Consider the following 55728-nt stretch of genomic DNA (forward strand, 5'->3'; position numbering starts at 1 on the left):
ATTGCCTGCAGAGCCTTTAGCGAACGACGCTTTCGAAGCGGCTACCGCCACCCAGTTCCAGCACCAGTTCATCGCCCACATTCAGCGGGCCTACACCGGCGGGGGTGCCGGTGAGGATCACATCGCCCGCCTGCAGCGAGAAGCAGCCGGCCATGTGCTGGATCATCGGGATGATCGGGTTGAGCATCTGCGAGCTGTTGCCGTCCTGGCGCACTTCGCCATTGATGGTCAGGCGAATGCCGATATCAGTCACGTCGGCAAAGGTGCTGCTCACCACAAACGGTGCGATGACCGCCGCGCCGTCAAAAGACTTGGCGATTTCCCATGGCAAGCCTTTGGCTTTCAGCTCGGCCTGCTTGTCGCGCAGGGTCAAATCCAGGGCAGGAGCGAAGCCGGAAATGGCGTCCAGCACTTCTTCACGGCTGGGTTTGGTCGACAACGGTTTGCCGATCAGCACCGCGATTTCCGCTTCGTAGTGCACCGAACCGCGCTCGGTCGGAATGGCGAAACCGCCTTCCAGCGCGACCACGCAGCTGCCCGGCTTGATGAACAGCAACGGTTCGGTCGGCACCGGGTTGTCCAGTTCCTTGGCGTGTTCGGCGTAGTTACGCCCGATGCACACCACTTTGCCCAGGGGAAAGTGGATGTTGGTGCCGTCGACATACTTGTGCTGGTAGCTCATGAAACGACTCCTTCAGGGCGGTTAAACAGCGAAGATCTTGCCAGGGTTCATGATCCCGTTCGGGTCGAACACCGCTTTCACTGCTTTCATGTATTCGATTTCAACCGGGGAACGGCTGTAGGTCAGGTAATCGCGTTTGGTCATGCCCACGCCGTGTTCGGCGGAGATCGAGCCGTTGTACTTCTCGACGGTCTCGAACACCCACTTGTTGACGGTAGCGCACTTGGCGAAGAACTCGTCCTTGCTGAGGTTTTCCGGCTTGAGGATGTTCAGGTGCAGGTTGCCGTCGCCGATGTGGCCGAACCAGACGATTTCGAAGTCCGGGTAGTGTTCACCGACGATCGCATCAATTTCCTTCAAGAACGCCGGTACTTTGGAGACAGTTACCGAAATGTCGTTCTTGTAAGGCGTCCAGTGGGAAATGGTCTCGGAGATGTACTCACGGAGTTTCCACAGGTTGTGCAGCTGGGTTTCGCTCTGGCTCATCACGCCGTCGAGCACCCAGCCCTGCTCTACGCAGTGCTCGAAGGTTTCCAGGGCATGGTTGGCAACTTCTTCGGTGGTGGCTTCGAATTCCAGCAGCGCGTAGAACGGGCAGTCGGTTTCGAACGGCGCCGGTACATCGCCACGGCCCATGACCTTGGCCAGGGCTTTGTCGGAGAAGAATTCGAAGGCAGTCAGGTCCAGTTTGCTCTGGAACGCGTGCAAGACTGGCATGATCGAGTCGAAATCGGTGGTGCCGAGCACCATGGCGGTGAGGTTTTTCGGCGCACGGTCCAGGCGCATGGTGGCTTCGACCACAAAGCCCAGCGTGCCTTCGGCGCCGATAAACAGCTGGCGCATGTCGTAGCCGGTGGCGTTCTTGATCAGGTCGCGGTTCAGCTCCAGCACATCACCCTTGCCGGTGACCACTTTCATGCCGGCCACCCAGTTGCGGGTCATGCCGTAACGAATCACCTTGATCCCGCCGGCATTGGTGCCGATATTGCCGCCAATCTGGCTCGAACCCGACGAAGCGAAGTCCACCGGGTAGTACAGGCCTTTTTCTTCGGCGACGTTCTGCAATTGCTTGGTGACCACGCCCGGCTGGCACACGGCGGTGCGGTCGGTGAGGTTCACGTCGAGAATCTGGTTCATATAGTCGAATGACACCACCACTTCGCCATTGGCCGCCACCGCAGCAGCCGACAGACCGGTACGGCCACCCGATGGCACCAGCGCCACCTTGTGTGCATTGGCCCAACGGACGATGGCCTGCACCTGCTCGATGGTCTTGGGGAACACGATAGCGGTCGGCGCGGGGGCGAAGTGCTTGGTCCAATCCTTGCCGTAAGCCTCCAGGGAGTCTGCATCGGTCAGCACTTTGCCAGGCTCAACCAGGGTCTTCAGCTCATCAATCAGGGCAGGATGGGTCATCGACAGAACTCTCGAACAATTCATGGTCATCCTGAGAACGCTTCACGTCGCAGGAATGGGTGTTTAGCGGGGCACGTATGCTAGCATACCGCCCCCGCAGGACAGAGCCCAAGGGCGTTCTGCGGTGACGGCTTTCCTGCCGTCCGGGTCAGCTTGCGCTGCTCGATTCCCTGCCATTTTTCTCCGGGATACAGGTTTACGCAGATGAGCAAGACTTCTCTCGATAAGAGCAAGATCAAGTTCCTTCTTCTGGAAGGCGTCCACCCATCGGCTGTCGACGTACTGAAAGCCGCTGGGTACTCCAGCATTGAGTACATCACCAGTTCTCTGCCGGAAGCCCAGTTAAAGGAAAAGATCGCCGACGCGCACTTTATCGGCATTCGCTCCCGCACTCAGCTGACCGAAGAGATCTTCGACCACGCCAAGAAACTCGTGGCTGTCGGCTGTTTCTGCATCGGCACCAATCAGGTCGACCTCAACGCTGCGCGCGAACGCGGTATCGCGGTGTTCAACGCACCGTACTCCAACACCCGCTCCGTAGCTGAGCTGGTATTGGCCGAGGCGATCCTGTTGCTGCGCGGCATTCCTGAGAAAAACGCTTCCTGCCACCGTGGCGGCTGGATCAAAAGCGCGGCCAACTCCTTCGAAATCCGTGGCAAGAAGCTGGGTATCGTCGGTTACGGCTCGATCGGCACGCAGTTGTCGGTGTTGGCCGAAGGCTTGGGCATGCAGGTGTTCTTCTACGACACATTGACCAAGCTGCCATTGGGCAACGCCACCCAAGTGGCGAGCCTGACCGAGCTGCTGGGCATGTCCGACATCGTGACCCTGCACGTACCGGAAACCGCTGAGACCCAGTGGATGATCGGCGAGAAGGAAATCCGCGCCATCAAGAAGGGCGGCATTCTGATCAACGCGGCACGCGGCACTGTGGTTGAGCTGGACGCCCTGGCCGACGCGATCAAGGACAAGCACCTGATCGGCGCCGCTATCGACGTGTTCCCGGTAGAGCCACGCTCTAACGACGACATCTTCGAAAGCCCGCTGCGTGGCCTGGACAACGTGATCCTGACTCCACACATCGGCGGTTCCACCGCTGAAGCCCAAGCCAACATCGGCCTGGAAGTGTCGGAAAAGCTGGTCAAGTACAGCGACAACGGTACCTCGGTGTCTTCGGTCAACTTCCCGGAAGTGGCGTTGCCGGCTCACCCTGGCAAGCACCGTCTGCTGCACATCCACCAGAACATCCCTGGCGTGATGATGGAGATCAACAAGGTCTTCGCAGAAAACGGCATCAACATCTCCGGTCAGTTCCTGCAGACCAACGAGAAAGTCGGCTACGTGGTAATCGACGTCGACGCCGAGTACTCGGACCTGGCGCAAGAGAAGCTGCAGCACATCAACGGCACCATTCGTAGCCGCGTGTTGTTCTAACGCTTTCCACGCTGCACAAAAAAGGGAGCCTTTCGGGGCTCCCTTTTTTTTGTCTGAACAAATCTTACTTGACGTTAACCGTGATGACTTTCGAGGCTACAGTCGGGTTGAACTGCATGTGCAGTTTGTCGCCGGCTACCAGTTGCAAGGTGTGCTTGCCTGGGGTGAGGGTCAGCTCGGTTTCGGTCTGGGCCTTGCCGTAGTGGATCACGGTGTCGGTGGCCGGGATCGGCACGCTGGCGTCCGGCAGTTCTTTCTGGTCGATCAGCAGGTGGTGGTGGCCGGTGCCTGGGTCCTGGCTGGTCGCCGGGGCCAGTTTCAGACCTTCCATGCCGAACTTCACAGTGAAGGTTTTATCGACGGTGGCGCCGTCTTTTGGCGACACGATAAAGACTTTGGCGCCTTCCGGTGGCGCGCTGCGCGGGATACCGTCAGCGGCCGTTGCCAACATCGAAGCACCCAGCAAGAGGCTGGCCAGGGTAGCACGAGACAAAAGGGCTTTCATTCGCTTCTCCAGTTTTACGGTGAAATCTGTAGGTTTATGACAACTTCGCGACAAATTGCTGTCCAAGGCACTCAACACCATAGCAAAGCGATGCTCAATGGCGCCTCGCACGCATACATTCTTTAGGAGCGACCATGCGCTTTGTGCCTGGCCTTGTACTTTTACTGCCCCTGTTGAGCCCACTGGCTCACGCCGAACTAGTCGATGACGTGTTTGATCGCGGCGAACTGCGCATCGCCCTGGAGGCCAACACCCCGCCGTACAACTTCAAGGACGGTGACAAGCTAACCGGTTTTGAAGTGGAACTGGGTGAGCAATTGGCCAAGGAAATGGAAGTTCGCCCCTCGTTCATCACCGTCGATGACGCCGACCTGCTGCCGGGTGTGGAAAGCGGCAAGTTCGACGTGGCCATCAACCATATCGCTATGACTGCCGCGCTGCAGGATCGGTTCGATTTCAGTGACGTCTATAAGCAAACACCTGAGCTGGCCATTCCATTCCAAAAGGGCAACCCGGCATTCAAAAGCAGCCTGGACAATGCATTACAGCGCGTGAAGGCCGATGGGCGCTTGAAGGCGCTGACGCAGAAGTGGTTTGAGGGCGACACGCCGGTCGTAAAGGCACCCTAGATCAACTGTGGGAGCGGGCTTGTGTGGGAGCTGGCTTGCCTGCGATGGCGGCGTGCCAGTCGACACCGCTATCGCAGGCAAGCCAGCTCCCACATTTTGATCTAGGCAAGGCTTGAGAGATGCAGTGCCGCCTCAGGCAACTCCAGTTCACTGAACACCCGCACGCCATGGCGCTTGAGCAGCGCCGCCGTCACGCCTTCGCCGTTGACCTTCACGCCGCTGAAGGTGCCGTCGTAGGTCAGCAGGTTACCGCAGGACGGGCTATTGGCCTTGAGGATGGCGATGCGGATGTTATGCCGCTGCGCCAACGCCAGTGCCTGGCGGGCGCCGTCGAGGAAGGCGGCACTGAAGTCTTCACCCTCGGCCGTCAGCACTTGTGCACGCCCTTCCCACACATCAATGCCCTGGCCGCCAGGGATTTCGGCGGAGGGTCGCGGGGTCGGCAAACCGCCTGACACTTCCGGGCAGATCGCAACCACACGGCCTTCGGCCTGCCAGGCCGCCAATTGATCGAAGGGGCCGCTGGCTCCACCGTCGTAGCGCACCTTGTGCCCGAGCAGGCAGCGACTGATCAGAATCTTTTGCATGGTTAAAACGGCTCGTTACCGCGTCGGCGAAACCAACCGGTCAGGGACAGGCGTTCGCGCGTGGCGGGCAGGACTTCGTGGGGCACCTCCCCCGACAGGAACACCACCAGGCTACCGCCGGTGGGCAGCACATCGTATTCCACGCCGCCCTTGAGGTACATGCGCAACTGGCCGCCATGCTCAGGCAACCAGGCGTCATTCAAATAGACCACCGCCGAGACCATGCGCCGGTCATCGTCGCGAAAACGGTCCAGGTGCTTGAGGTAAAACGCCCCTGGCGGGTACATCGCGAAGTGGCTTTCGAAATCTTCCAGGCCCAGGAACAGGCTGCGGTTCATGGCCAGGCGCAGGCTGTCCATCACGCTCATGTAGGTCTCGCAAACGGCGGCGTCGCCCTCCTCCAGCCACTGGATATGGTCACCGCGAATGCCCTCGCGTATCTCCTGCGCAGGTCCGCGTCCTACAGCCGCCGGGGCCAATTCACCCTCAGCCGCACGTTTACGGCACTCAGCCGCCAAGTCCAGGGTCAGAGCCTGGGGCAGGAAGCCGTTCTGCTGCGACCAGCCTTTTTCGGCCAGGTCGTCGACGATGCGTTGCAGCAGCGGGTGTTCGAGGGATATTTGCATGGCGCGCATAGTATCCATACGCCTATGAATCCGACAGAGCCGCCGAGCGTCTGAACACACTTTAGTCAGGTGACTGATAGGATTTCTCGACAAATCCTACGCCCGACACGGACAATAGTGGCCGACTGACAGGAGTCCCTATGCGTCGTTTGTTTTTTTCCTTGCTGATGTTCTGCGTTTTGCCCGCTTGGGCAGACGGCCATGACCAGTTGTACAAGGTCGCCGGCTGGGCCGAACAACGTGCGCATTTCAATGACGCCCTCAGTGCCGCCCAGCAACGCTACCGCAATAGCCTGCCGCCGGCGGTGTACCAGGCGCTGGTGGATAACAGCAATAAACGCTTCGCCGCCCAGGCCGTGGACCAGCGCGCCGAGGCGCAGTTGCGCAAAAACCTGACGGACCCGAAACCTGCCCTGGCGTTTTTCCAGTCGCCGCTGGGTCGCAAAATCGTCGCCGCCGAACTGCTGGCCACACGCCGCGACCAACTGGCGAAAAATGCCAAGGGCCTGCCGCACATCGAAGCCGATGCCACCCGCAGCCTGATCATCGGCCACTTGGCTCAGGCGCTGCCGGCCCGTGAAGCCGGCGCGGAAGTCAGCCTGGCGATTGCCGGCGTAGCAGCCGACAGCTTGAGCCAGATGATTCCCGGCCTGTTGGGCGGCGGTCAGGCGCAAGGCATGTTGAACGGCCAACGTGAGCGGCTGATGCAGCAGATCGGTAACGACTTGAATAACACGCTGCTGTACGTCTATCGAGACTTGTCCGACCCGGAGCTGGAGGAATTCGCCACGTTTGCGGAGTCGCCGGACGGTCGGGCGTATTACAAGGCGGCGCTGGCGGCGATTCGTGCAGGGTTAGCGGTAGGCCAAAGCACTTCAAGCCTGACGCAATAAGTAATGTGGAAACAGGCTTGTGTGGGAGCTGGCTTGCCTGCGATGGCGGCGTATCAGTTAACACCGCTATCGCAGGCAAGCCAGCTCCCACATTTGAACGGTGTTACTTCAGATGGTCCGTCAGGAATTTGAAGTACTCATCGCGCATCTCCGCAATCTCATTGGCCAAGTGATGCCTTCCACGCGGCAGCATCAACACCTGCGGCTGGTCGAACTTGCCCCGCAGCACCTGCAAGTTGTGCTGCCAGTCCACCGTCATGTCTTCTTCCCCCTGCACAATCACCGGCCGCCGTGGGCTGCGCGGTGCCGCTTCGATGCGTTTGATCCAACGCGCCAGCGCCCCGACCCAGGCGGTCGGCAGTTGGCGCGGCTGTAGCGGGTCGGCTTCCAGGAAGGGTTTGAACTTGGGATCGTGGGTGTTCTCGCTGAACCGCCGCGCAATGCCTTTGACGAACGGGCGCAGCAGGTAATAGCTGACCTGCGACCAACCCCATGCACGCGGCCGTACCAGGGGCGAGAGCAGGAAGGTCTTGCCCTGGGCCGGGCTGTCGGCACCGTGGTTGAGCAGATGGTCCACCACCACCGCGCCGCCGGTGCTTTGCCCGAACAGGTTCCACGGTTGCGGCAGTTGCAGGGCTTTGGCCTGGGCGAACAACGCCTGCACCACGTTCTGATACACCGCAAAATCGTCGATGCTGGCGCGTGCGCCACTGGAAAGGCCATGGCCCGGCAAGTCGCAGGCGATCACCACAAAACCTTGATCCAGCGCCCAGTCCACCACATGCCGGTACAGGCCCATATGGTCGTAGAAGCCGTGGTACATGAACATCGTCGCCACCGGCGCAGGCGGCCACCAGACTTGCGCCACCACCTGGAAGCCATCTACCTCAAAGCGCCCCAGACGGCTCACCGCAGGCACTTTGCGCGCCGCCAGGTCCAGCCCATAGAAACGCTGGTAGACCCGCGCCTCGGCGCTGAGCGGTTGCGCATCCACCAGTGGCCGCAAGCTCTCGCGCAGATGATCGGGGTCAAAACTCACAGGCATAAAGGCTTCCAGACTGACGGTGAAGATGAATATCGAGCTGCGATATTCATCTGTCAGGGCAAGCATGGCAAGCTACGCGACCTTCGAGGATAGTTCCGAATGCGACAACCCTACCGCTCTGCCTTGTTTGCCGGCCTGCTGTTGGTCATCTGCGCCGGTGTGCTGTGGGCGGCTTATGACTGGTTCCAGAGCCGCTATTTGCGCGCATTCAGCGAACACACTGCGGTGTTTTCCGGTGATGCCCTGCGCCTGCCCGCCGAACTGGCAGGCCCAGGCCCGATTCGCCTGGTGCACTTCTGGGACCCGGCCTGCCCCTGCAACGTCGGCAACCAGCAGCACCTGGGCGAGCTGATCGAGCAATACGCGCCCCAAGGCGTCGAGTTCTACGCCCTGCAAAAGGCCGGCAGCCACGGCCAACTGCCCGACAATTTGCGCAAGATGAAACCGCTCAATGCCCTGTTCGGCGCCGACCAGGTGCCGGCGACGCCGGCTGTCGGCATCTGGGATCGCAGCGGCAAACTCGCGTACTTCGGGCCGTACAGCGAAGGGCTGACGTGCAATTCGAGCAACAGTTTTATCGAGCCTATCCTCAAAGCCCTGAAGGCCGGGCGCGACGTCGATGCCACCCACACCCTGGCGGTGGGTTGCTATTGCCAGTGGAGCAAGGCGTCAAACTGAACGCTGGCTGTTCGACCGGCAAACTCCGATAACCTGGCCGGCAGGCTCCTGTATTGTAAGCGTCCAGTGACATTGCAAGCAGACACGAGACTCCATGAGCCAGTTAACCATCATCCTCTGGATGCTCAACGTTATCGTCGATACCTCCGGCCAACTGGCGTTCAAAGCCGCCGCCTCGGCCAGCGCCGAGCATGACGGCCTCGCCCACTGGAAGCACATGCTCAAGCGCCCGTGGATCTGGCTTGGGGTGATCTGTTATGTCTTCGAATTCGTGTTGTGGCTGGCGTTTCTCACGCTGGTGCCGTTATCGGTCGGCGTGATGCTGGGCTCGATCAACATCGTGGTGATCATGATTGCCGGGCGTTTCCTGTTCAAGGAAAGCCTGAGCAAATGGCGGTTGATCGGCATCATGCTGATCGCCTGTGGCGTGACCGTCGTAGGGTTTGAATGATGAAACGTTTTTACATCCTGGGTTTTCTCGCGCTGATCATTTTCGACACCTTGGCGCAGGTCAGCTTCAAATTCGCCTCGGTGCATGCCGAACCGCTGACCATGGACGTCGCGTGGCTGGTCCGCGTGTTTGGCGCGCCGTGGATCTACGGCGCCTTTGTCGGTTATATCGGCGCCTTTTTCACCTGGATGACCTTGCTCAAATACGCCCCGGTAGGCCCGGCATTTGCGGCCTCGCACCTGGAGCTGATCAGCGTCACGCTGATCTCGGTCTGGCTGTTCGATGACACCCTAACCTGGCCGAAAATCATCGGCGGCGCACTGATCATCGCGGGCATCCTGTGCCTGGCGCGCAGTGAAGACAAAGAGAGCAAAACCGTCGAGGCCGAACCTTCGCAGCCACTGGTGTCATGAACAAAGAAATCCCGCCCACCGCCGGCCTGCCCTTGCGCGGGCGGGATTTGCTCAGCTTATCGGGCGACCTTGCCCAGTCGCTGGCCCGCCAGTTTTCAATTCCATTGCCTGCACTGCCCTGCTCCGGCACCGCCGCGCTGATCATCGCCCTGCGTGTGTTGCAGCAGCGCATGCCCGGCCGCACTCGGCTGATTGTGCCGGCGTACACCTGCCCGCTGGTGGCCTTGGCGGCGCATTACTGCCCGCCGTTGCGGGTGGTGCCCTGTGATTTGCAGCCCGCCAGCATTGACCTCGACGAGCAACACCTCCAGCAGCTGTGCGACGACAGCACCCTGGCCGTGGTGGTCACCCACCTGGCCGGGCGCGTGGCGGATGTAGACGCCGCCAAGCGTATTGCCGAATCAGTCGGCGCCGTGGTGATCGAAGACGCCGCCCAAGCCCTGGGCGCCCTCGACGATGGCCGCAGCGTCGGGCTTAAAGGTGATGTGGGGTTTTTCAGCCTGGCGCTGGGCAAAGGCCTGACCACGGCCGAAGGCGGCGTGCTTTTCAGCCGCGACCCGGTGCTGCATCAGGCATTGCACCGCCAATGCGCACAGGACCTGCCCTTCAGCCTGCGCTGGGAGCTGCAACGCAGCGCCGAACTCTGGGGTTACGCGCTGCTTTATCAACCGCGCGGCTTGCACTACGTGTATGGCAAAGCCTTGCGCACGGCGCTGGCACAGGGCGATGAAGTGGGCGCCGTGGGCGATGATTTTTCGGTCAACGATATCCCGCTGCACCGCCTCGGCGGTTATCGGCAGAAGGTCGGCGCCGCCGCACTGGCGCGCTTGCCCGACTACTTGCAGCAAGGCCGTACCCGCGCCTTACGCCGGGCGGCCCGCTTGAATGACTTGCCCGGCGTCGCGGTGATCATGGACCGACTGGGGCAGCAAGGCACCTGGCCGTTTTTGATGGTGCTGATGCCGACCGCACAGGCGCGTGATGCCGCCATGGCGCAACTGTGGACCTCCGGTCTGGGCGTGACGCGCTTGTTTATCCACACCTTGCCGGACTACCCCGCCGTCGCCCCGCTGTTGCAACCGGGCGGCGACATTAGCCAGGCCCAGGCGTTTGCCAGCCGCACCCTGTCTATCAGCAACAGCCATTGGCTGACGGACGAACACTTCGAAAGCGTATTCGCCCAGCTAAAAGTTATTCTCGCCAACCCTGGTTGATACGGGCGACTAGACGGCCATTCAGCTCGTTCTGTTGCGCTTGCCAGATCTGCACCTGCGCCGGCGGCAGTTCTTCCTGGCCATCGGAGGCACTCAACCAGCGTTTGAACTTGCTCTCATAGTGGTAAGCCGACACATCGCCGGTGATGTCCGCACCGAGAATCCGGCCCTGGCAAGCGTCGATCAGGTCGTTCAAATGCTGCTCCAGGAACTCGCCCTGGTCCCAATTGGTGTTGACCACTTCGGGGCTCAGCACGTCTTTGTCGATGGACAGGTAAACCGGCAGCGAACGGTCGAACTGCGCCAGGAACGCACGCATCAGCTCATCGGCGTTGCTGAACATACGGTTGCTGCGCCCGGCGCCGATCCAGTTCATCCAGCGCGTGTCGACGTTGACGTTCCAGTAAGTCAGCTTGCGCTTGAGCAGCGGCGACCAGTGATTCTCCCAGGCATGGCCCAGGCCGATATCCTGGGAACCGATGCCCAACACATGCACATGCTCGACCTGGGGCAAACGGCTGGCCCAGTAAACCCATGAGCCACAATGGATGCCGAACGGGTAGCGCATGTTGTCAGGGTGGTTGTCGCAAATGATCAATTGGAATTTCTGCTGCGTCCGCAGGCGGTTCAACAACAGCTGGCTGAGGTGGTGATAATCGCCGCTGCCGGTGAACACACAGCCGTAATCGCTGGGCATCTGCGCGTGCAGGGCGGTTTCCAGTTCCTTGAACTGCGCCCAGCGGCAACCGAAGCGGATTTTTTCCTGCCAGGCCTGCAGGGGCAAGGTGATCGCGCCGGGAATGTCACTCACGGCACTGTCGAAATCGAGGATCAGCGGCGCGCGGTCCTGGCTCATTCGGGTTTCTCCTGCTGCCACTGCGCATCGCTTTCAAAGTGATGGCGCAAACGCTTGCCGAGCTTGCGCAGCAGCGGGTTGCGGATCCAGACCAAATGGCGGGTGAAGGTAAAGTCGGCGCCGAGGCTGGCCTTGACCTGCGGGTCGGTCCAACCCGCCACGTAAAACTTCAGCCCATTGGACACGGCGTATTCCAGGTTCACAAACCAGCTGACGAAGTACAGGTTGAACTCCAACGCCTGCGGGTAGTTGAGCCCGATGTACTTGTCGAGCAGCTTGTCGCCCTCCACATAGCAGAGGTTGTAGCCGATCAGTTCGTCGCAATGCCAGTAGCAGAACACCCGCCCGTTGCTGGCGGCGTCCTGCAACAAGCTGCGGAAAAACCCCGGGGTCAGCAGGTCGAAATGGATCTCGCTCTGGTCGTACACCGCTTTGTACAGGCCGTACAACTGCGCAAGCCACGCCTCATCGTTGAAGCGCGCATCGCCGGTATCGAGGACTTCTACCTGCAACGCCTCGCGGCTGCGCAGTTTGCGCCGGATGTTGCGCCGACGGCTGTGGGACAAACGCGTCAGGTACTCATCGATGCTGCTGAAGTTAATCGGCACATAGGCCAGCGCCTGACCTTCGAGGCTGATAAAGCCGCGCCGGGTGCAGTCCTCGATCAAGGCTTGGGCGTAGCGGTTATCCGCCTCGCTCAGTAGCGGCGAGTCGCAGGGCACATCCTTGACGACGGTAAGTTTGCGCTGCGGCGCGCACTCTTCTTGCAGCCACTGCGCGAGATCCTGGGGCGACACGTTGCGGGGCAATGGCGAATATTCACTGACCGTAGTGCCGACGAAACAGCTGTCGATATGCAGCCACGAACGCCACAAACCGAACCCCGGCCAGCCGCGCACACGTTCCACAAACGCGTCTTCGGCGGTGGTCAGCAGGTCGAACGGCGTAAAGAAGTACGGCAGGCCCTGGTCGGACAGCCGCGCGTCAAAGCCCACCGGCGGGTGCTGCAAGAAACGGCCGATCAGCACTGGCGCTTCCAGGCAGCACGCGTAGGCAGCCTCGGAGCGGCTGGAGTCTGGGAGAAGTGGCGTGGCGCAAGTCATGGAAAAAAGCTCAAAGATGACCGGCGCAATAGTAGCGTAGTCGACACATTCGCCACTTGAACCTCGGCTGTCGCTGCGGCATATCAGCATTTCCCGCAGTCCTCGCCAAACCGATTAGACTCCGTTGACCTTCAAGGTGACTGACTCAAGGACCGTCCATGAAACGCAGCCTGACCGTGCTCGCTATCCTGATCGCCGCCCTCTTGGCCGGCGCTGGCTGGTATGTCTACAGCAAGCAACCGACCCGCCAGGGCACCGAGACACTGGCCAACCTGCAAGGTGCGGTGACGGTGCGCTATGACGACCGGGGCGTGCCGCACATTCGCGCCGAGAACGAGACCGACCTGTACCGCGCCCTCGGCTATGTACACGCCCAGGACCGGCTGTTCCAGATGGAGATCATGCGGCGCCTGGCCCGTGGCGAGCTGGCCGAGGTGCTGGGGCCGAAGGTGCTGGAGACCGACAAGCTGTTTCGCAGCCTGCGCATTCGCGAGCGCGCCTTGAGTTATGTCGAGCACATGGATCACGACTCGGCAGCCTGGAAGGCCTTGCAAGCCTACCTGGACGGCATCAACCAATATCAGGACAGCCACGCCAGCCCCATGGAGTTTGACGTGCTGGGCATCCCTAAACGACGCTTCACCGCTGAGGACACCATCAGCGTCGCTGGGTACATGGCCTACAGCTTTGCTGCCGCGTTTCGTACCGAGCCGCTGCTGACTTACGTGCGCGACCAACTGGGCAGCGACTACCTGAAAGTCTTCGACCTCGACTGGCAGCCCAAAGGCGCGCTGAACCTGGCCGCCAGCGACTGGAACTCCCTCGGCGCCCTCGCCGCCTTGAGCGACAAGGCCCTGGCCGACAATGGCTTGCCGCAGTTCGAAGGCAGCAACGCCTGGGCCATCAGCGGCAGCCGCACCAAAAGCGGCAAGCCGTTGCTGGCGGGTGACCCGCATATCCGTTTCTCGGTGCCGTCGGTGTGGTACGAGGCGCAGTTGTCGGCGCCGGGCTTTGAGCTGTACGGCTATCACAACGCATTAGTGCCGGTGGCGTTTTTGGGGCACAACCTGGATTTCGGCTGGAGCCTGACCATGTTCCAGAACGATGACCTCGACCTGATCGCCGAAAAGGTCAACCCGGACAACCCCAACCAGGTCTGGTACCACGGCCAATGGGTCAACCTGACCAGCAGCGAACAGCAGATTGCGGTCAAGGGCCATGCGCCAGTGACGCTCACCCTGCGTCAGTCGCCCCACGGCCCGATCATCAATGATGTGCTGGGCGAGAATGCCGGCAGCACGCCGATTGCCATGTGGTGGGCGTTCCTCGACACCGAAGACCCGATTCTCGAAGGCTTCTACGAGCTCAACCGCGCCGACACCCTGGCCAAAGTACGTGCGGCGGCGGCCAAGGTTGCGGCGCCGGGCCTGAATATCGTGTGGGCGAATGCCAAGGGTGATATCGGCTGGTGGGCGGCGGCGCAATTGCCGATCCGCCCGGCTGGCGTGAACCCGGCGTTCATTCTTGACGGCAGCACCGCCCAGGCTGACAAGTTGGGCTTCTACCCGTTCAGCGCCAACCCTCAGGAAGAAAACCCGGCCCGTGGTTATGTGGTGTCGGCCAACGCCCAACCGGCCTCGCCCACTGGCATGGAGATCCCCGGTTACTACAACCTCGCCGACCGTGGCCAGCAGTTGAACACGCAGTTGAGCGACAAAAGCGTGAAGTGGGACGTGAACAACAGCCAGGCCTTGCAATTGGGCACCACCACCGCCTACGGCCCACGCCTGCTGGCGCCGCTGCTGCCGGTGCTGCGTGAAGTGGTCAAGGACCCGGCGCAGTTGAAACTGGTGGAGCAGCTTGCAAGCTGGAAAGGCGACTACCCGCTGGATTCCACCAGTGCCACGCTGTTCAACCAGTTCCTGTTCAACCTCACCGACGCGGCCTTCCACCCGAAACTGGGCGATGCGATGTTCAAAACCCTGATCACCACGCGGGTGATCGACGCCGCACTGCCACGCCTGGCCGCCTCAGCGGATTCGCCGTGGTGGAACGGCAAGCGCGCCGACACGGTAAAACTCGCCTGGGACAACAGCCTCGCGCACCTCAAGGCCACCTTTGGCGATGACCCGTCGCAATGGCAGTGGGGCAAGGCCCACACCCTGACCCATGGCCACCCGCTGGGCATGCAGAAGCCGTTGGACAAGATTTTCAACGTCGGCCCATTCCCGGCGCCCGGCACCCACGAGGTGCCAAATAATCAATCGGCCATGATCGGCCCTGCGCCGTGGCCCGTGACCTATGGCCCTTCGACCCGCCGCCTGATCGACTTTGCCGACCCGGCCCACGCATTGACCATCAACCCCGTGGGGCAAAGCGGGGTGCCGTTTGACTCGCACTATGGCGACCAGGCGGAAACTTACATCGAGGGTGGGTACGAGCAGGCGCATTTCAGTGATGAGGAAGTGACGGCGAATACCCGTGGCACGCTGAAGCTGTTGCCTGCCCGATAGCCGCATGGAACGCGGTCAAAATGTGGGAGCGGGCTTGTGTGGGAGCTGGCTTGCCTGCGATAGCATCAATTCGGTCCATCAGGCAGGCCGAGTTGATGCTATCGCAGTTAGTCTGTGTTCGCCCGCATCCGCCCCGGCGCCTCGCCATAGATTTCCTTGAACTTCTTGCTGAACGCCGCCTGGGACTGGTAACCCACCTGCGCCGCGATATCCAGCAGGCTCAGGCGCGACTGGCGCAGCAGGTTGAACGCCAGCTCCATGCGCAGCTGGGTCAGCAGTACCCACGGCGACACACCCGCGACTTTCACAAACGCGCGCATGAAGGTGGCCCGCGACATGCTGGCTGCCGCCGCCAGGCTGTCGATGGTCCACTCATGGCCGGGCTCGGCCAGCATCGCCTGCCAGGCTTTGCTCAGGCGCTTGTCGGCGAGTAAGGCGAAGGTGCCTGCCACCGGCGCCTGGCGGGCCAGCCAGGTGCGCAGGATCAGGGTGAACAAGGCTTGCGACAGCGCGTCGATAAACGAACGCGCGCCCAGTTGCTGGCCGTCCGCTTCGCTGCGCAACAAGGCAATCAGCGCAGCCAATTGCCCATCGCCCTGCCACTCACGGCTGGACACCACCAGGTAATCCGGCAACGCACTGAGCAACAACGACTGGCGGTTGTAGCGAAAGCTGCCGCAGAGCATGTCCACGTCCGGCTGCTCGCCTCCCAGGCGGTGGATCGGCAACAGGCCACCCTCGATGATGGTCTGCGCCACAGGCTTTACCCGCGCGCCCTGGCTACGCACCAGATGCGTCGCGCCACCGGGCATCAACAGAATGTCGCCCTCCTCCAGCGTCACCTGCTGGCCGCCCGACAACTCGGCATGGCAGGTGCCCGCCAGCACAATGTGATACGGCGCCACGCCCAGCGGCTCAGGCTCGTGGTCCATGGCCCACGCGCCCTGGAACTGGCAGCGCAGGTCCAAGCTGCCACGCAGGTTGGCCAACGCGATCAAGGTGTCGATGGAGTTCATTTGCGAGCATCGGTCAAAAAGGTGAGTGGATCGAACAAAAGCGCCGAACCTGAACCGCGCACACTGGCTTCACACCCAACCCGTTCAGGAGTTACCGCAATGTTCAATAACTGGTCCGACTTGCTGCCTACCGTGAAGAAAGCCTTTGGTGCGCTGGGCAAGAGCAACCCGAAGATGGTCAAAGCCTACATGGCGCTGGGCGAGGCTGCCGAGGAAAACAATGTACTCGACGCCAAGACCCGTGAACTGATTTCCATCGCCGTGGCCATCACCACGCGCTGCGACGGCTGCATCGGTGTGCATGCCGACGCGGCGATCAAGGCCGGTGCGACCCGCGAAGAAGTGGCCGCCACACTCGCCACCGCCATCTCGATGAATGCCGGCGCTGCGTATATCTATTCGCTGCGCGCGCTGGAAGCCTACGACACGCTCACACCGGCGCCGCAAAGTTAAGCCGGAACTGTTGCGGCGTCACGCCCAGCCGGCGGTTGAACACACTGCGCATGTGCTGGGCGTCACGAAAGCCGCATTGGTAGGCCACGGTTTTCAGCGGTGCAGGGCTGCTTTCGAGCAGCACCCGCGCCGCGTCCACCCGCGCCCGCTCGACGAACTCGGCGGGGGTTATGCGCGCTTCACGGGCAAATACCCGGGAAAAATTACGCGCGCTCATATTGGCGGCTTTGGCCAAGTCGGCAATGCCCAAATCCCCGGTCAGGTTCGCCAGCACATACAACTGCACCAACGCCACCGCCGAGGTGCTTTCGGCGTGGGGCGTGAGGAACGGGCTGAACTGCGACTGCCCACCCGCGCGCTGGGTGAACACCACCAGGCGCTTGGCCACGCTCAACGCGACTTCCGGGCCATGGTCCTGGGCCAGCAGGTACAGCGACAGGTCGATGCCCGCCGTGACGCCCGCCGAGGTGTAGATGTTGCCGTCCTGCACGTAGAGGCGGTCGGCATCCACGTGGGCCGAGGGGCACAGGCGCGCCAGGTCAGCGGCGTCGTTCCAGTGCGTGGTGACGGTTTTGCCATCCAGCAACCCGGCGCGCGCCAGCATAAAGGCGCCATTGCAGATCGAGCCGAAGCGCTGTGCGCGGGCGGCGGCACCGCGTAGCCAATCATCGAACTGCGCGCCGAAATCCTCAAAAGGCAACTGCGGCCCGCCAGCGACCAGCAACAGATCATAGGCTTGCAAGGCATCGCAGTAGTGCTTGTGGGCCTGCAATAACAGGCCGTTGGAGGCTGGCAGGGTGCCGTGGCCCAGGCCGATCACTTCAAGCTGATAATGGTCTTCGGGCGGCAGGAAACGGTTGGCCTCGCAGAACACATCCATGGGGCCGGTCACGTCCAGTGACTGGACGCCGGGGAAGATCAGGATGGCGACGGTTTTGCCCATGCTCACAACTACCTTTTTTAACTGAATAAATGCAAAACCCCTGTGGGAGCGGGCTTGCTCGCGAAAGCGGTTGTTCAGTCGACACATGTATTAACTGACATACCGCTTTCGCGAGCAAGCCCGCTCCCACATTTGATCTTCACAGGCCTCAAGAGACTGTTCAGGCTGGCACGATGTGCAACCACATTGGCCGACATCGCACCCTCGCCGCGATAGCCCCTTCGCGGGCGTGCGACCAGACTTCACTCATCGGCGCCACCCCCGGCGCTTTGTTGAGGAGAACAACCATGAGCAACTCCATTGCCGGCATCCAGATCCCGGACAGCGCCCTGGCCAAGGCCACCACCGAATACATCCGCGACGTCGAGTCCGACTTGCTTTACCACCACTCCCGCCGTGTATTCCTGTTCGGCGCGTTGAGCGGTGAGCGCAAGCAACTGGCCTACAACCCCGAACTGCTTTACGTCGGCGCGATGTTCCACGACCTGGGCCTGGTCGAAGGCCATCGCAGTGACAACGAGCGTTTCGAAGTGGACGGCGCCAACGCAGCGGCCGCGTTCCTCAAGCCTTACGGGCTGAGCGATGACGATATCGAACAAGTCTGGTTGTCGATCGCCCTGCACACCACGCCGGGCGTGCCGCAGCATCTGCGCCCGACTGTGGCGTTGGTGACTGCAGGTGTCGAGATGGACGTGCTGGGCATGGACTACGCGGCCTTTTCCAGCGTGCAGCGCGAAGCCGTGGTGCATGCGCATCCACGCGGCGAAGGGTTCAAGGAGTGCATCATCTGCGCGTTTGCCGACGGCCTGCGTCATCGTCCGCAGACCACGTTTGGCAACGTGAAGACCGATGTGCTGGTGGATCAGGAGCCGGGGTTCAAGCCGATGAATTTTGTCGAGGTGATTCGCAAGTCGCCGTGGGCTGCCTGACTAGATCGTTCCAACGCTCTGCGTGGGAATGCAGCCATGGACGCTCCGCGTCCGCTCTTGGAAGCGTGACGCAGAGCGTCACAGGAGGCATTCCCACGCGGAGCGTGGGAACGATCTTTATCGAGTTAGACCGGCGCAGGCGCCCGGCGCTTGTCCGGTTGCTGCCAACCGTCCGCCGCCGCTTCTTCGATGGCTTGTTGAATCGCCTTCTTACGCATCTCTTCGGCCCGACGGCTGAAGAACCACACCAGGAAGGTCACCAGCGACACCGCCAGCAGAATCAAACTGGCCACGGCGTTGATCTCGGGTTTAACCCCAAGGCGCACCGCCGAGAACACTTCCATCGGCAACGTCGTCGAACCCGGGCCCGACACGAAGCTGGCCAGCACCAGGTCGTCCAGCGACAGCGCGAACGACATCATGCCGCCCGCCGCCAGGGACGGCGCGATCATCGGGATGGTGATCAGGAAGAACACCTTCCATGGCCGCGCGCCCAAATCCATCGCCGCTTCCTCGATCGACAGGTCCAGCTCACGCAAGCGCGCCGACACCACCACCGCCACATACGCCGCACAGAAGGTGGTGTGGGCGATCCAGATGGTGACGATGCCACGCTCCTGGGGCCAGCCGATCATCTGCGCCATCGCTACAAACAGCAGCAACAGCGACAGACCGGTGATCACTTCGGGCATCACCAATGGCGCCGTCACCAGGCCGCCGAACAGCGTGCGGCCCTTGAAGTGGCTGATACGGGTCAGCACGAACGCCGCCAGCGTACCCAATGCCACCGCCGCAATGGCGGTGTAGCAGGCAATTTCCAGCGAGCGCGCCACCGAACCCATCAACTGGGTGTTGTCCAGCAGGCCCACGTACCACTTGATCGACCAACCGCCCCACACCGTCACCAGTTTGGATTCGTTGAACGAGTAGATCACCAGGATCAGCATCGGCAGGTAGATGAACAGCAACCCCGCCACCAGCATGAAACTCGAGAAACTGAAGCGCTTCATATCTTGCCCTCCATCTCTTTGGCTTGGCTGCGGTTAAACAGGATGATCGGCACGATCAGGATCGCCAGCATCACCACCGCCAGGGCAGACGCCACCGGCCAGTCACGGTTGTTGAAGAATTCTTGCCACAGCACTTTACCGATCATCAGGGTTTCCGGGCCGCCAAGCAGTTCAGGAATCACGAACTCGCCCACTACCGGAATGAAGACCAGCATGCAGCCGGCGATGATGCCGTTCTTGGACAGCGGCACGGTGATTTTCCAGAAGCTGTTGAAGGTGCTCGAACCCAGGTCGGACGCGGCTTCCAGCAGGCTCTGGTCGTGTTTGACCAGGTTGGCGTACAGCGGCAGGATCATGAACGGCAGGTACGAATAGACCACGCCGATATACACCGCAATGTTGGTGTTGAGGATCTGCAGCGGCTCGTTGATCAGCCCGATGGACATCAGGAAGCCATTGAGCAAGCCGTTGTTGCTGAGGATGCCCATCCACGCATACACGCGGATCAGTATCGCGGTCCAGGTCGGCATCATGATCAGCAGCACCAGCACGGTCTGCATCTCTTTGCGCGCGCTGGCAATGGCGTAGGCCATCGGGTAGCCGATCAGCAGGCACAGCACGGTGCTGAAAAACGCCATCTTCAGCGAGCCCAGGTAGGCGGCGATGTACAACTCATCGTCGCCGAGCATCGCGTAGTTGCCCAGGTTGAGCACCAGTTGCAGCTTTTGCTCAACGAAGGTGTAGATCTCGGTGTAAGGCGGGATCGCCACGTCGGCTTCGGCAAAGCTGATCTTCAGGACGATGAAGAACGGCAGCGCAAAAAACAGGAACAGCCAGAGGAAAGGGATCCCGATGACCACATGCCGGCCACCGGGTGTTATTCGTTGCAGCTGGCGCTTGAGCTTTTTCAGGTTCATGAGCGAAGCACCACGCCGCTGTCGTCTTCCCACCACACGTACACCTGGTCACCCCAGGTTGGGCGCTGGCCACGGCGTTCGGCGTTGGCCACGAAAGACTGCACCAGCTTGCCGCTTGGCAGTTCGACGTAGAACACCGAGTGGCCGCCCAGGTAGGCGATGTCGTGCACCTTGCCGCTGGACCAGTTGTGCTCGCAGGTCGGCATTTCGGTGGTGACCAGCAGTTTTTCCGGGCGAATCGCGTAGGTCACCGACTTGTCTTCCACCGAGGTGGCGATGCCGTAGCCCACGTAGATGTCGCGGTCCAGGTCCGGGCACTTGAGCACCGCGTGGCCTTCGGCGTCGTCCACCACTTGGGTGTCGAAGATGTTCACGTTGCCGATGAACTCGCACACCAGGCGGCTGGTTGGGGTTTCGTAGATGTCGATCGGGCTGCCGATCTGCGCGATCCAGCCCAGGTGCATGATCGCGATGCGCTCGGCCATGGTCATGGCCTCTTCCTGGTCGTGGGTCACCATCACGCAGGTCACGCCTACGCGCTCGATGATTTCCACCAGTTCCAGCTGCATCTGCGAACGCAGTTTTTTGTCCAATGCGCCCATCGGCTCATCGAGCAGCAGCAGTTTCGGGCGCTTGGCCAGGGAACGTGCCAACGCCACACGCTGACGCTGGCCACCGGACAGCTGGTGTGGCTTGCGCTTGGCGTACTGGCTCATCTGCACCAGCTTGAGCATCTCGGCCACGCGGGCGTCGACTTCAGCCTTGGGGATCTTGTCCTGTTGCAGGCCGAAGGCGATGTTCTGCGCCACGGTCATGTGTGGGAACAAGGCGTAGGACTGGAACATCATGTTGATCGGCCGCTCGTAGGGCGGCATGTCGGTGATGTCCACACCGTCGAGGTAGATGCGACCTTCCGTTGGGCGCTCGAAGCCTGCGAGCATGCGCAGCAGGGTGGATTTGCCCGAACCCGATCCGCCGAGCAAGGCGAAGATCTCGCCTTTTTTGATTTCCAGGGACACATCGTCCACGGCAATCGTCTCGTCGAACTTCTTCGTGACCCGGTCGATTTTGACCAACACCTTTTTCGGTGTCTGGTCGCCCTCGAGGGCTTTCTTATAGGCGCCGGAGGCAACTGCCATTTACGAAACTCCCAACAAAATTTGAGGTTCGCCCAAGACGGGCGAAACCTTGGATAGTTTGAGCTTTACTTGCCCGTCTTGACCTTGGTCCAGCTACGGGTCATTAAACGTTGCACTTTCGGGGGTAGCTCGAAGTTGACGAACGTCCGGTCGAGAACCGCCTGCGGTGGGTAAACCGCTGCGTCAGTGCGTATCGATTGCTCCATCAGTTTGTCCGCCCCTGGATTAGGGTTGGCATAACCGACTTGATCACTGACCTGAGCGATCACCTCAGGTTGCAGTAAATAGTTGATGAAGGCGTGGGCCTCTTTGACGTTGGTGGCATCCGCCGGGATCGCCAGTACGTCAAACCACAAATTGCCGCCTTCTTTGGGAATTGTGTAGGCGATGTTCACGCCTTTGCCAGCTTCAGCCGCACGGGCCTTGGCCTGGAACACATCACCGGAGAACCCGGCCGCCACGCAAATGTTGCCGTTGGCCAGGTCCGAGATGTATTTGGAAGAATGGAAGTAGGTCACGTAGGGCCGCACTTTGAGCAGCTTCTCTTCGGCCTTCTTGTAGTCTTCGGGGTTGGTGCTGTTGGGGTTCAGGCCCATGTAGTTGAGCACCGCCGGCAGCATTTCATCCGCCGAGTCCATGAACGAAACGCCACAGGTGGCGAGCTTTTTCATGTTCTCCGGTTCGAACAGCACGGCCCAGGAATCGATATGGTCGACGCCCAGCACTTCTTTGACTTTGTCGACGTTATAACCGATGCCGTTGGTGCCCCACAGGTACGGTACGGCGTACTGGTTACCCGGGTCGTTCTTTTCCAGGCGCTTGAGCAGCACCGGGTCGAGGTTGGAATAGTGAGTCAGCAATGACTTGTCGAGCTTCTGGAACGCCCCGGCCTTGATCTGCTTGCCGAGGAAATGGTTGGACGGCACCACCACGTCGTAACCGGTACGACCGGCGAGCAACTTGCCTTCCAGGGTTTCGTTGGAGTCAAACACGTCATACACGGGCTTGATGCCTGTCGCCTTTTCAAAGTTGGCCAGGGTGTCGGGGCCAATGTAGTCCGACCAGTTATAAATATGCACCGTCGGTGCGGCCTGCACGCTCACAGCCAGCGTGATACCTGCACCCACCAGCATGGCTTTGCGAAATAAAGAAATTGGCAAGTGGAGGTCCTCTTAAATAGTTGGGCCTTAAAGTTGTTGCCCGGCAACAAAACCGGCGCGCAACTTACCCTCGATAAACCGATCCGGCAAAACTTTCTGTCATTTAATTTGTGTGAACGGGCTATGTGGGAGCGGGCTTGCTCGCGAAAGCGGAGTATCAGTTGATACATCCGCTGGCTGACACACCGTCTTCGCGAGCAAGCCCGCTCCCACACAAGCCACTCCCACAGCTTTTTAAGGCTTACTTACCAGACTTGATCTTGGTCCAGCTGCGTGTCATTTCACGCTGGGTTGCAGCCGGCAAGTCAGCAATGGCGTAGAGCTTGGCCTGCACATCGGCTGGCGGGTAGATGCCCGGGTCGCTGGTGATGTCTTTGTCGACCAGTGCGGTAGCCTTCTCGTTACCGTTCGGGAAACGCACGCTGTTGGTGATCGAGGCCATGACTTCCGGCTTGAGCAGGTAGTTCATGAACTTGTAGGCGGCGTCGACGTTTTCGGCATCTTTAGGGATGGCGACCATGTCGAAGAAGCTACCGGCGCCTTCTTTCGGAATGTCGTAGGCAACCTTGACCTTGCCACCGGCTTCAGCCGCGCGAGACTTGGCCTGCTGGATGTCACCCGAGTAACCCACGGCCACGCAGATGTTGCCGTTGGCCAGGTCCGAGATGTACTTGGACGAGTGGAAATAGCCGATCGATGGGCGCAACTTGAGGAACAGGGCCTCGGCTTGCTTGAGGTCTTCTTTCTTCTGGGTGTCGGTCGGCAGGCCCAGGTAATGCAGCGCCACCGGCAGCATTTCGGTTGGCGAATCAAGGAAGCTCACACCACAGCTTTTGAGCTTGGCGATGTTCTCAGGCTTGAGCAGCACGTCCCACGAGTCGATCTTGTCGATACCCAGTGCAGCCTTGACCTTCTCCGGGTTGTAGCCGATACCGATCGAACCCCACATGTACGGGAAAGCGTGCTTGTTGTCCGGGTCGCTGATCGACACGGCTTTGAGCAGGGATTTGTTCAGGTTGTCGTAGTTAGGCAGCTTGGACTTGTCCAGCTCCTGATAGACACCGGCCTTGATCTGCTTGGCGAGGAAGTTGTTCGACGGCACGACGATGTCGTAACCGGACTTGCCTGCCAGCAACTTGGCTTCGAGGGTCTCGTTGCTGTCAAAAACGTCGTACACCACCTTGATGCCCGACTCTTTTTCAAAGTTGGCGATGGTGTCCGGTGCAATGTAGTCGGACCAGTTGTACACGTGCAGGACTTTATCGTCTGCCTGGGCCGCGCCCGCCATTGCGCCCAACAGGGACAAGGCGAGGAGGGTCTTGCCAGCGTTCTTCAAACCTAATGCCTTCATTTGGTGATGCTCCAATTTTTCTTTTTTGGGCCACGTTCTTACAGTGTTGAGCGGCCCGTCTAAAGGGCAACAAAACAGGGCGACAGTCTGGCAAGTTCCGAGGCCGGCTTTCAACCAAAGCCTCATTTATAGCTGCTCAGAATGCAGCGCCCGAAAGCCGCTGCGTTCTGAGCCTAGCACTTAGCCCTGCAATGCCGCCAAAGTCAGGTCCAGGCAATGGCGAGCCTTGGTCACCAGCTCGTCGATTTCCGCGTTGCTGATCACCAGCGAAGGCGAAATGATCATGGTGTCGCCCACGGCACGCATGATCAGGCCATTCTCGAAGCAGAACGTGCGGCAGATCATGCCCACACCCCGGCCTTCGTAACGTTTGCGCGTGGCCTTGTCCTGCACCAGCTCAATCGCCCCGAGCATGCCCACACCGCGAACTTCACCCACCAACGGGTGATCAGCCAGTTCCCTCAGACGCTTTTGCAAATACGGTGCCGCTTCGTCGTGCACACGCTTAATGATTTTTTCATCGCGCAGGATGCGGATGTTTTCCAGGGCCACGGCGGCGGCCACCGGGTGACCGGAATAGGTGAACCCGTGGTTGAAATCGCCGCCTTCATTGAGCACGGCAACCACGTCGTCATGCACGATCAGGCCGCCCATGGGGATGTAACCCGAGGTCAGGCCCTTGGCGATGGTCATCATGTGCGGCTTAAGGTCATAGAAATCGCTGCCGAACCATTCGCCGGTACGGCCGAAACCGCAGATCACTTCGTCGGCGACGAACAGGATGTCGTACTTGGCGAGAATTTCCTTGATGCGCGGCCAGTAGGTCTCAGGCGGCACGATCACGCCACCGGCACCCTGGATCGGCTCGGCAATAAAGGCACCGACGTTGTCCACGCCCAGCTCCAGAATCTTTTCTTCGAGCTGGTTGGCGGCCCAGATCCCGAACTCTTCCGGGCTCATGTCGCCGCCTTCGCCATACCAGTACGGCTGGGCGATGTGGGTGATGCCAGGGATCGGCAAGTCGCCCTGTTCATGCATATAAGTCATGCCGCCCAGGCTGGCGCCGGCCACGGTGGAGCCGTGGTAGCCATTCTTGCGGCTGATGATGGTTTTCTTGTTCGGCTGGCCCTTGATCGCCCAGTAATGGCGGACCATGCGCAGCATGGTGTCGTTGCCTTCGGAGCCGGAACCGGTAAAGAACACGTGGTTCATGCCGGCAGGCGCGACATCAGAAATGACTTTGGCCAACTCCAGCACCGGCGGGTGCGCGGTCTGGAAGAACAGGTTGTAGTACGGCAGTTCTTTCATCTGCTTGGCGGCGGCGTCAGCCAGTTCATCGCGACCGTAACCGATCGCCACGCACCACAGGCCGGCCATGCCGTCGAGGATCTTGTTGCCTTCGCTGTCCCACAGGTAAACGCCGTGGGCTTTGGTGATGATCCGTGGGCCTTTCTCTTTCAATTGCTTGAAGTCGCTGAACGGCGCCAGGTGGTGATCATTGCTCAAGGCTTGCCATTCACGGGTTTGCGGGTTGTTGCTGGACATACCGGTCTCCTAGACTTTTCGGTGAAGGGCGCGCAGGTTGCCCCGCGCGCCCGGCGCATCAGACGGCGAAGAGCAGGAATTCCCGCTCCCACGAACTGATCACGCGCTTGAAGTTTTCATGCTCGGCCCGCTTGACCGCGACGTAGCCTGTGATGAATTTTTGCCCGAGATACTTCTCGATAGTCTTGCTGTTTTCCATGCGTTCCAGGGCGTCTTCGATGGTCAACGGCAGGCGCAGGTTGCGGCGCTCGTAACCACGGCCCACTACGGGTGCGCTGGGGTTATGGCCTTCGACCATGCCGATGTAGCCACACAGTAAGCTGGCGGCAATCGCCAGGTACGGGTTGGCATCGGCGCCCGGCAGGCGGTTTTCGACGCGGCGGTTCTGCGGGCCGGCATCCGGTACGCGCAGGCCGACGGTGCGGTTTTCTTCGCCCCATTCCACGTTGACCGGCGCCGAGGTGTCGGGCAGGAAGCGGCGGAACGAGTTCACGTTGGGGGCAAACAGCGGCAGCAATTCGGGGATGAATTTCTGCAGGCCGCCAATGTGGTTGAGGAACAGCTGGCTCATGGTCCCGTCTTCATTAGAGAAGACGTTCTTGCCGGTGGCGATGTCGATGATGCTCTGGTGCAAGTGCATCGCGCTGCCAGGCTCGCCGGTCATTGGCTTGGCCATAAAGGTGGCCGCCACGTTGTGCTTGAGCGCGGCTTCACGCATGGTGCGCTTGAACACCAGAATCTGGTCGGCCAGGGACAGGGCATCACCGTGACGGAAGTTGATTTCCATCTGCGCCGTGCCGTCCTCGTGAATCAGGGTGTCGAGGTCCAGTTCCTGCAGCTCGCACCAGTCGTAGACGTCTTCGAACAACGGGTCGAATTCGTTGGCGGCTTCTATAGAGAAGGACTGGCGACCGGTCTCCGGGCGACCGGAACGGCCAATCGGCGGTTGCAGCGGGAAGTCCGGGTCTTCGCAGCGCTTGGTCAGGTAGAACTCCATCTCCGGCGCCACGATCGGCTGCCAGCCTCTGTCGGAATAGAGCTTGAGTACCTTTTTGAGCACGTTGCGCGGCGACAGCTCGATAGGGTTGCCTTGCTTGTCGTAGGTGTCGTGGATCACCTGGGCGGTCGGCTCGATGGCCCAAGGCACCAGGAATACCGCGTTCTGGTCGGGGCGGCAGATCATGTCGATGTCGGCCGGGTCGAGCAATTCGTAATAGATGTCGTCTTCGACATAGTCGCCGGTCACGGTCTGTAACAGAACACTCTCGGGCAGGCGCATGCCTTTTTCGGCGATGAACTTGTTGGTCGGCGAGATCTTGCCCCGGGTGATGCCCGTGAGGTCGCCAATCATGCATTCGACTTCTGTGATCTTGTGGTCTTTCAACCAATCGGTGAGCTGGTCGAGGTTGTTACTCATAAATGCCTCTGGGCTGTGTTTCCTGACATCCATTAAAGGTCAGGCGTTGTTTGACGCAGCATCCGCGTCGCGTTGCATCGCCCGCTTTCGACAAGCCGAGCCAAAGGCCTGGAAGATCGCGAGGTAGTGCGGGTTAGAGCTTACCTGCCATTCGGGGTGCCATTGCACTCCTAAAGCAAAAGCCTTGCCCGACGTGTAAGAAAAAGCTTCGATCAACCCATCGGGTGCGCTCGCTTCGACCTGCAGCCCCGGTGCCAGGCGGTCAACGCCCTGGCTGTGAATCGAGTTGACCTGGATCGTCGGCGGCAAACCCAGGCCTGCCAATACCCCATTGGGGGTAATCGCCACGGCGTGCGCCGGGCCGTACTGGATTTCCAACGGCTGGGTCTCGTCTTCGCGGTGATCCATCATGCCCGGCACTTCATGAACCTTCTGGTGCAGGCTGCCGCCGAAGGCTACGTTCATTTCCTGGAAGCCACGGCAGATGCCCAGCACCGGCACGCCTGCCGCGATCGCGGCACGCAGCAACGGCAGGGTGGTCTGGTCGCGTGCAGAATCATGAGCAGTCCCTGGCGCACTGGCCGGACCGTCGTAGTGAAAGGGTTCGATATTGGAGGGGGAGCCGGTAAAAAGAATGCCATCCAGGCCGTCAAGAATATTGGCCGGGTCGAGCAAGTCGCCCAAGGATGGAATGATCAATGGCAAGCCCTTGGCAGCGACTGCAACTGCACGGACGTATTTGTCGCCACTGATGTGATAAGCATGCAAACCGACCTGTTTGGAGCAGGCGGTGACGCCGATTAACGGCAGGCGAGACATGAAGCACCCCGGTATTATTGCTGTTATGGGTTTGAATCGAGCTTAGCCTTGTTCATTTTTTTACACAACACCCCCGTAAAAAATACAACACGGCCCGCTTTAGCCTGCTAGTCCCAAGCCCTTCAAACCCAAAAAACCGCCCCAAAAAGCCCCAAAAAAGGCCTCAAGGCGCTTTTTTAGGGCAAAAAAGGCCTCGCTTGACTTCGGCATGCCGTTCGGGTTGACTGAAACCAGAAAAGATCAATGATTGATATTTTTAACAACAAAGGTGTTGCATCATGTCGGTACCCCCGCGTGCCGTTCAGCTTAACGAAGCGAACGCGTTCCTTAAGGATCATCCTGAGGTTCTGTACGTAGACCTTCTAATTGCGGATATGAATGGTGTGGTGCGCGGTAAGCGCATCGAACGCACCAGCCTCCACAAGGTTTACGAGAAGGGCATTAACCTGCCTGCCTCTTTATTTGCCCTGGATATCAACGGCTCGACGGTGGAAAGCACCGGCCTGGGTCTGGACATCGGTGATGCTGACCGAATCTGTTATCCAATCCCCGACACCCTGTGCAATGAACCCTGGCAAAAGCGCCCAACCGCGCAGCTGCTGATGACCATGCACGAACTTGAAGGTGAACCTTTCTTCGCCGATCCTCGCGAAGTGCTCCGCCAAGTTGTAAGCAAATTTGACGACCTCGGTCTGACCATCTGCGCCGCCTTCGAGCTTGAGTTCTACCTGATCGACCAGGAGAACGTGAACGGCCGCCCACAACCGCCCCGCTCGCCGATCTCCGGCAAACGCCCGCACTCGACACAGGTCTACCTGATCGACGACCTCGATGAATACGTCGACTGCCTCCAGGACATTCTGGAAGGTGCCAAAGAGCAAGGCATCCCGGCTGACGCCATCGTCAAGGAAAGTGCCCCGGCGCAGTTCGAAGTGAACCTGCACCACGTCGCCGACCCGATCAAGGCTTGCGACTACGCGGTACTGCTCAAGCGCCTGATCAAGAACATCGCCTACGACCATGAAATGGACACCACCTTCATGGCCAAGCCTTACCCAGGCCAGGCAGGCAACGGTTTGCACGTACACATCTCCATTTTGGACAAGGACGGCAAAAACATTTTTGCCAGCGAGGATCCCGAGCAGAACGCCGCACTGCGTCACGCGATCGGCGGTGTGCTCGAGACCCTGCCCGCCCAAATGGCGTTCCTGTGCCCCAACGTCAACTCCTACCGTCGTTTCGGCGCACAGTTCTACGTGCCGAACTCGCCGTGCTGGGGGCTGGATAACCGCACTGTGGCGATTCGCGTACCCACCGGCTCGTCCGATGCCGTGCGTATCGAACACCGCGTGGCCGGTGCCGACGCCAACCCTTACCTGCTGATGGCTTCGGTCCTGGCGGGCGTGCACCACGGTCTTACCAACAAGATCGAGCCTGGCGCACCGGTGGAAGGCAACAGCTACGAGCAGAACGAACAGAGCCTGCCGAACAACCTGCGCGATGCATTGCGTGAGTTGGACGACAGCGAGGTGATGGCCAAGTACATCGATCCTAAGTACATCGATATCTTCGTCGCCTGTAAGGAAAGTGAGCTGGAAGAGTTTGAACACTCCATCTCCGACCTTGAGTACAACTGGTATCTGCATACTGTGTAAGCAGTTGCAGCTTTAAAAGAATGCCGCAGGCTTTATGGCCTGCGGCATTTTTTTTGAGTTTATTCGGTAGACCGCGTTGTATTCATCGCAGGCAAGCCAGCTCCCACACTTGAATGCGTTCACAAATCAAAGTGTGGGAGCTGGCTTGCCTGCGATGAGGCCCTGGCAGACAACACACCCTCCTGCTCATACAATGCCCTCTGCCTTGTAGGAGACTTCCATGCCCACCCGCCCCGCCGCCCCTCGCAAACCCCGCGCCCGCAGCCAGGCCCGGATCGATGCGATCCTCGACGCCGCCCGCACCTTGCTGGCGAGCGAAGGCGTGGCGAGTTTGTCGATCTACAGTGTGGCCGAACGGGCGCAGATCCCACCGTCGTCGGTATATCACTTTTTCGCCAGCGTGCCGGCGTTGCTGGAGGCGCTGACCGCCGATGTACATGCCGCTTTCCGCGCCGCGATCCAGGCGCCCATCGAGCATGATTCACTCAAGGTGTGGCGCGACCTGTCCTCTATCGTCGAGCAGCGCATGCTCAGCATCTACAGCAACGACGCGGCCGCACGCCAGTTGATCCTGGCGCAGCACGGGCTTGCTGAAGTGACCCAGGCAGACCGTCAGCATGATTTGGAACTGGGGGATTTGATGCTTGAAGTGTTCAACCGCCACTTCGAAGTGCCGACCTTGCCCACCGACGTGGACGTGTTCGCGCTGGCGCTGGAGTTGAGCGACCGCGTGTACGCGCGCTCGGTGCATCAGCATGGGCAGATTACGCCGCGCATGGCCGAGGAAGGGATGCGGGTATTTGATGCGTATGTGGGGCTTTATTTACCGGCGTATTTGCCTAAGCGCTGAGCCTTGCGGTGGCTGCGCCGGCCCTATCGCGGGCAAGCCCGGCTCCCACATTTTGAGCTGTGAATACATTCAAATGTGGGAGCTGGCTTGCCTGCGATAGCGATTGCAAGGCCGCCAATCACAACTTGGCGATCGACACCTCGGTGGACTTAACAAAGGCAATCACTTCGCTGCCAATCACCAGTTCCAGCTCTTTGACCGAGCGCGTAGTGATCACCGAAGTCACGATGCCGGACGCCGTTTGCACGTCGATTTCCGACAGCACGTCGCCTTCGACGATTTCCTTGATGGTGCCTTTGAACTGGTTACGCACGTTGATGGCTTTGATAGTCATGATGGTTTTCCTCTATGAGTTATTGAGCCCAACGCAATTGCGTAGGCAGCGGTGAAACAGGTTCAGGTTCCGGCGGCGAGCCTGGCAGCGACAGCACCCGGTTAAGCACTTCAGCTTCCAGCGCGGCCAGGCGATGTGAGCCACGGGCACGCGGGCGTGGCAGGTCAACGATCAGGTCGAGGCCGATTTCGCCGTCTTCGATCAGGATCACGCGGTCAGCAATCGCCACGGCTTCGCTGACATCGTGAGTGACCAGCAACACGGTGAAGCCGTGCTTCTGCCAGAGGTTTTCGATCAGTTGCTGCATCTCGATGCGGGTCAGGGCGTCCAGCGCCCCCAACGGCTCATCGAGCAACAACAGGCGCGGCTGGTGGATCAACGCGCGAGCCAGGGCCACACGTTGCTTCTGGCCACCGGACAAAGCCGCCGGCCACTCATTGGCGCGCTCGGCCAAACCCACTGCCTCCAGCGCTTCCAATGCCTTGGGGCGCCAGTTGCCCTTGAGGCCCAGGCCGACGTTGTCGATGATCTTTTTCCACGGCAGCAAACGCGCTTCCTGGAACATCAACCGCGTGTCTTCAATCGCCTCGTTCAACGGCGCGGAGCCGGCCAGCAGCTCGCCGCCACTGGCTTTGTCCAGGCCCGCGAGCAGACGCAGCAAAGTACTTTTGCCGCAGCCGCTGCGACCGACCACGGCCACGAACTGGCCCGCCGGAATGTGCAGATCAATCTCTTTGAGTACTTCCCGCGCACCAAAGGCCTTGCGCAATTTGCGCACCGCCAGCGGGATGCCCTTGAGCAGGCGCGGAGGTTGTTGAGCGGTCATGCCGCACCTCCTTTATTTACTTGATAAGCCGGGTGCCAGCGCAGCCACACGCGTTCCAGGCCACGCGCCGCGAGGTCGGCGAGCTTGCCGAGGATGGCGTACAGCACAATTGCCAGTACCACCACGTCGGTTTGCAGGAATTCGCGGGCGTTCATCGCCAGGTAACCGATGCCGGAGCTGGCCGAGATGGTTTCCGCCACGATCAGCGTCAGCCACATAAAGCCCAAGGCAAAGCGCACACCCACCAGAATCGAAGGCAACGCGCCCGGCAGGATCACTTGCCAGAACAGGCTGAAACCAGACAGGCCGTAGCTGCGCGACATCTCCACCAACGCCGGGTCGACGTTGCGGATGCCGTGGTAGGTGTTCAGGTAAATGGGGAACAGCGTGCCGAGGGCGACCAGGAAAATCTTCGCGGTCTCGTCAATGCCGAACCACAAAATCACCAGCGGAATCAGCGCCAGGTGCGGCACGTTGCGGATCATCTGCACCGAGCTGTCCAGCAGGCGCTCGCCCCACTTCGACAGGCCGGTGATAAAGCCCAGGGCCAGGCCGATGCTGCCACCGATCACAAAGCCCAGGCCCGCACGCCAGCCGCTGATGGCCAGGTGTGTCCAGATCTCACCGCTGCGTACCAGGTTGACCCCTGCTTCGATCACCGCACTCGGCGCCGGCAAAATGCGCGTCGACAACCAGCCCGCCGACACCGACAGCTGCCACACCGCCAGCAACAAAATCGGCAGCACCCAAGGCGCGACGCGATGGCTCAATTTTTCAAAATCCATAATGGCGCCTCAGCTCTGCGACGCAGCTTTGGGAAGGATGTCGTTGGCGACCATTTCGCCGAACGGGCTCACGTAACCGGCGCTCTTCGGCAGCTCGGGACGCTCGATATCCAGGTGCGGGAACAACAGCTCGGCCACCCGATACGACTCTTCCAGGTGTGGGTAACCGGAGAAGATAAAGGTGTCGATGCCCAGCGCAGCGTATTCCTTGACCCGCGCCGCCACGGTTGGGCCATCGCCCACCAATGCAGTACCGGCACCGCCACGCACCAGGCCGACGCCGGCCCACAGGTTGGGGCTGACTTCGAGGTTGTCGCGGCTACCGCCGTGCAGGGCAGCCATGCGCTGCTGGCCCACCGAATCAAAGCGCGACAGCGAGGCCTGGGCGCGGGCGATGGTTTCATCGTCTACATGGGAGATCAGCTTGTCGGCGGCCTTCCAGGCTTTTTCGTTGGTTTCGCGCACGATCACATGCAAGCGAATGCCAAAACGCAGGGTACGCCCCAGTTTTTCGGCCTTGGCCCGTACCTGTGCAATTTTTTCCGCGACTGCGGCTGGCGGCTCGCCCCAGGTCAACACCATCTCCACCTGTTCGGCTGCCAGGTCCTGGGCCGCTTCGGAGGAACCGCCGAAGTACAGCGGTGGACGTGGCTGCTGGATCGGCGGGTAAAGCAATTTGGCGCCTTTGACGCTGATGTGCTCGCCGTCGTAATCCACGGTTTCGCCTTCCAGCACGCGACGCCAGATGCGGGTGAATTCCACCGAGGCCTGGTAGCGTTCTTCGTGGCTGAGGAACAAGCCATCGCCGGCCAGCTCTTCCGGATCACCGCCGGTGACCAGGTTGAACAAAGCGCGCCCGCCGGACAAACGGTCCAGGGTCGCGGCCTGACGCGCAGCCACTGTTGGGGAAATGATCCCGGGGCGCAGCGCAACGAGGAATTTCAAACGCTGGGTCACCGGGATCAGCGAGGCGGCCACCAGCCACGAGTCTTCGCAGGAGCGGCCAGTGGGGATCAGCACCCCGCCGAAACCCAGGCGGTCGGCGGCCTGGGCCACTTGCTGCAGATAACCGTGATCGACGGCGCGTGCGCCTTCTGCGGTGCCAAGGTAATGGCCGTCGCCGTGGGTAGGCAGGAACCAGAAAATATTGAGGCTCATGGAGTTGTCTCCTGAAGAAGTCGGATTACGGCGCTTTGGCGACGGCGGCGGGTGGAGTCCAGATCACGTCCTTGATGCTCAAGGGTTTGGGGATCAATTTGAGCTGGTAGAAGGTGTCGGCGATTTTCTGCTGGGCGGCGACCACTTCCGGGGTCAGGAACAGCGCGCCGTAGCCTTGGCGCTTGACCGAGGTCAGGGTGATGTCTGCCGGCAAGCCGAGCAGCGGTGCGACTTGTTCGGTTACTTCCTGAGGGTTGGCCTTGGACCATTCGCCCACTGCGCGCACTTCTTCCACCAGCGCCTTGATCACGTCTGGGTGTTGCGTGGCGTAAGGCTTGGTAGCCAGGTAGAACTGATGGTTGTCGGCAATGCCGGTGCCGTCACGCAGGGTGCGGGCTTGCAGCTGTCTTTCGGCGGCGGCCTGGTACGGGTCCCAGATCACCCAGGCGTCCACGCTGCCACGCTCGAACGCGGCGCGGGCATCGGCGGGCGGCAGGAAGATGGTTTGCACGTCGGTGTATTTGAGGCCGGCATCTTCCAGGGCACGCACCAACAGGTAATGCACATTGGAACCTTTGTTGAGCACGATTTTCTTGCCCTTGAGCTCGGCCACCGATTTGATCGTCGAGTCTTTGGGCACCAGGATCGCTTCACTGGTCGGCGCGGGCGGCTCGTAGGCGACGTAGAGCAAATCTGCACCCGCTGCCTGGGCAAATACCGGCGGCGTTTCGCCGGTAACGCCAAAGTCGATCGCGCCGACGTTCAGGCCTTCGAGCAATTGCGGGCCACCGGGGAACTCGGTCCATTGCACTTGCACGCCTTGGGCGGCCAGGCGTTTTTCCAGCGAGCCTTTGGCTTTGAGCAGCACCAGCGTGCCGTACTTCTGATAACCGATCCGCAGGGTCTCGGCGGCCTGGGCTTGAACAATGGCGCCGAAGGACACAGCCGCAGCAAACAGTGCGACCAGACCACGACGCAAGATGACAGTGCGCATGGCGCTCTCTCCAAAAAATGCGATTAGGGGGTTGGCTGCACCTGCTTGGCCGTTGGCGGCTGAGTAAGGTGAGTACTACAAAATCCGGTACGGCTTAAATGCTCCAGCGAGCACTCAACAAACGTTCATTCAACACATTCGGGTCCAGCGGTTTGGGGCGACGGGCCATGGCGCCGTAAAGCGTATCCAGGGCCTCGTGCAAACGCTGTTCAAGCACCGGCACCAGTTGCGCCTGGGCACTGCCTTCGGCGTAAGCGATCTGGCTGTCTTCGGCGAAAATACCGTGGAGCAATTCCTGGGCTTTGAGGGCCGACAACACCGGCTTCAGGGCATAGTCCACCGCCAGCATGTGGGCGATGCTGCCGCCGGTGGCCATCGGCAACACAACCTTGTGGGCCAGGGCGCGTTCGGGCAGCAGGTCGAGCACGGTTTTCAGCGCGCCGGAAAACGAGGCCTTGTACACCGGCGTGGCAATGACCAGGCCGTCGGCATTGGCGATTTGCTGCAACAGGTCGATGACTTTGGGGCTGTCGAAGCGGGCGTGCAGCAAGTCTTCGGCCGGGAAGTCCCGTATCTGATAACTCACCACTTCCACGCCTTTGTCTTGCAGCCACTGACGGGTTTTTTCCAGCAAGACCCCGGAGCGCGAACGCTGGCTGGGGCTGCCTCCAAGTGTTACGACCAGCATGCAGGTATTCCTTGGGCAAGTGTCGGCGGTTCGCTGGGTGGCGATGGCGCCAAGATGGAACAGACCCTATCAGCATATTTATATATCTTTAAATCTTATTTTTTCATTTGTTTATTCTATAAAGGAATATGCAGATTATTAAACTCAAGGCGAAAAAAAAGGCCGTCGAAACGGCCTGAAAACCCCTGCTATGTGATTCGGTTTCTGCGGTGTATGTACTGCCGCCATCGCGGGCAAGCCCGGCTCCCACAGGGGAATGCGGTCAACTTTGGGAGCCGGGCTTGCCCGCGATAGCGATTTCAGCCTCAGCGATTAGGCTGTGGGGTGAGGCGCAGGTACGGCTTCACGGCGCGATAGCCCTTCGGAAAGCGCTGCTTGATCTCTTCCTCGTCCTTGAGCGACGGCACGATCACCACTTCATCGCCGTCCTGCCAGTTGGCGGGCGTGGCGACCTTGTGGCTGTCGGTCAGTTGCAGCGAGTCGATGACCCGCAGGATTTCGTGGAAGTTGCGACCGGTGCTGGCCGGGTAGGTAATCGTCAGGCGGATCTTCTTGTTCGGGTCAATCACGAACAAGGAGCGCACGGTGAGGGTGTCACTGGCATTCGGGTGGATCAGGTCGTAGAGGTCCGACACCTTGCGATCTGCATCCGCCAGGATCGGGAAGTTGACGATGGTGTTCTGGGTTTCGTTGATGTCTTCGATCCACTTGTGGTGCGAGTCCACCGGGTCAACCGACAGGGCAATGGCCTTGACGCCGCGCTGGGCGAATTCGTCCTTGAGCTTGGCGGTAAAGCCCAGCTCCGTGGTGCACACCGGAGTAAAGTCAGCCGGATGGGAAAACAGCACGCCCCAGCTATCGCCCAGCCATTCGTGGAAACGAATCTTGCCGGCGCTGGAATCCTGTTCAAAGTCGGGGGCGATGTCGCCCAATCGTAGGCTCATGGTGTGGCTCCTGATGAGTGCTTATGGAGCCCACTGTGCATGGGTTGGAGATTATTTAAAAAGAATAAATATCGATTTATCTAGACGATAAAGGAATATTAAAAATCTGTTCATTGGACTTGGGAACGGGCGAGGATCAACATCGGTTTCAAGGTTCGAGAAGGCCTTGAGACGCTGTACAAAGAGGGGATTCAGGAAGGGCTTGCGGGGGTTGAGCCCGACTTGAAAAGCAAGACACCTTGCCCGGCGTTGCGCCGGGCAAGGTTTACAGCCTTACAACAACTTCACGCTACTAGAACAGTGGCAGCGAGTAGCTGACGATCAGACGGTTTTCGTCCTGGGAACGGGTGTTCGCCAGGTCGGTACGCCACATTGCGTTTTTCCAGGCAACGCCGAGGTTTTTCAGCGGGCCTTCTGGAATCACGTAGGCAACGGTGATATCACGTTCCCACTCGGACTGGCCGGTGGTTTCAGTACGTGCGTTAGTGTTCGCGATGGTGTCGATGTTGCTACCTTTGAGGTACACAACGCCAGCCGTCAGGCCAGGTACGCCAACCTTGGCGAAGTCATAAGCGTAACGAGCTTGCCAAGTACGCTCGCCAGCACGGGCGAACTTCTGGATCTGCATGTCGGTAGTGATGTAAGCCGACGAGCCGTCACCTTGGTTCAGCCAAGGGAAGTCGCTGCTGCCATTGCTAACTTGATAACCGCCACCAAAGGTGTGACCGGCCACGGAGTACAGGAAAAGACCGCTGTACAGGTTGTTGTCGACTTTACCCTTACCGGCACGGAAACCGTTGTAGTTACCGCTGGTGTAGTAGGAAGACGTATTACCGTTCAGGCCGTCGTCAGAACTGTTGAAATAACGCAGGTCAGACTTCAATACGCCCGGGCCGATCGACCAGTTATGGGTCAGACCCAGGAAGTGCTGCTTGTAGAAGTCTTCCAGGTTGCCGTAGTAGTACTGTGCGGTCAGATCTTTGGTGAGCTTGTAGTCACCACCGGCATAGTAGAACTTGTTGACGAACTTGCCTGCGGTGTAGTTCGAGCCACCGTTGGCACCACCCAGCGACAAACCTTCGTTGTTGCTGGAGTTACGGCCTTTGGCATGCTCAATCTGACCGGCAACCAGGGTCAAATCCTTGATGTCGTTGGTAGTGATCTGGCCACCCTGGAAGGTTTGCGGCAGCATACGACCATCGTTGGTCACGATAACTGGCAGCTTAGGCTGCAACGTACCCAGTTTCAGTTCGGTTTGGGAGATCTTCACCTTACCGGTCACACCGAGGCTGGCGAAATCGTTGACCGCGCGATTGCCATCGCTTGGGAACACAGTACCGCCGGACGAAGTACCGGTGATGTTACCGCTGGTGCCGCGGCCAGAATCGAGGCGCACGCCGTACAAGCCGATTGCGTCAACGCCGAACTGAACCGTGCCTTGGGTGTAGCCCGAAATGAACCGCAGATCGAAGCCTTGGCCCCACTCTTCGTTCCTGGACGGGTCTGCAGCACCATCACGGTTATCCGTGTTGATGTAGAAGTTACGCAGACCCAGTGTGGCCTTACTGTCTTCGATGAAACCGGCAGCGCCTGCTTGCTGAGCGATTGCGCCCAGGGTCACAGCCAACGCCAAGGTGGACTTCTTCATGTACCGCTCCTCTCATTTCTAATTTTTGTATTTCTTTGGTCTCGGGTCTGACGCCCTCGATCCACAGATGCGCGATTAGCGCCAGATAGTGACTACCAAGTCAATCGTAACCTTGTGTGTCTACTACCTTCGTCTAATCGCAGTTGATTTGGTCCCTGCAGGGTAATGAGTTTTTCATACACCCAAAAAGAATTGTTTCATTCTTTTTCATACGATTCAGGAATAAGCCTCAGCAGACAGCGAGCCGATCAGCATAGATCAACCGCTCCATAAGCTAATTCCTAAAGGGTATTTACCAGCCTTTTTTTAGATCGATTAGTGTGGCCGTACTGTTGCATACGTCACCCACGATCAAAAAGGCGACGCCATCATGGCCAAACGCACATCCTCCCGTCAATTTGTTACAGTTTTTGTGTCACTAATACTTTCTTTTGGTGTCAAAGCGGCCGATTTAACTATCGGCTATCAAACCGGCATCGACCCCAGCAAAGTCCCCCAGGCTGACGGCCTCTACGAAAAAGCCATCGGCGAGAAAATCGCCTGGCGCCGTTTCAACAGCGGCCCTGAAGTGGTCACTGCGATCGCTTCCGGCGATGTACAGATCGGCAATCTTGGTTCCAGCCCCCTCGCAGCAGCGGCTTCACGCAATCTACCGATCGTGGCGTTTATCGTATCGGCGCAGATCAACACTTCTGAAGCCCTGGTGGTGCGCAATGGCAGCGGCATCGACAAACCCGCAGACCTGGTGGGTAAAACCATCGCCACCCCTTTCGTTTCGACCTCTCATTACAGCCTGCTCGGGGCGCTGAAGCACTGGGGCCTGGACACGCAAAAAGTCAAAGTGGTGAACCTGCAACCGGCAGAAATTGCGGCTGCGTGGAAACGTGGCGATATCGATGGCGCGTTCGTCTGGTCGCCGGCGCTGGGGGAAATCCGCAAGACCGGCAAAACCCTGACAGACGCAGCCCAGGTGGGTCAGTGGGGCGCGCCAACGTTCGAAGTGTGGGTGGCGCGCAAGGATTTCGCGCAAAAACATCCTGACGTAGTGGCCAAGTTTGCCAAGGTCACGCTCGATTCCTTTGCTGACTACGCGGCCCATAAAGACAGCTGGACCGTCGACTCCGAACCGGTGCAAAAAATCGCCAAATTGACAGGCTCGAATGCTGCCGATATCCCAGAACTGTTGGCCGGCACCACTTTTCCAGATGCCCAGGCACAGCAGACCGAGGCGCTGCTTAAAGGCGGCACGGCGAAGGCGATTGGGGAGACGGCGAAGTTTTTGAAGGAACAGGGGAAGGTTGAAACGGTGTTGCCGGACTACTCAGCCTTCGTGACCGATAAATTCATCCCGGAATAAATGCGATCACCTGTGGGAGCTGGCTTGCCTGCGATGCGGGTACCTCGGTCTGTCAGGTAAACCGCGGTGATGCCATCGCAGGCAAGCCAGCTCCCACACAAGCCAGCCCTCACACAAGCCAGCTCCCACATATGCCAGCTCAGTGTTTTGTTATAGCGCCTTCTCGAAGATCTTCGAATTACGCTGATAGTTGTACAGCGAAGCCCGCGCCGACGGCAGGCGGTCGACGCTGCTCGGCACAAACCCGCGCTCGCGGAACCAATGGGCGGTACGCGTGGTGAGAACAAACAAGGTCTTCAAACCCTGCGCACGGGCACGGGTTTCGATGCGCTCCAACAGTTCATCACCGCGCCCGCCGTGGCGGTACTCCGGGTTGACCGCCAGGCACGCCAGCTCACCGGCATCCGAATCGGCGATCTGATACAACGCCGCACAGGCGATGATCATGCCTTCGCGCTCGACCACGCTGAACTGCTCGATCTCACGCTCCAATACCTCACGCGAACGCCGTACCAGAATGCCCTGCTCTTCCAGCGGGCTGATCAGGTCGAGCAAACCACCGACGTCTTCAATCGCCGCTTCGCGCACCAGCTCGAATTGCTCCTGGGCCACCAACGTGCCGCCGCCGTCGCGGGTAAACAGCTCGGTGAGCAGCGCGCCGTCTTCGGCATAACTGACGATATGGCTGCGCCCTACTCCGCCACGGCAAGCCTCGGCGGCGGCATCCAGCAATTCAGCTTGGTAGTTGTTGCCCAAACGTTGCAGGTGCGCCGGCACTTGTTGCGGGCGCAACTCACGCACCAGGCGACCATGCTCATCGATCAAACCGAGGTCGGCGCCAAACAGCAGCAGCTTGTCGGCGCCCAGGTCGATGGCGGCGCGAGTGGCGACGTCTTCGCAGGCCAGGTTGAAGATCTCGCCGGTGGGCGAATAACCCAATGGCGACAGCAGCACGATGGAGCGTTCGTCCAGCAGGCGATTGATGCCTTTGCGGTCGACCCGGCGCACTTCGCCGGTGTGGTGGTAGTCCACCCCTTCGAGCACACCGATCGGCCGTGCAGTAACGAGGTTGCCGCTGGCCACGCGCAGGCGCGAGCCTTGCATCGGCGACGAGGCCATGTCCATGGACAGGCGCGCCTCGATAGCAATGCGCAAATGCCCAACCGCGTCGATCACACATTCCAGCGTCGCCGCATCGGTGATGCGCAAGCCTTCGTGGTAAGCCGGGGTGAGGCCGCGTGCTTCAAGGCGGGTTTCGATCTGCGGGCGCGAACCGTGCACCAGCACCAGCCGCACGCCCAGGCTGTGGAGCAGCACCAGGTCGTGGACGATATTGCCGAAGTTGGGGTGTTCCACACCATCGCCGGGTAGCATGACCACAAAGGTGCAGTCACGGTGGGCGTTGATGTAAGGCGAAGCGTGACGAAGCCAATTAACGTATTCGGGCATAAAACCTGGGCCTGTAATAAAAAGCAGCCAAAAAAGGGATGAATCGTGAAAGCGCACAGCGGGCTGATGGTTATCGTCGGAACAGGCTTGGCGACACGCTCGCTCTCCTTCTATGTACGAATAGGCAGGGGTTAATTTATGCAGGTTTCAGGCAGTAATGCTCGATCAGTTCCCGCAATAGACGCACTGTAGGCGTCAAGCGTGACATTTCGAGGTATTCGCCCGGCTGGTGGGCGCAGGCGATATCGCCGGGGCCAAGCACCAGGGTTTCACAACCAAGGCGCTGAAGATAAGGCGCTTCGGTGCCGAACGCTACTGCTTCGGCACGATGACCGGTCAATCGTTCCGCAACCCTTACCAGCTCGGCGTCTTCGGCCTGCTCGAACGGCGGCACTTCGGGGAACAGCGGCGCGTAGTCGATCTTGACTTTATGCCGCTCGGCCAAGGGTTCGAGCTTCTGGCGGATCGCGGCGCGCAGCACCTGCGGGTCCATGCCCGGCAACGGCCGCAGATCGAACTCCAGCGAGCATTGGCCGCAGATGCGATTGGGGTTGTCGCCGCCATGGATACACCCGAAGTTCATGGTCGGTTGCGGCACGCTGAATTGCGGGTTGCGGTACTCACGCTGCCAGGCCAGGCGCAGGCCACGCAGTTCGCCCATCGCGTCGTGCATGGCTTCGAGGGCGCTGTGGCCCAGGCTTGGGTCTGACGAATGGCCGCTTTGGCCCAGAATATCAATGCGCTCCATCATCACGCCTTTGTGCAGGCGGATCGGCTTCAGGCCCGTCGGCTCACCAATCACCGCCGCACGGCCCAACGGGCGCCCGGCTTCGGCCAGTGCGCGGGCACCGGACATCGAGCTTTCTTCATCGCAGGTGGCGAGGATCAGCAGCGGTTGCTTGAAAGGTTGATCCAGCAAGGGCAGCACGGCTTCGATAGCCAAGGCAAAAAAGCCTTTCATGTCGCAGCTGCCCAAGCCTACCCAGCGGCCGTCAACTTCCGTCAGCTTGAACGGATCGGTCTTCCACAGCGCAGCGTCATACGGCACGGTATCGCTATGCCCGGCCAGCACCAGCCCGCCGGGGCCGCTGCCGAAGCTGGCCAACAGGTTGAACTTGCCGGGGCTGACCTGCTGGATGTCGATGGCAAAACCCAGGTCGCCCAGCCAGCTGGCGAGCAGGTCGATGACCGGGCGGTTGGTCTGGTCGAGAGACGCTTGGGTGCAACTGACCGACGGCGCGGCAATCAGCGCGGCGAATTGCTCTTTCATGGACGGTAACGGCATGCGCAGCCTCTCAACTTCCCGGATGAGCCCCACTATAGAACCATCTGCACGACACAATAAACCGTTGCGGCACGTTGCCGGGCTCAGTCCTGTACACTGCACGACCTTGGCAGCCACACATTTCCCCGGCTGCGCTCCCGATCCTGGATTTTCCGGCCATGCAGAAAGAAACTGAAATCAAGCTCCGCGTCAGCCGCGAAACCCTCGCCGCGCTGCGTGAGCACCCGCTACTGAAAAAACGCAACAAAAGTGGCTGGGAACGCCGTGAGTTGATGAACCAGTACTTCGACACCCCCGAGCGCGACCTGGCCCAGGCCAAAGTCGCCCTGCGCCTGCGCAAGGACGGTGACGACATCATCCAGACCCTCAAGACCCGTGGCCAAAGCGTCGCCGGCTTGTCGGAACGTAACGAATACAACTGGGACCTGCCCAAAGCCAAGCTCGATGTGAAGAAACTCGACGGCGAATGCTGGCCCGAGCAATTGGCCGAGCTGGACAAAAAGACCCTCAAGCCAATCTTCACTACCGATTTTGTGCGTGAACGCGCCGAAATCGCCTGGGGCCGTGGCAAGGCCAAGGTGGTGATCGAAGCCGCCCTGGACCTGGGCCATGTGGTGGTCGGCAAGCAGAAAGAAGAGATCTGCGAACTGGAACTGGAACTGCGTGAAGGCGAACCGGCTGCCCTGCTGGAACTGGCCGCCGAACTGGCCGCGACCCTGGCGCTGATGCCGTGTGATATCAGCAAGGCCGAGCGCGGCTACCGCCTGTACGACGCCAGCAGCTACTCCCTGAGCCTGCCGGCCCCGCAAATCCATGCCGAAATGCCGTTGGACGATGCCTTCGCCGCAATCATGTGGCACCTGTTGGGCAGCAGCCAGCGTCTGGCCGAGCAATACCGCTTCAACGGTCATTGGCGTCTGCTGCAGGACTGGGTCGAGAACCTCGGCGAACTGCGCGCCCTGATCGGCAGCCTCGGCCAGGCCGCGCCGCGTCAATCCACCAGCGAACTGCGCAGCGCGCTGGACGCGTTGCTGGAAGACTGGCGCCCACTGGTGCAGGCCGGTGACGACGACGAAGACATCCGCAAAGCCGCGCCGGAACAGTTCGCCGAAGAACTTGAAGACGTGCGTTGGGGTCTGTTCTCGCTGAACACCTCGCGCTGGCTGCTGGCCCGCACCTGGACCGCCGACCGCAACGTGCGTGGCAACCGCCAGGGCGCCGCGCAGATCACCAACTGGCTGCCGCGCCTGCTGGCCGACGACGCCGTCGCCCTGCAACTGCCGCGCTACCAACAGCAACCGGAAGACCTGGCCGAGCAACTGCCGCGCATCGAGCGCATCCAGGCCTGGCTGCACCACGCACGTCAGGTGGTGGACATTCCGGAGCTGGACCGTTTGTACGGCGAGCTGAACAAGTTGGCGCTGCTGGCCAACCAGCCGATCACCGATGAGTCGCTGGATGCGCGTATGCATCAGGCGATTGCGGTGTATCAGAACCGCGCCTGGAAGACGTTGCTGCGCCTGTAAAACCGCTATCGCAGTTCAGCCCGGCTCCCACAGGGGAACGCATTCCGATGTGGGAGCCGGGCTTGCCAGCGATGAGCATAGGTATCTACACAACCGGTTAACACGAAGTCTGTGGTCAGTGAGCTGTTGTGGCGAGCAGGCTTGCCCTGCGTTGGGCTGCGAAGCAGCCCCAGTAAAGGCACTGCAATTTTCCTGAAAGAACTCAGCGTCTGGGTTTGGGGGCCGCTTCGCGGCCCAACGCAGGCGGTGCGACGATTCGACAAGCCTGCTCGCCACAGGAGAAATTGGCTGCCTTCAGAAGTTGTGTAGATACCTATGCCGCGATGAGGCAGGCCCTGTCAGCGCAAGACTGGCAGGCTGGTGGTGGATTTGATCTCCGATAAAGCCACGATCGAGTTCACCTCCTGAATCCCCGGCACCATCGACAGTTTCTCGAAGAAAAACCGTTCATACGCCTCGATGTCCGAGGTGACGATGCGCAACAGAAAATCCACCGCGCCCATCAGCACATAACACTCCAACACTTCCGGAAACCCGCGAATCGCCTCGGTGAACTCGGTGAAGTTGGAACGGCCGTGGGCGTTGAGTTTGACCTCGGCAAAAATCTGCGTGTTGAGGCCGATCTTCTTGCGGTCCAGCAGCGTGACCTGGCCGCGAATCACGCCCTCCTCCTTGAGCCGCTGGATACGCCGCCAGCACGGCGACTGCGACAGGCCCACCTGTTCGGCGATCTGCGCACTGGACAGCGAAGCATCCTCTTGCAGCAGCGCCAGGATACGGCGGTCGTAGGCGTCCAACTCACTGTGCATAAAAATACCTTTGAATGTCCCAGTCACGAATTGATCTATTCAATAAATCGCAAATAGAGCCCATCTTAGATAAGAAATCTCCCGTGGCGAATGTAAAAATTTCTCCAGTCGAATTTGGAGAGTCAGCATGCATGCCGTCGAAACCACCCACACACCCGCACGCGTTGATGCCTGGGCCGTCAACAGCGCCCATTGCCAGGCGCATTATCAGATCGTCGCCGAGGCCGAGCCGGACGTGTTGTGCCGGGTGCTCAACTATTTCGCCTTGCAGTTCCTGACCCCACAACAGGTGAATGTGAGCCGTGAAGACGACCTGTTGAACATTGATATCGTGATGGACGGTTTAAGCTGGCACCGCGCCCAAGTGATCGGTGAAAAGATTAGAAACCTGATCAGCGTCTGCTCGCTGGACGTGTGGCGGGCCGATTCCGTGCGGCCTGCAGCCGTGACGGCGGCCAGCCTGTAAAAACCGGCAATACTCACTGGGAGGTGGATGTTCAGGGGCGGGCTAGCCTGGGTTTACACCCCAAGCCTGCCAGGAAATACCCATGCCTACCGCCTTGCACACTCACCGATTGGAACTGCATCAATTGCTGCCGGCGCTGGTCGAGCAAGGGCTGATAACTGCAGAGGTGGCGCATTCATTAGCGGCGCTGCCCGCCACCCGGCAGCACCCTCTGGAATGCATCGCAGCACAGGGGTTGTGCCTGGAAACCCTGACGCAATGGCTGGCCACGCACGTCGGGCAGCCGTATCTGCGTATCGACCCGCTCAAGATCGAGGTGGCCACCGTGGTGCCGTTGATGTCCCATGCCTTTGCGCAACGCCATGGGATCCTGGCGGTGGCCGTGGATGCGCAGACCGTCACCGTCGCCAGCGCCCAGCCCCATGTCCGCGACTGGGAAGCCGGGTTGGCGCAGGTGCTCAAGCGCTCGATCAAGCGCGTGGTCGCCAACCCCAAGGCTATTGAGCGCTGCATCGGTGAGTTCTACCGGTTAGCCAAATCCGTCAGCGGCGCCGATCAAAAGGCGGCGGTGGCCAGCAATGTCGAACTGCTCAGCCTCGGCACCAGCGATCAGGAGCCGGATGCCAATGACGCGCATATCGTCACCATCGTCGACTGGTTGTTGCAGTACGCCTTTGAGCAGCGCGCCAGTGATATCCATGTCGAACCCTGTCGCGACCAGGGCCGCGTGCGTTTTCGTATCGACGGGCTGCTGCACGATGTCTATCAGTTTCCACCTCAAGTCACGATGGCGGTGGTCAGCCGCCTCAAGAGCCTGGGCCGGATGAATGTGGCAGAAAAACGCAAACCCCAGGACGGTCGGGTCAAGACTAAAAGCCCGGCGGGCACTGAGGTGGAACTGCGCCTTTCGACCTTGCCGACGGCGTTTGGTGAAAAACTGGTGATGCGGATTTTCGACCCGCAGGTGCTGCTCAAAGATTTTGACCAGCTTGGTTTGTCAGATGACGACCAACAACGCTGGCACGCCATGACCGGCCAGGCAAACGGTATCATCCTGGTCACCGGGCCAACAGGCTCGGGCAAGACCAGCACCCTCTACGCCACGCTCAAGCAACTGGCAACCCGCGAGGTCAACCTGTGCACGGTGGAGGACCCGATCGAAATGATTGAACCGGCCTTCAACCAGATGCAGGTGCAGCACAACATCGACCTGACCTTCGCCAGCGGCGTCCGCGCCCTGCTGCGCCAGGACCCGGACATCATCATGATCGGCGAGATTCGTGACCGGGAAACCGCAGAAATGGCGATCCAGGCCGCATTGACCGGGCACCTCGTACTGTCGACCCTGCACACCAATGATGCACCCAGCGCCATCAGCCGGTTGCAGGAGTTGGGCATTGCTCATTATTTGATCAAAGCTACCCTTATAGGCGTAATGGCGCAGCGTCTGGTGCGGCTTTTATGCCCTCATTGCAAACGCGCAGTGGGCGAGCCGGGCACCGCGCATGAAGCTGTCGGCTGCGCAGAATGCCGTGACAGTGGTTATCGAGGCCGCGCCGGGCTCTACGAAATCATGCCAATGAACGAGGCGCTTAAGGCACTGATCACTCCAGGTGCCGACGTGCAGGCTCTACGTCGGGCCTCAGTGGAGCAAGGCATGCGCAGCCTGCGCATGGCCGGTGTCGACAAAGTGAACGCCGGGCTGACCACCCTGGCAGAGGTGTTACGGGTAACGCCTGGGGATTCAGAAACAAATGATTTGATTGTTGGCCCGTGAAACCGTCCTTATCCGTGACTGGACCGTTACAATCGGCCACACGTCGCTTCACTGACACCATCAGATAGGGAATCGCTATGCAGATCGGAACCGTACTGCTTCTTTTCGTGGGTTTGGCCGTGGCCATCCTGTTCATGGGCTTTAAAGTGGTGCCCCAGGGCTACCAGTGGACTGTCGAGCGTTTCGGCCGCTACACCAACACCCTCAAGCCTGGCCTGAACATCATTATTCCGGTCATGGACCGCATCGGCCGCAAGATAAACGTGATGGAAAGCGTGCTGGATATTCCACCACAGGAAGTGATCACCGCCGACAACGCCACCGTGCAGATCGACGCCGTGTGCTTCTTCCAGGTGGTCAACACCGCCCAGGCCGCCTACGAGGTCAACAACCTCGAGCACGCCATCCGCAACCTGCTGCAAACCAACATCCGCACCGTGCTGGGCTCCATGGAGCTGGATGCCATGCTGAGCCAGCGCGATGGCATCAACGAAAAACTGCTACGTACCGTGGATGAAGCCACAGCGCCGTGGGGCATCAAGATCACCCGCATCGAGATCAAAGACATCAGCCCGCCTGCCGACCTGATGGCCGCCATGTCCGGCCAGATGAAAGCCGAGCGGATCAAACGCGCGCAAATCCTGGAAGCCGAAGGCCTGCGGGCATCGGCGATTCTGACTGCCGAAGGCAAGAAGCAGGCGCAGATTCTGGAAGCAGAAGGTGGGCGCCAGGCTGCGTTCCTGGAGTCTGAAGCCCGTGAGCGTCAGGCAGAGGCAGAAGCCCGTGCGACTCAGGTCGTCTCTGAAGCGATTGCCACCGGCAACGTGCAAGCCATCAACTACTTCGTCGCGCAAAAATACATCGATGCCTTGGGCAAACTCGCTTCGGCCAACAACAGCAAAGTCATCCTGATGCCGCTGGAAGCCAGCCAGGTGATTGGCGCCGTCGGTGGCATCGGCGAAATCGTCAAGGCAACCTTCGACAACAAGAAAGGCTGAGGCGACTGCCATGTGGGATTTCCTGCAGCATCTGTCGTTCTGGGATTGGCTGGCACTGGGTACGGTGCTGCTGATTCTGGAAGTGTTCGGCGCCGGCGGTTACCTGCTGTGGATGGGCATCGCCGCTGCCGCCGTAGGCGTGATCAAGTTCCTGGTGCCGCCGCTGGGGCTGGAATGGCAACTGCTGCTGTTCGCTGTGCTGTCGATTTTGACCGCTGTTTATTGGTGGAAACGCCAGCGCAGCAGCGCCAAGGTCAGTGACCAGCCGGGGCTGAACATGCGCGGCTCGGAGCTGGTCGGCCGCACGTTTGTGGTGCACCAAGCCATCGTGGATGGCCGTGGCAAGCTAAAAGTCGGTGATGGCGTGTGGATGGCGACTGGCCCGGACAGCCCCGTAGGCGCTCAAGTACGCGTCATTGGTCAGGACGGCGTGATTTTACAGGTCGAAACTGTTTAGTCAGTGATGGAACTCGGTTGAGCTAACTACAATCAAACTGTTCAGATAACCCAGTCGGAGTCACCCATCATGCGTCTCAAATATGCTGTCGCAACCCTCGCTGTGCTTTCCCTTCCTGTCGGTTCAGCCATGGCCGACAGCTTTTGGCGTAATGTCATTTCATCGGGCGCTACTACCGGCTCGACGTACCTGACCTTCAAGGACCACAAGCTGGTAGTCGCCGCCCAGGACGACGCAGGCAGCTTTGTTGCCAGCGACGGCGGCATCCGCGGTCCATACCTGGAAGCTGCCATGCAGAAAGTCCGCGCTGACAACCCAGGCCTCAAGGCCACGGACATGGAATTGGCCAACGCTATCCTCGCGAAAAATGCTGTTACCGAGTAAAGCGCTTATAAAAAATGCCGCTCATTGAGAGCGGCATTTTTTGCGCCGCTTTTTCCTACGGCGACGCTGCAAGAGCGGGTGACTGAACAGGATAAGTCCTGTCGACCACTTCGCCCGCCCAACAACAATCTATCGATTCCTTTTTTACCAAGCGAATCGACCCCCATGCAAAAACTGTCCTCCCTTCTACTGCTCGCCGCTATCGCAACACCTTATGCCCAGGCAGAAGGCTGGTATGGCTCGGCAAAGCTCAACAGTGCCCGTCAGAATCTTTCCAGCTCATTGCTGACCAGCCCACGCGTTACGAATCAGATCGAAGCGCCGGACAGCAGCAAAGCCTTCACCGGCTCATTCGCCGCAGGTTACGCCTTTGCCGACGGGTGGCGACTGGAGGGTGAATACACCACGCGTAGCAGCTCGACGTTCGATTCCTATTGGGCGCCCTTCAATGCCAACGTCAACCGCCTGGAAGTCGATAGCCAGCGCTGGATGCTCAACGGCTACAAAAACATCCCGATCAACGATTGGCTGTCGTTCTACGGCATGGCCGGTGTCGGTGTGGCGCAAATTGATGCCGAGGGTTACCAGGGCAACCCCAACCGTCAGTTCGCCAGCAACCGTCAGTACAACTTCGCCTACAGCGTGGGCCTGGGCCTGGACGCCAAAGTCAGCGAAAACCTCACTCTGGGCACCGGCTGGCGTTATGTGGACATGGGCCAGGTTGAGACCGGCTACAACACCTTCGTTAACCGGGCAAATGCCAAGGACGAGCAGCTCAAAGGCAAGCTCAAAGAGCAAAATGTGTTCCTTGAAGCCCGCTTGTCCTTCTGATGCACCCGCGAAAATGCCGCTTTCAGCAGCGGCATTTTTTTACTCATAACATGACGATTCATTCACGTGTGACAGGCTATATTCAGTCGAACCATGCAACCATGCGGTACTGATACGTTTATTACTCATCGCCTATCTGAAACGGATGCCTTCGTCGTTATGAGCCAACAGCCCTTTCTGCCGTTTTCCAAACCTACCATTGATGAAGCCACCATCTCGGCGGTCGGCGATGTACTGCGCTCGGGCTGGATCACCAGCGGGCCAAAAGTGCAGGCGTTCGAAGCACAGCTGTCGGAATACTTTGGCGGCCGCCCGGTGCGGACGTTCAACTCCGGCACGTGCACCATGGAAATTGCCCTGCGCATCGCCGGGATTGGCCCAGGGGATGAAGTCATCACCACGCCGATCTCCTGGGTCGCCACTGCCAACGTCATTCTGGAAGTCGGCGCCACACCGGTTTTTGCCGATATCGATCCGGTTACCCGCAATATCGACCTGGCCCAGGTAGAAGCCGCAATCACCCCACGTACCAAGGCGATCATCCCGGTGTACCTGGCGGGCCTGCCACTGGACATGCCGATGCTGTATGCACTGGCCAACAAGTACAACCTGCGTATCGTCGAAGACGCCGCCCAGGCACTGGGCTCCAGCTGGGATGGCGAACGTATCGGTGCAACCGGCGACTTCGTTTCCTTCAGCTTCCAGGCCAACAAGAACATCACCTCTTCCGAGGGCGGTTGCCTTGTGTTGAACAATGCCGAAGAAGCCCGCCTGGCCGAGAAATATCGCCTGCAGGGCGTTACCCGCACGGGCTTCGACGGCCTGGACGTGGATGTGTTGGGCGGCAAGTTCAACATGACCGATATCGCCGCAGCCATCGGCCTGGGCCAGTTCGCTCATATCGAGAAGATCACTGCCCATCGGCAGAACCTGGCGCGCCACTACTTCAAATGCTTCGGCAGTGATTTCGAAGCGCAGTACGGTGCACAACTGCCGCCGGCAGACTTCGAAAACAGCAACTGGCACCTGTTCCAGCTGGTGTTGCCGGAGCGTCAGGATGGCAAGCCGGCACGCGCCACCTTCATGGAGCAGATGCAGGCGCATGGCGTCGGTATTGGCTATCACTACCCGCCAATCCACCTGCTGAGCCTGTATCGGGCACAGGGTTTCAAGGAAGGCATGTTCCCGGTGTCGGAGCGTGTTGGGCGTTTGATCGTGTCGTTGCCGATGTTCACGGCGATGACGGAGGCGGACGTGGAGCGGTCGGTTGCGGCGGTTAAAGCGGTATTGAAAGCGGGTTAAAAAAACGCTGGCTTGCAACAATCAGCTGTGGGAGCAGGCAAGCCAGCTCCCACATTGATTTTTGCCGTGGCAACGCTCAGGGTTTACTCGCCGATGGCAGCTTTGTAGCCCGCAGCATCCAGCAGTTTTTCCAGATCAGCCGGGTTGCTTGGCTTGAGCTTGAAGATCCAGGCGCCGTAAGGGTCGGTGTTCAGCAGTTCAGGCTCGCCGCTCAGGGCCTCGTTCACTGCGATCACTTCGCCAGCAATCGGCGAGTAGATATCCGAGGCGGCTTTCACCGACTCCACTACACCCGCCTGATCTTCGGCAGCAAATACATTGCCCACTTCAGTCAGCTCAACAAACACCACATCACCCAACGCTTCCTGTGCATGGTCGGAAATCCCGACGGTCACAGTGCCGTCGGCTTCCAGACGGGCCCATTCGTGACTTTCGGCAAAACGCAGGTCAGCTGGGATATCGCTCATAGTCTGTGTCCTCAAGAAGAAATGTCAGCGGCCTTCGGCCTGCCGGAAATAGTTAGATCAAGGTTTTGCCATGGCGTACGAAGGTCGGTTTGACCACTCGAACCGGGTACCACTTGCCGCGGATTTCCACTTCGGCCCGATCGGCGGTGGCCGTCGGTACGCGCGCCAGGGCAATGGATTTGCTCAGCGTAGGAGAGAAACTACCACTGGTGATCTCCCCTTCGCCAACATTGGCGATACGAACCACTTGGTGAGCGCGCAAAACCCCACGCTCCTCCAGTACCAGCCCGACCAATTTGTACTGCACACCCGCCGCCAGCTCTGCTTGCAGCGCGCTGCGACCAATGAAGTTGCGACCGGCAGGTTCCCAGGCAATGCTCCAGGCCATGTTCGCCGCCAGGGGCGAAACATCCTGGTGGATATCCTGGCCATACAGGTTCATGCCGGCTTCCAGGCGCAGGGTGTCGCGAGCGCCAAGGCCAATGGGTGAAATACCGGCGCCGACCAGGTCGTTGAAAAAACCCGGTGCCTGATCGGCAGGCAGGACAATCTCCAGGCCATCTTCTCCGGTATAGCCGGTACGGGCGATAAACCAGTCGCCGTCGGCCTGGCCTTCAAAGGGCTTGAGCTGATTAATCAGGGTGCCGCGCGACTGGGTGACCAGTTCGGCGATTTTCTGCCGGGCGTGGGGCCCCTGAATAGCGAGCATGGCCAACTCGGGCCGCTCCTGCAGTTGCACCGAATAGTTGCCCAGTTGCGCCTGCATCCAGGCCATGTCCTGGTCGCGGGTGGCCGCGTTGACCACCAACCGGTAACCGGCTTCGGTGCGGTAGACGATCATGTCGTCCACCACGCCACCCTGCTCGTTGAGCATGGCGCTGTAGAGCGCACGGCCGCAGCCATGCAAACGGTCGACATCATTGGCCAGCAAGTGCTGGAGCCATTCCTTGGCCTGAGGGCCGGTGACATCGATCACGGTCATATGGGAGACATCAAACACCCCGCAGTCGCGTCGCACCTGATGGTGTTCTTCAACTTGCGAGCCGTAGTGCAGAGGCATATCCCAACCGCCAAAATCGACCATTTTCGCGCCGAGGGCGAGATGCAGGTCATACAGAGGCGTACGCTGTCCCATGGGTTTCTCCTTCCGGGCTTGGCGAAGGTGCGCGGAGCTGCTGTTTGCGCTGAACGCCTTGAATTACAAGGCCTGCAGCCACGCCCAGCGACTCGCTCCGAAAGACGAAGCGCACCGAATGCCGCGCATTGTAGCCGCAAGCCGTAGGACTGGCACCTAAGCGATTTGCCGTGCAGAGCGTCGGATCAAGCCGATGACCGGCAGCAGCCCCACCAGCACAAGGGTCAGCGCCGGCAGCGAGGCGCGCGCCCATTCGCCTTCACTGGTCATTTCAAAGATGCGAACTGCCAGGGTGTCCCAGCCAAATGGGCGCATCAGCAAGGTTGCGGGCATTTCCTTGAGCACATCGACGAACACCAGCAACGCCGCGCTCAACGTGCCCGGCAGCAATAACGGCAGATACACTTTGCAAAACAGTCGTGGACCGCTCACCCCGAGACTGCGTGCCGCTTCCGGCAACGACGGGCGGATTCGCGCCAGGCTGTTTTCCAACGGCCCGTAGGCCACCGCCAGAAAGCGCACCAGATAGGCCAGCACCAGTGCCGACAGGCTGCCAAGCAACAAGGGTTTACCCGCGCCGCCGAGCCAGCACGAGAGCGGCACCACTAGTTCACGGTCCAGGTAGCTGAACGCCAACATAATCGACACGGCCAATACCGAGCCCGGCAAGGCATAGCCGACGTTGGCCAGGCTGATACCGGAGCGAATCGCCCGGGTCGGCGCCAGCCGGTTGGCGAAGGCGAGTATCAGCGCCACGCTGACCGTGATCAGCGCGGCAATGCCGCCCAGGTAAAGGGTGTGGACGATCAGGCCGGTGTAGCGCTCATCCAGATCGAAGCGGCCGCGCTGCCAGAACCAGGCGACCAGTTGCAGCATGGGGATGACAAAGGCGCAGGCGAACACCAACCCGCACCACGTGCTGGCCGCTGCCGCCTTGAACCCACGCAGGTGATACAACGCCTGGCCCCGTGGCCGCTCGTTGCTTGGGCGGCTGGCACCGCGGGCTCGCCGTTCGCCGTACAGCACTAGCATCACCACCAGCAGCAACAGGCTGGCCAGCTGGGCAGCGCTGGACAGGCTGAAAAAGCCGTACCAGGTCTTGTAGATGGCGGTGGTGAAGGTGTCGAAATTGAACACCGAGACCGCGCCGAAATCCGCCAGGGTCTCCATCAAGGCCAGGGCCACGCCGGCACCAATCGCCGGCCGCGCCATGGGCAGCGCGACGCGCCAGAACGCCTGCCAGGGCGATTGGCCCAATACGCGCGCCGCTTCCATCAGGCCTTTGCCTTGGGCAAGAAACGCAGTACGCGCCAGCAAGTAGACATAGGGGTAGAACACCAGCACCAACACGATAATCACGCCGCTGGTGGAGCGCACGCGCGGCAGTCGCAGGCCAGTACCGAACCATTCACGCAGCAGGGTTTGCACCGGGCCGGCGAAATCCAGCAAACCGACAAACACAAAGGCCAGTACGTAGGCGGGAATGGCAAAAGGCAGCATCAAGGCCCAATCGAGCCAGCGCCGCCCGGGAAACTCGCAGAGGCTGGTCAACCAGGCCAGGCTCACGCCCAGCAGGGTCACACCCACACCCACGCCCAGCACCAGCGTGAGGGTATTGCCCAGCAGGCGCGGCATCTGGGTTTCCCACAGGTGCGACCAGATTTGCGCGTCGATACTCTGCCAGGACAGCAACAGCACGCTCAGCGGCAGCAGCACCAGGGCAGCGACGCTGAAGACCGGCAGGTACCAGCGGCGTTGGGCGGGGTGGGCCAAGGGCTAGCTCTCAAGGTGGTAAAAAATTCAAGGTGAATACAACGCAATGTGGGAGCTGGCTTGCCTGCGATAGCATCACCTCGGTGTGTCATTTCCACCTGGGTGATTCTATCGCAGGCAAGCCAGCTCCCACACAAGCCCGCTCCCACATTAAGTTCGGCGCTTGCCTGCAAATTGTAGTTAGTTCCAGCCGGCGCGGTCCATCAGGCGGATAGCCTCAGCCTGGCGCTTGCCTGCCACTTCCACCGGCAAGGTGTCGGCCACGAACTTGCCCCAGGTTGCCACTTCCGCCGATGGCGGCACCGCCGGGTTGGCCGGGAACTCCTGGTTCACGTCGGCAAAGATCTGCTGCGCCTCAGACGTGGTCATCCACTCAACCAGGGCTTTGGCGGCTTCAGGGTGCGGTGCATGCTTGGTCAGGCCAATGCCCGACAGGTTCACGTGCACGCCACGGTCGCCCTGGTTCGGCCAGAACAGTTTTACCGCCAAATCCGGCTTCTGCTTATGCAGGCGGCCGTAGTAGTAGGTGTTGACGATGCCCACGTCGCATTGCCCGGCGTTGATCGCCTCCAGCACGGCGATGTCGTCGGAGAACACGTCGGTGGACAGGTTGTTGACCCAGCCTTTGACGATTTCTTCGGTCTTGGCCGCGCCATGGGTTTCGATCAAGGTGGCGGTCAGCGACTGGTTGTAGACCTTCTTCGCCGTGCGCAGGCACAGGCGGCCTTCCCATTGCTTGTCGGCCAGCGCTTCGTAGGTGGTCAGGTCACCGGGTTTTACCCGGTCGGTGGAATAGGCGATGGTCCGCGCGCGCAGGCTCAAGCCGGTCCAGGCGTGGTTTGAGGAGCGGTATTGCAGTGGAATATTCTTGTCGATCACCGCCGAGGTGAACGGCTGCAGGATGCCCATTTGCTCAGCCTGCCAAAGGTTGCCAGCGTCGACGGTGAGCAACAGGTCGGCCGTGGCGTTCTCGCCTTCGGCCTTGATGCGCTGCATCAGCGGGGCTTCCTTGTCGGTGATGAACTTCACCTGCACGCCGGTCTTTTTGGTGTAGGCGTCGAACACCGGCTTGATCAGTTCGTCGATGCGCGAGGAGTAGACCACGACTTCGTCGGCTGCCTGCACGGTGGTGCTGCCGATAAGGGTGAGTGCCAGGGCAGTCAGGAGGCGCTTGGGTGCCAACATGGGTGCGGTCTCTCATTTGCAAAAAGAGGGCAAATGATAAGGACTCACATTTGGTAGCGCTTGGTGGAGGCGTTACGAGATGTTGCATGGCTGGGATTTGTGCTGGGGCCAATGGCCCCATCGCGGGCAAGCCCGCTCCCACAGGGGGTCGCATTGCAATTCAGGGTTTGGCCAGTTCCGGAAGGTCGCCGGTCAGGCCCAAGGCCTGGCGGACAAAGACGGCTTTGGCTTCGGGCATCTGGTCGACGATTTTCAGCCCGGCATTGCGCAACCAGCGCAATGGCAACTGGTCGGCCTGGAACAGGCGCTCAAAGCCTTCCATGGCCGCCATCAGCGCCAGGTTATGCGGCATGCGCCGACGTTCGTAGCGGCTCAGTACTTTCACATCAGCCAGGCGCTCACCGCGTTCGGTGGCTGCCAACAGCACCTCGGCCAGTACCGCCGCATCGAGGAAACCCAGGTTCACGCCCTGCCCCGCCAACGGGTGGATAACGTGAGCGGCGTCGCCGATCAGCGCCAGGCCTTCGGCCACATAGCGTTTGGCGTGACGTTGACGCAGAGGCACGCAGACACGCGGGTCGGCGCTGATCACCGTACCGAGGCGCCCTTCAAAGGCGCGCTCCAGCTCACGGCAGAAGGTTTCATCATCCAGTGCCATCAGGCGTTCGGATTCGGCCGGCGTGGTGGACCAGACGATCGAGCACCAGTCTTCCTGGCCATCGCGTACCAGTGGTAGAAACGCCAGCGGGCCAGTGTCGGTAAAACGCTGCCACGCCGTACGCTGATGGGGTTGGCTGCTGCGTACGCTGGTGACGATGGCGTTATGCAGGTAATCCCACTCGCGGGTCGCGGTGCCGGTCAGGCGGCGTACGGCGGAGTTGGCGCCATCGGCGGCGACCAC

55 protein-coding genes (1 of these 55 cut by a window edge) are annotated in these 55728 nt (G+C 60.1%); 21 read left to right on the forward strand and 34 right to left on the reverse strand.

What is annotated here, in order from left to right; genetic code table 11:
• Positions 1-16: 16 nt before the first annotated feature.
• Positions 17-682: a fumarylacetoacetate hydrolase family protein gene (locus K0H48_RS26200; protein ID WP_138813418.1), complete on the reverse strand. Its 666-nt coding sequence runs from the start codon at positions 680-682 to the stop codon at positions 17-19.
• 21 nt (positions 683-703) lie between these two features.
• Entirely contained in the window at positions 704-2098 is a 1395-nt protein-coding gene (locus K0H48_RS26205; RefSeq protein ID WP_138813417.1) for an FAD-binding oxidoreductase, read from the reverse strand.
• A gap of 204 nt (positions 2099-2302) precedes the next feature.
• On the opposite strand from K0H48_RS26205, the gene serA reads away from it, so the two are divergent.
• Entirely contained in the window at positions 2303-3532 is a 1230-nt protein-coding gene (gene serA, locus K0H48_RS26210) for a phosphoglycerate dehydrogenase (RefSeq protein WP_065902258.1), read from the forward strand.
• A gap of 64 nt (positions 3533-3596) precedes the next feature.
• Here the strand turns inward: serA and K0H48_RS26215 are convergent, their stop codons facing one another.
• Positions 3597-4037 (reverse strand): DUF4399 domain-containing protein, encoded by a 441-nt coding sequence (locus tag K0H48_RS26215; protein WP_017139512.1) that lies wholly within the window; start codon positions 4035-4037, stop codon positions 3597-3599.
• 134 nt (positions 4038-4171) lie between these two features.
• On the opposite strand from K0H48_RS26215, the gene K0H48_RS26220 reads away from it, so the two are divergent.
• Positions 4172-4666 carry a transporter substrate-binding domain-containing protein gene (locus K0H48_RS26220; RefSeq protein WP_219269903.1) on the forward strand — a complete coding sequence of 165 codons (495 nt, stop codon included), beginning with the start codon at positions 4172-4174 and terminating at the stop codon, positions 4664-4666.
• A 101-nt stretch (positions 4667-4767) separates the two neighbouring features.
• Here K0H48_RS26220 and K0H48_RS26225 read toward each other — a convergent pair whose 3' ends face one another.
• On the reverse strand, positions 4768-5253 hold the full coding sequence (locus K0H48_RS26225) for a DUF523 domain-containing protein (protein WP_219269904.1): 486 nt from the start codon (positions 5251-5253) through the stop codon (positions 4768-4770).
• 2 nt (positions 5254-5255) lie between these two features.
• Positions 5256-5888 carry a 2OG-Fe(II) oxygenase gene (locus K0H48_RS26230; RefSeq protein ID WP_219337613.1) on the reverse strand — a complete coding sequence of 211 codons (633 nt, stop codon included), beginning with the start codon at positions 5886-5888 and terminating at the stop codon, positions 5256-5258.
• Positions 5889-6019: 131 nt separating this feature from the next.
• On the opposite strand from K0H48_RS26230, the gene K0H48_RS26235 reads away from it, so the two are divergent.
• Positions 6020-6772 (forward strand): DUF2059 domain-containing protein, encoded by a 753-nt coding sequence (locus K0H48_RS26235; protein WP_099488399.1) that lies wholly within the window; start codon positions 6020-6022, stop codon positions 6770-6772.
• A 103-nt stretch (positions 6773-6875) separates the two neighbouring features.
• Here the strand turns inward: K0H48_RS26235 and K0H48_RS26240 are convergent, their stop codons facing one another.
• Positions 6876-7817 carry an alpha/beta hydrolase gene (locus tag K0H48_RS26240; protein ID WP_219337614.1) on the reverse strand — a complete coding sequence of 314 codons (942 nt, stop codon included), beginning with the start codon at positions 7815-7817 and terminating at the stop codon, positions 6876-6878.
• A gap of 99 nt (positions 7818-7916) precedes the next feature.
• Here K0H48_RS26240 and K0H48_RS26245 point away from each other — a divergent pair, with 99 nt between their 5' ends.
• From K0H48_RS26245 to K0H48_RS26260, 4 genes are all read left to right on the forward strand, one after another.
• Positions 7917-8495 (forward strand): DUF6436 domain-containing protein, encoded by a 579-nt coding sequence (locus K0H48_RS26245; RefSeq protein ID WP_219269906.1) that lies wholly within the window; start codon positions 7917-7919, stop codon positions 8493-8495.
• A gap of 94 nt (positions 8496-8589) precedes the next feature.
• Positions 8590-8946: an EamA family transporter gene (locus K0H48_RS26250; RefSeq protein ID WP_026013873.1), complete on the forward strand. Its 357-nt coding sequence runs from the start codon at positions 8590-8592 to the stop codon at positions 8944-8946.
• Complete coding sequence (locus K0H48_RS26255; protein ID WP_219269908.1) at positions 8946-9359, forward strand: multidrug efflux SMR transporter; 414 nt, start codon at positions 8946-8948, stop codon at positions 9357-9359. Before K0H48_RS26250 ends, K0H48_RS26255 begins: the two co-directional genes overlap by 1 nt.
• Positions 9356-10573, forward strand: a complete 1218-nt coding sequence (locus tag K0H48_RS26260; RefSeq protein ID WP_219269910.1) for a DegT/DnrJ/EryC1/StrS family aminotransferase — start codon at positions 9356-9358, stop codon at positions 10571-10573. The genes K0H48_RS26255 and K0H48_RS26260 overlap by 4 nt, the downstream gene beginning before the upstream one ends.
• Here K0H48_RS26260 and K0H48_RS26265 read toward each other — a convergent pair.
• Together K0H48_RS26265 and K0H48_RS26270 are read right to left on the reverse strand one after the other, a co-directional pair.
• Positions 10551-11429, reverse strand: coding sequence for a hypothetical protein (locus K0H48_RS26265; RefSeq protein WP_219269912.1), 879 nt, complete (start codon positions 11427-11429; stop codon positions 10551-10553). The two genes, K0H48_RS26260 and K0H48_RS26265, sit on opposite strands and share 23 nt — an antisense overlap.
• Positions 11426-12532, reverse strand: coding sequence for a GNAT family N-acetyltransferase (locus tag K0H48_RS26270; RefSeq protein ID WP_219269914.1), 1107 nt, complete (start codon positions 12530-12532; stop codon positions 11426-11428). The genes K0H48_RS26265 and K0H48_RS26270 overlap by 4 nt, the downstream gene beginning before the upstream one ends.
• Positions 12533-12690: 158 nt before the next feature.
• Here K0H48_RS26270 and K0H48_RS26275 point away from each other — a divergent pair, with 158 nt between their 5' ends.
• Positions 12691-15045 carry a penicillin acylase family protein gene (locus K0H48_RS26275; RefSeq protein WP_219269916.1) on the forward strand — a complete coding sequence of 785 codons (2355 nt, stop codon included), beginning with the start codon at positions 12691-12693 and terminating at the stop codon, positions 15043-15045.
• 107 nt (positions 15046-15152) lie between these two features.
• Here K0H48_RS26275 and K0H48_RS26280 read toward each other — a convergent pair whose 3' ends face one another.
• A complete protein-coding gene (locus K0H48_RS26280) occupies positions 15153-16061 on the reverse strand; it encodes an AraC family transcriptional regulator (RefSeq protein ID WP_219269918.1) in 909 nt (302 codons plus the stop codon).
• Between the two features lie 99 nt (positions 16062-16160).
• Here K0H48_RS26280 and K0H48_RS26285 point away from each other — a divergent pair, with 99 nt between their 5' ends.
• Positions 16161-16514: a carboxymuconolactone decarboxylase family protein gene (locus K0H48_RS26285; protein WP_219269920.1), complete on the forward strand. Its 354-nt coding sequence runs from the start codon at positions 16161-16163 to the stop codon at positions 16512-16514.
• Here the strand turns inward: K0H48_RS26285 and K0H48_RS26290 are convergent.
• The gene (locus K0H48_RS26290; protein ID WP_219269922.1) at positions 16492-17457 is read right to left on the reverse strand and encodes a GlxA family transcriptional regulator; all 966 of its coding nucleotides are present in this window, start codon (positions 17455-17457) and stop codon (positions 16492-16494) included. The two genes, K0H48_RS26285 and K0H48_RS26290, sit on opposite strands and share 23 nt — an antisense overlap.
• 287 nt (positions 17458-17744) lie before the next feature.
• On the opposite strand from K0H48_RS26290, the gene K0H48_RS26295 reads away from it, so the two are divergent.
• Positions 17745-18386 carry an HD domain-containing protein gene (locus K0H48_RS26295; RefSeq protein WP_219269924.1) on the forward strand — a complete coding sequence of 214 codons (642 nt, stop codon included), beginning with the start codon at positions 17745-17747 and terminating at the stop codon, positions 18384-18386.
• Between the two features lie 125 nt (positions 18387-18511).
• Here K0H48_RS26295 and K0H48_RS26300 read toward each other — a convergent pair whose 3' ends face one another.
• The 8 genes from K0H48_RS26300 to K0H48_RS26335 form a co-directional block, all read right to left on the reverse strand.
• Positions 18512-19396: an ABC transporter permease subunit gene (locus K0H48_RS26300; RefSeq protein WP_034101352.1), complete on the reverse strand. Its 885-nt coding sequence runs from the start codon at positions 19394-19396 to the stop codon at positions 18512-18514.
• Positions 19393-20313, reverse strand: coding sequence for an ABC transporter permease subunit (locus K0H48_RS26305; protein WP_219269926.1), 921 nt, complete (start codon positions 20311-20313; stop codon positions 19393-19395). The genes K0H48_RS26300 and K0H48_RS26305 overlap by 4 nt, the downstream gene beginning before the upstream one ends.
• Positions 20310-21452 (reverse strand): ABC transporter ATP-binding protein, encoded by a 1143-nt coding sequence (locus K0H48_RS26310; protein ID WP_003195240.1) that lies wholly within the window; start codon positions 21450-21452, stop codon positions 20310-20312. The genes K0H48_RS26305 and K0H48_RS26310 overlap by 4 nt, the downstream gene beginning before the upstream one ends.
• Before the next feature lie 65 nt (positions 21453-21517).
• Positions 21518-22612: a polyamine ABC transporter substrate-binding protein gene (locus K0H48_RS26315; RefSeq protein WP_065931821.1), complete on the reverse strand. Its 1095-nt coding sequence runs from the start codon at positions 22610-22612 to the stop codon at positions 21518-21520.
• A 241-nt stretch (positions 22613-22853) separates the two neighbouring features.
• Positions 22854-23948 carry a polyamine ABC transporter substrate-binding protein gene (locus tag K0H48_RS26320; protein WP_307877385.1) on the reverse strand — a complete coding sequence of 365 codons (1095 nt, stop codon included), beginning with the start codon at positions 23946-23948 and terminating at the stop codon, positions 22854-22856.
• A gap of 195 nt (positions 23949-24143) precedes the next feature.
• On the reverse strand, positions 24144-25508 hold the full coding sequence (locus tag K0H48_RS26325; protein ID WP_219269930.1) for an aspartate aminotransferase family protein: 1365 nt from the start codon (positions 25506-25508) through the stop codon (positions 24144-24146).
• A 58-nt stretch (positions 25509-25566) separates the two neighbouring features.
• Positions 25567-26925 (reverse strand): glutamine synthetase family protein, encoded by a 1359-nt coding sequence (locus tag K0H48_RS26330; protein ID WP_017139534.1) that lies wholly within the window; start codon positions 26923-26925, stop codon positions 25567-25569.
• Between the two features lie 39 nt (positions 26926-26964).
• Complete coding sequence (locus K0H48_RS26335) at positions 26965-27744, reverse strand: gamma-glutamyl-gamma-aminobutyrate hydrolase family protein (RefSeq protein ID WP_219269932.1); 780 nt, start codon at positions 27742-27744, stop codon at positions 26965-26967.
• A 278-nt stretch (positions 27745-28022) separates the two neighbouring features.
• Here K0H48_RS26335 and K0H48_RS26340 point away from each other — a divergent pair, with 278 nt between their 5' ends.
• Both K0H48_RS26340 and K0H48_RS26345 read left to right on the forward strand, forming a co-directional pair.
• On the forward strand, positions 28023-29399 hold the full coding sequence (locus K0H48_RS26340) for a glutamine synthetase family protein (RefSeq protein ID WP_003213894.1): 1377 nt from the start codon (positions 28023-28025) through the stop codon (positions 29397-29399).
• A 220-nt stretch (positions 29400-29619) separates the two neighbouring features.
• Entirely contained in the window at positions 29620-30249 is a 630-nt protein-coding gene (locus K0H48_RS26345) for a TetR/AcrR family transcriptional regulator (protein WP_056860733.1), read from the forward strand.
• A gap of 118 nt (positions 30250-30367) precedes the next feature.
• Here the strand turns inward: K0H48_RS26345 and K0H48_RS26350 are convergent, their stop codons facing one another.
• The 8 genes from K0H48_RS26350 to K0H48_RS26385 all read right to left on the reverse strand — a co-directional run bounded on the left by K0H48_RS26350 (position 30368) and on the right by K0H48_RS26385 (position 37626).
• Positions 30368-30583 carry a molybdopterin-binding protein gene (locus K0H48_RS26350; protein WP_003213899.1) on the reverse strand — a complete coding sequence of 72 codons (216 nt, stop codon included), beginning with the start codon at positions 30581-30583 and terminating at the stop codon, positions 30368-30370.
• 19 nt (positions 30584-30602) lie between these two features.
• Positions 30603-31409 carry an aliphatic sulfonates ABC transporter ATP-binding protein gene (gene ssuB / locus K0H48_RS26355; RefSeq protein ID WP_056860734.1) on the reverse strand — a complete coding sequence of 269 codons (807 nt, stop codon included), beginning with the start codon at positions 31407-31409 and terminating at the stop codon, positions 30603-30605.
• On the reverse strand, positions 31406-32194 hold the full coding sequence (gene ssuC / locus K0H48_RS26360) for an aliphatic sulfonate ABC transporter permease SsuC (protein ID WP_017139538.1): 789 nt from the start codon (positions 32192-32194) through the stop codon (positions 31406-31408). Before ssuC ends, ssuB begins: the two co-directional genes overlap by 4 nt.
• 9 nt (positions 32195-32203) lie before the next feature.
• Complete coding sequence (gene ssuD, locus K0H48_RS26365; RefSeq protein ID WP_219269933.1) at positions 32204-33352, reverse strand: FMNH2-dependent alkanesulfonate monooxygenase; 1149 nt, start codon at positions 33350-33352, stop codon at positions 32204-32206.
• A 25-nt stretch (positions 33353-33377) separates the two neighbouring features.
• The gene (locus tag K0H48_RS26370) at positions 33378-34346 is read right to left on the reverse strand and encodes a sulfonate ABC transporter substrate-binding protein (RefSeq protein ID WP_219269935.1); all 969 of its coding nucleotides are present in this window, start codon (positions 34344-34346) and stop codon (positions 33378-33380) included.
• Positions 34347-34440: 94 nt separating this feature from the next.
• The gene (gene ssuE, locus K0H48_RS26375) at positions 34441-35034 is read right to left on the reverse strand and encodes an NADPH-dependent FMN reductase (RefSeq protein WP_219269937.1); all 594 of its coding nucleotides are present in this window, start codon (positions 35032-35034) and stop codon (positions 34441-34443) included.
• Positions 35035-35339: 305 nt separating this feature from the next.
• Positions 35340-35978, reverse strand: coding sequence for a peroxiredoxin (locus K0H48_RS26380; RefSeq protein ID WP_219269938.1), 639 nt, complete (start codon positions 35976-35978; stop codon positions 35340-35342).
• Positions 35979-36270: 292 nt separating this feature from the next.
• Positions 36271-37626 (reverse strand): OprD family porin, encoded by a 1356-nt coding sequence (locus K0H48_RS26385; protein WP_056860739.1) that lies wholly within the window; start codon positions 37624-37626, stop codon positions 36271-36273.
• Between the two features lie 370 nt (positions 37627-37996).
• On the opposite strand from K0H48_RS26385, the gene tauA reads away from it, so the two are divergent.
• Positions 37997-38983, forward strand: coding sequence for a taurine ABC transporter substrate-binding protein (gene tauA / locus K0H48_RS26390; RefSeq protein ID WP_219269940.1), 987 nt, complete (start codon positions 37997-37999; stop codon positions 38981-38983).
• Between the two features lie 150 nt (positions 38984-39133).
• Here the strand turns inward: tauA and argA are convergent, their stop codons facing one another.
• On the reverse strand, positions 39134-40432 hold the full coding sequence (gene argA / locus K0H48_RS26395) for an amino-acid N-acetyltransferase (protein ID WP_138813395.1): 1299 nt from the start codon (positions 40430-40432) through the stop codon (positions 39134-39136).
• Between the two features lie 136 nt (positions 40433-40568).
• Complete coding sequence (argE, locus tag K0H48_RS26400) at positions 40569-41717, reverse strand: acetylornithine deacetylase (protein ID WP_219269941.1); 1149 nt, start codon at positions 41715-41717, stop codon at positions 40569-40571.
• A 158-nt stretch (positions 41718-41875) separates the two neighbouring features.
• Between argE and K0H48_RS26405 the strand changes: the two genes are divergently transcribed.
• Complete coding sequence (locus K0H48_RS26405; RefSeq protein ID WP_138813393.1) at positions 41876-43243, forward strand: inorganic triphosphatase; 1368 nt, start codon at positions 41876-41878, stop codon at positions 43241-43243.
• Positions 43244-43581: 338 nt separating this feature from the next.
• Here the strand turns inward: K0H48_RS26405 and K0H48_RS26410 are convergent, their stop codons facing one another.
• A complete protein-coding gene (locus K0H48_RS26410; RefSeq protein ID WP_003195279.1) occupies positions 43582-44052 on the reverse strand; it encodes an Lrp/AsnC family transcriptional regulator in 471 nt (156 codons plus the stop codon).
• 127 nt (positions 44053-44179) lie between these two features.
• On the opposite strand from K0H48_RS26410, the gene K0H48_RS26415 reads away from it, so the two are divergent.
• The 7 genes from K0H48_RS26415 (at position 44180) to K0H48_RS26445 (ending at position 50267) form a co-directional block, all read left to right on the forward strand.
• Positions 44180-44518, forward strand: coding sequence for a hypothetical protein (locus tag K0H48_RS26415; RefSeq protein WP_219269943.1), 339 nt, complete (start codon positions 44180-44182; stop codon positions 44516-44518).
• 82 nt (positions 44519-44600) lie between these two features.
• A complete protein-coding gene (locus K0H48_RS26420) occupies positions 44601-46295 on the forward strand; it encodes a GspE/PulE family protein (RefSeq protein ID WP_219269945.1) in 1695 nt (564 codons plus the stop codon).
• Between the two features lie 77 nt (positions 46296-46372).
• On the forward strand, positions 46373-47293 hold the full coding sequence (locus K0H48_RS26425) for an SPFH domain-containing protein (RefSeq protein WP_024077991.1): 921 nt from the start codon (positions 46373-46375) through the stop codon (positions 47291-47293).
• Positions 47294-47303: 10 nt separating this feature from the next.
• On the forward strand, positions 47304-47750 hold the full coding sequence (locus K0H48_RS26430; RefSeq protein ID WP_219269946.1) for an NfeD family protein: 447 nt from the start codon (positions 47304-47306) through the stop codon (positions 47748-47750).
• 69 nt (positions 47751-47819) lie between these two features.
• Positions 47820-48134 carry a DUF2388 domain-containing protein gene (locus K0H48_RS26435; protein WP_043046966.1) on the forward strand — a complete coding sequence of 105 codons (315 nt, stop codon included), beginning with the start codon at positions 47820-47822 and terminating at the stop codon, positions 48132-48134.
• Positions 48135-48299: 165 nt separating this feature from the next.
• Positions 48300-48965, forward strand: coding sequence for an outer membrane protein (locus K0H48_RS26440; protein WP_219269948.1), 666 nt, complete (start codon positions 48300-48302; stop codon positions 48963-48965).
• Positions 48966-49124: 159 nt separating this feature from the next.
• Positions 49125-50267, forward strand: a complete 1143-nt coding sequence (locus tag K0H48_RS26445; RefSeq protein WP_056860748.1) for a DegT/DnrJ/EryC1/StrS aminotransferase family protein — start codon at positions 49125-49127, stop codon at positions 50265-50267.
• A gap of 83 nt (positions 50268-50350) precedes the next feature.
• Here the strand turns inward: K0H48_RS26445 and gcvH are convergent, their stop codons facing one another.
• The 5 genes from gcvH to K0H48_RS26470 form a co-directional block, all read right to left on the reverse strand.
• Positions 50351-50734: a glycine cleavage system protein GcvH gene (gene gcvH / locus K0H48_RS26450; protein ID WP_219269950.1), complete on the reverse strand. Its 384-nt coding sequence runs from the start codon at positions 50732-50734 to the stop codon at positions 50351-50353.
• A gap of 52 nt (positions 50735-50786) precedes the next feature.
• On the reverse strand, positions 50787-51869 hold the full coding sequence (gene gcvT / locus K0H48_RS26455) for a glycine cleavage system aminomethyltransferase GcvT (RefSeq protein WP_219269952.1): 1083 nt from the start codon (positions 51867-51869) through the stop codon (positions 50787-50789).
• Between the two features lie 156 nt (positions 51870-52025).
• Positions 52026-53642, reverse strand: a complete 1617-nt coding sequence (locus tag K0H48_RS26460; RefSeq protein WP_219269954.1) for an iron ABC transporter permease — start codon at positions 53640-53642, stop codon at positions 52026-52028.
• Between the two features lie 180 nt (positions 53643-53822).
• Entirely contained in the window at positions 53823-54827 is a 1005-nt protein-coding gene (locus K0H48_RS26465; RefSeq protein WP_219269956.1) for an extracellular solute-binding protein, read from the reverse strand.
• A 160-nt stretch (positions 54828-54987) separates the two neighbouring features.
• Positions 54988-55728: the 3' portion of a 2-octaprenyl-3-methyl-6-methoxy-1,4-benzoquinol hydroxylase gene (locus tag K0H48_RS26470; RefSeq protein WP_219337616.1), read on the reverse strand. It continues 477 nt past the right edge of the window; only the last 741 of its 1218 coding nucleotides appear in the window; the start codon falls outside the window, past its right edge — the gene reads right to left on this strand; it ends in the stop codon at positions 54988-54990.

It is taken from the genome of Pseudomonas sp. Xaverov 259, assembly GCF_019352915.1.
In the GTDB taxonomy this organism is placed as follows: domain Bacteria; phylum Pseudomonadota; class Gammaproteobacteria; order Pseudomonadales; family Pseudomonadaceae; genus Aquipseudomonas.

Coding starts and splice junctions, on each gene's coding strand:
- K0H48_RS26385 (WP_056860739.1), bottom strand. CDS start 37,626: ATGAAGAAGTCCACCTTGGCGTTGGCTGTGACCCTGGGCGCAATCGCT.
- K0H48_RS26340 (WP_003213894.1), top strand. CDS start 28,023: ATGTCGGTACCCCCGCGTGCCGTTCAGCTTAACGAAGCGAACGCGTTC.
- K0H48_RS26380 (WP_219269938.1), bottom strand. CDS start 35,978: ATGAGCCTACGATTGGGCGACATCGCCCCCGACTTTGAACAGGATTCC.
- K0H48_RS26335 (WP_219269932.1), bottom strand. CDS start 27,744: ATGTCTCGCCTGCCGTTAATCGGCGTCACCGCCTGCTCCAAACAGGTC.
- argE (WP_219269941.1), bottom strand. CDS start 41,717: ATGCCGTTACCGTCCATGAAAGAGCAATTCGCCGCGCTGATTGCCGCG.
- K0H48_RS26230 (WP_219337613.1), bottom strand. CDS start 5,888: ATGCGCGCCATGCAAATATCCCTCGAACACCCGCTGCTGCAACGCATC.
- K0H48_RS26345 (WP_056860733.1), top strand. CDS start 29,620: ATGCCCACCCGCCCCGCCGCCCCTCGCAAACCCCGCGCCCGCAGCCAG.
- K0H48_RS26405 (WP_138813393.1), top strand. CDS start 41,876: ATGCAGAAAGAAACTGAAATCAAGCTCCGCGTCAGCCGCGAAACCCTC.
- K0H48_RS26285 (WP_219269920.1), top strand. CDS start 16,161: ATGTTCAATAACTGGTCCGACTTGCTGCCTACCGTGAAGAAAGCCTTT.
- K0H48_RS26245 (WP_219269906.1), top strand. CDS start 7,917: ATGCGACAACCCTACCGCTCTGCCTTGTTTGCCGGCCTGCTGTTGGTC.
- ssuD (WP_219269933.1), bottom strand. CDS start 33,352: ATGAGCCTCAATATTTTCTGGTTCCTGCCTACCCACGGCGACGGCCAT.
- K0H48_RS26295 (WP_219269924.1), top strand. CDS start 17,745: ATGAGCAACTCCATTGCCGGCATCCAGATCCCGGACAGCGCCCTGGCC.
- K0H48_RS26420 (WP_219269945.1), top strand. CDS start 44,601: ATGCCTACCGCCTTGCACACTCACCGATTGGAACTGCATCAATTGCTG.
- K0H48_RS26290 (WP_219269922.1), bottom strand. CDS start 17,457: ATGGGCAAAACCGTCGCCATCCTGATCTTCCCCGGCGTCCAGTCACTG.
- K0H48_RS26265 (WP_219269912.1), bottom strand. CDS start 11,429: ATGAGCCAGGACCGCGCGCCGCTGATCCTCGATTTCGACAGTGCCGTG.
- serA (WP_065902258.1), top strand. CDS start 2,303: ATGAGCAAGACTTCTCTCGATAAGAGCAAGATCAAGTTCCTTCTTCTG.
- ssuC (WP_017139538.1), bottom strand. CDS start 32,194: ATGGATTTTGAAAAATTGAGCCATCGCGTCGCGCCTTGGGTGCTGCCG.
- K0H48_RS26415 (WP_219269943.1), top strand. CDS start 44,180: ATGCATGCCGTCGAAACCACCCACACACCCGCACGCGTTGATGCCTGG.
- argA (WP_138813395.1), bottom strand. CDS start 40,432: ATGCCCGAATACGTTAATTGGCTTCGTCACGCTTCGCCTTACATCAAC.
- K0H48_RS26300 (WP_034101352.1), bottom strand. CDS start 19,396: ATGAAGCGCTTCAGTTTCTCGAGTTTCATGCTGGTGGCGGGGTTGCTG.
- K0H48_RS26250 (WP_026013873.1), top strand. CDS start 8,590: ATGAGCCAGTTAACCATCATCCTCTGGATGCTCAACGTTATCGTCGAT.
- K0H48_RS26465 (WP_219269956.1), bottom strand. CDS start 54,827: ATGTTGGCACCCAAGCGCCTCCTGACTGCCCTGGCACTCACCCTTATC.
- K0H48_RS26410 (WP_003195279.1), bottom strand. CDS start 44,052: ATGCACAGTGAGTTGGACGCCTACGACCGCCGTATCCTGGCGCTGCTG.
- K0H48_RS26225 (WP_219269904.1), bottom strand. CDS start 5,253: ATGCAAAAGATTCTGATCAGTCGCTGCCTGCTCGGGCACAAGGTGCGC.
- gcvH (WP_219269950.1), bottom strand. CDS start 50,734: ATGAGCGATATCCCAGCTGACCTGCGTTTTGCCGAAAGTCACGAATGG.
- K0H48_RS26205 (WP_138813417.1), bottom strand. CDS start 2,098: ATGACCCATCCTGCCCTGATTGATGAGCTGAAGACCCTGGTTGAGCCT.
- K0H48_RS26440 (WP_219269948.1), top strand. CDS start 48,300: ATGCAAAAACTGTCCTCCCTTCTACTGCTCGCCGCTATCGCAACACCT.
- K0H48_RS26305 (WP_219269926.1), bottom strand. CDS start 20,313: ATGAACCTGAAAAAGCTCAAGCGCCAGCTGCAACGAATAACACCCGGT.
- K0H48_RS26240 (WP_219337614.1), bottom strand. CDS start 7,817: ATGCCTGTGAGTTTTGACCCCGATCATCTGCGCGAGAGCTTGCGGCCA.
- K0H48_RS26370 (WP_219269935.1), bottom strand. CDS start 34,346: ATGCGCACTGTCATCTTGCGTCGTGGTCTGGTCGCACTGTTTGCTGCG.
- K0H48_RS26325 (WP_219269930.1), bottom strand. CDS start 25,508: ATGTCCAGCAACAACCCGCAAACCCGTGAATGGCAAGCCTTGAGCAAT.
- K0H48_RS26430 (WP_219269946.1), top strand. CDS start 47,304: ATGTGGGATTTCCTGCAGCATCTGTCGTTCTGGGATTGGCTGGCACTG.
- K0H48_RS26435 (WP_043046966.1), top strand. CDS start 47,820: ATGCGTCTCAAATATGCTGTCGCAACCCTCGCTGTGCTTTCCCTTCCT.
- K0H48_RS26310 (WP_003195240.1), bottom strand. CDS start 21,452: ATGGCAGTTGCCTCCGGCGCCTATAAGAAAGCCCTCGAGGGCGACCAG.
- K0H48_RS26220 (WP_219269903.1), top strand. CDS start 4,172: ATGCGCTTTGTGCCTGGCCTTGTACTTTTACTGCCCCTGTTGAGCCCA.
- K0H48_RS26215 (WP_017139512.1), bottom strand. CDS start 4,037: ATGAAAGCCCTTTTGTCTCGTGCTACCCTGGCCAGCCTCTTGCTGGGT.
- K0H48_RS26350 (WP_003213899.1), bottom strand. CDS start 30,583: ATGACTATCAAAGCCATCAACGTGCGTAACCAGTTCAAAGGCACCATC.
- K0H48_RS26260 (WP_219269910.1), top strand. CDS start 9,356: ATGAACAAAGAAATCCCGCCCACCGCCGGCCTGCCCTTGCGCGGGCGG.
- K0H48_RS26270 (WP_219269914.1), bottom strand. CDS start 12,532: ATGACTTGCGCCACGCCACTTCTCCCAGACTCCAGCCGCTCCGAGGCT.
- K0H48_RS26255 (WP_219269908.1), top strand. CDS start 8,946: ATGAAACGTTTTTACATCCTGGGTTTTCTCGCGCTGATCATTTTCGAC.
- K0H48_RS26275 (WP_219269916.1), top strand. CDS start 12,691: ATGAAACGCAGCCTGACCGTGCTCGCTATCCTGATCGCCGCCCTCTTG.
- K0H48_RS26445 (WP_056860748.1), top strand. CDS start 49,125: ATGAGCCAACAGCCCTTTCTGCCGTTTTCCAAACCTACCATTGATGAA.
- ssuE (WP_219269937.1), bottom strand. CDS start 35,034: ATGCTGGTCGTAACACTTGGAGGCAGCCCCAGCCAGCGTTCGCGCTCC.
- K0H48_RS26200 (WP_138813418.1), bottom strand. CDS start 682: ATGAGCTACCAGCACAAGTATGTCGACGGCACCAACATCCACTTTCCC.
- K0H48_RS26425 (WP_024077991.1), top strand. CDS start 46,373: ATGCAGATCGGAACCGTACTGCTTCTTTTCGTGGGTTTGGCCGTGGCC.
- K0H48_RS26280 (WP_219269918.1), bottom strand. CDS start 16,061: ATGAACTCCATCGACACCTTGATCGCGTTGGCCAACCTGCGTGGCAGC.
- tauA (WP_219269940.1), top strand. CDS start 37,997: ATGGCCAAACGCACATCCTCCCGTCAATTTGTTACAGTTTTTGTGTCA.
- ssuB (WP_056860734.1), bottom strand. CDS start 31,409: ATGACCGCTCAACAACCTCCGCGCCTGCTCAAGGGCATCCCGCTGGCG.
- K0H48_RS26235 (WP_099488399.1), top strand. CDS start 6,020: ATGCGTCGTTTGTTTTTTTCCTTGCTGATGTTCTGCGTTTTGCCCGCT.
- gcvT (WP_219269952.1), bottom strand. CDS start 51,869: ATGGGACAGCGTACGCCTCTGTATGACCTGCATCTCGCCCTCGGCGCG.
- K0H48_RS26330 (WP_017139534.1), bottom strand. CDS start 26,925: ATGAGTAACAACCTCGACCAGCTCACCGATTGGTTGAAAGACCACAAG.